This window comes from Pseudorhizobium banfieldiae, from assembly GCF_000967425.1.
Lineage (GTDB): Bacteria > Pseudomonadota > Alphaproteobacteria > Rhizobiales > Rhizobiaceae > Neorhizobium > Neorhizobium banfieldiae.
This window is the reverse complement of sequence record NZ_FO082820.1, coordinates 1138149-1193808: the sequence shown is the minus strand read 5'-3', so window position 1 is coordinate 1193808 and position 55660 is coordinate 1138149. Positions and strand designations below refer to the sequence as shown.

Below are 55660 nucleotides of genomic sequence, written 5' to 3'. Positions count from 1 at the left end.
GGGAGACTGTTGCGACGACGTGCCCCGGCCGGACTGCCTTTCGCCGATGGCGCCGGATGTCGGAATGCGTCCTCGCCGGCCGTCTTCCGGGAAACCACAGGAGGCAGGGATGAGCATCACCATCACGGCATTCGCAAGCTCACCTGATCGCGGCCGGGGCCATGCCCGCGACATGCGGGTACGCTGGGCGCTCGAAGAGGTAGGGTTACCATACGAAGTTCGCCTGCTGTCGTTTCAGGCGATGAAGGAGCCGGCGCATCTGGCGCTCCAGCCATTCGGGCAAATCCCGACCTATGAAGAGCACGGGCTTGCCCTGTTCGAAACCGGAGCGATCGTGCTGCATATCGCCGAGCAGCATCCGGGGCTCTTGCCGAAGGATTCGGAGGCCCGTGCACGGGCGATCAGCTGGATGTTTGCGGCGCTCAGCACCATGGAGCCGGTGATCGTCGAGCGCGAGATGGCGGGGTACCAGGAGGGCGACCGGAGCTGGTACCAGGAGCGCCTCGGCATGGTGGAAGATCGCATCCGCCGGCGCCTTGGCCAGCTTTCCGCCCGGCTCGGCGATGCGGAGTGGCTGGACGGCGCCTTCAGCGCGGCGGACCTGTTGATGGTGACCGTGTTGCGGCGGCTGGAGGGCGCGGGGCTTCTGGAGGAGTTTCCGAACCTTGCGGCCTATGTGACGCGCGGTCAGGCCCGTCCCGCCTACCGGCGGGCTTTCGAGGCGCAGCGGGCGGTGTTCCTCGCCAGCGCGAAGGACTGAGGATGAGGCCGGGCCGCGTCAGGCTTCCAACGCTTTTACCGGAAATTCCGCCAGCCGTGCGGCGTAGCGCGCCATGGTGTCGACTTCGAAGTTGACGAAGTCGCGGGGCTTGCGGTCGCCCCAGGTGGTGACGGCGAGCGTGTGGCGGATGAGGAGCACATCGAAATCGGCGCCGTCGACGGCGTTGACGGTGAGCGAGGTGCCGTCCAGCGCGACCGAACCCTTCGGGGCAACGAAGCGGGCGAACGCTTCCGGCGCGCGCAGGCGGATGCGGACGGCCTCGCCTTCCGGCTCGACCGAGAGGATCTCGGCCTTGCCGTCGACATGGCCGGAGACGATGTGGCCACCGAGTTCATCGCCGATCTTCAGCGCCCGCTCCAGGTTGACGCGCGTGCCCTCGCTCCAGCCAGCGATGGTGGTGAGCCTGAGCGCCTCCTCCCACGCCTCGACTTCGAACCAGCGGGCATTCTCCCCCTCGCCCGGCAGCGCCGTCACGGTGAGGCAGACGCCGGAATGGGCGATGGAGGCGCCGATCTCGATGGTCCTCGGGTCATAGGCGGTGGCAATCCTCAGCCGCACGCCCTCATCCATCGGCATGACGCTGGAAACCGTGCCGACATCGGTGACGATACCCGTGAACATCAGGAAAACCTTTCGTAGTCGAAGAGCCGATCGGGCCCGAACGCATATTCGCGCTGGAGGCGGAAGCCGTCCGGCATATCGGCACGCGTGAGCGGCGATGCAAGGCCACCCTCGCCCACCGTGGCTGCGCCTTCGAAGAGGAGGATGCGGTCCACGAGGCCGGCTGCGAGAAAGCCCCGGACGACGCCGGCGCCACCCTCGACCAGCAGCGAGGAAATGCCGCGGACAGCGAGCCCCGAGAGGAACGTGGAGAGCGTCTCGGTTTCGAGGAGCCCGACGCCGGCATCGGCGAGCGCGGCGCGGCGCGCGTTCAGCTCAGATGATGCCGAGGGACCAGCAATGGACGCCACGAGTACCGGCACGTTGCTGGCCGATCGCACGAGCTTCGAGATCGGCGGCAGTTCCATCCGGCGATCCAGTACAATGCGGAGCGGCGAGCGGGCTTCGAGACCTGGCGTTCGGCAGGTAAGTTGAGGATCGTCGGCGAGCGCCGTGCCGATGCCGACGAGGATGGCGTCCATCTCTGCGCGCAGCACATGCACCTGGGCGCGGGCGGCGGGACCGGTGATGGCGACTTGGCCCTCGCCTCTCCTGCCAATCATGCCGTCCGCGGAAACCGCAAGCTTCAGAGTCACTCGCGGCCGGCCCCTCGTCTGGCGCATGAGGTAGGCGGCGAGGGTTCTGCGCCCCTCCTCCTCGAGGACGCCGCTTTCCACCACAATGCTGGCATCGCGAAGGATGGCAAGGCCGCGGCCGGAAACGCGCGGATCGGGATCGGTCAGCGAGACGACGACGCGGGCGACGCCGGCGGCGGTGATGGCATCGGCACAGGGCGGGGTCTTGCCGTGGTGCGAGCAGGGCTCGAGCGTGACGTAGAGGGTCGCCCCCCTCGCCTTCTCGCTGGCTTCGGAGAGCGCCTGCGTTTCCGCATGGGGCCGGCCGCCAGGTGCGGTCACGGCGCGGCCGACGATGGCGCCATCCTTCACGACAAGTGCGGCAACAGAGGGATTGGTGGCGGTCAGCCCGGTGTGCCAGCGCGACAGCCGCATGGCAGCCGCCATGAATCGCCGGTCCTGTGGCGTCACGCTCACGGGATCAGGGCTCGAGCCCGGGATCGCGGGCGATCTTGGCGTTGATCTCCTCGATCACCTTCTCGAAGTCCTCCGCATGGGAGAAATCCCGGTAGACCGAGGCGTAGCGGACGAAGGCGACGTCATCGAGGCTCTTCAATGCCTCCAGCACCTGCAGGCCGATCTGTTCGGATGAGATCTCCGTCTCCCCCGAGCTTTCCAGCCGACGGACGATACCGGAGACGGCCCGCTCGATCCGATCGCCGTCGACCGGCCGCTTGCGCAGCGCGATCTGGAAGGAGCGCACCAGCTTGTCGCGGTCGAAGGGCACCTTGCGGCCGGTCTTCTTCAAGACCATCAGTTCGCGCAGTTGCACCCGCTCGAAGGTAGTGAAGCGTCCACCGCAATCGGGGCAGATGCGCCGCCGGCGGATGGAGGTGTTGTCCTCCGCCGGGCGCGAGTCCTTGACCTGAGTGTCCTCAGAACCGCAATAGGGGCAGCGCATTCCCGCTCCTTCAGCTTCACATATAAGGGTACATCGGGAAGCGGTCGGTCAGCGCCACGACCTTCTCGCGTACCGCCGCCTCGACCGCGGCATTTCCCTCGTCGGAATTGGCCGCCTTCAGTCCGTCGAGGACCTCGACGATCAGGTTGCCGATCTCGGTGAACTCGCCCTCCTTGAAGCCGCGCGTCGTCCCCGCCGGGGTGCCCAGACGGATGCCGGAGGTGATGAAGGGCTTTTCCGGATCGAATGGAATGCCGTTCTTGTTGCAGGTGATGTAGCCGCGCCCAAGTGCCGCCTCCGCGCGCTTGCCGGTGGCGTTCTTCTTGCGCAGGTCGACCAGCATCAGGTGGTTGTCGGTACCGCCGGAAACGATGTCGAGGCCGCCCTTGACGAGGGTCTCGGAGAGGACCTTGGCGTTCCTGACGATCTGCGCGGCGTAATCCTTGAACTCCGGCTTCAGTGCTTCGCCGAAAGCAACCGCCTTGGCGGCGATCACGTGCATCAGCGGGCCGCCCTGGAGTCCGGGGAAGACGGCGGAGTTGAACTTCTTCGCCAGATCCTCGTCGTTCGTCAGGATCATGCCGCCACGCGGGCCGCGCAGAGACTTATGGGTCGTCGTGGTGGCGACATGGCAATGCGGGAACGGCGACGGATGCACGCCGCCCGCGACCAGGCCGGCAATATGGGCCATGTCGACCATGAGGTATGCGCCGACAGAATCGGCGATCTCGCGGAAACGCTTCCAGTCCCAGACGCGCGAATAGGCGGTGCCGCCGGCGATGATCAGCTTCGGCTTGTGCTCCTCGGCCTTGCGGGCGACTTCATCCATGTCGAGTTGGTGGTCGTCCTCGCGCACGCCGTAGGAGACGACGTTGAACCATTTGCCGGACATGTTCACCGGCGAGCCATGCGTCAGGTGACCGCCCGAGTTGAGGTCGAGCCCCATGAATGTGTCGCCGGGCTGCAGGAGCGCCAGGAACACCGCCTGGTTCATCTGCGAACCGGAATTCGGCTGGACGTTGGCGAAGTTGACGCCGAAGAGCTTCTTGGCGCGCTCGATCGCCAGTTCCTCGGCGATGTCCACGAACTGGCAGCCGCCATAATAGCGTTTGCCCGGATAGCCCTCGGCATACTTGTTGGTCATGATCGAGCCCTGGGCTTCGAGCACGGCACGGGAGACGATGTTCTCGGAGGCGATCAGCTCGATCTCGTGGCGCTGGCGACCAAGCTCCTTCTCGATCGCGCCAAAGATCTCCGGATCGGATTCGGCAAGCGGGCGGGAGAAGAAGGCGTCGGTATTCGACATTGGCAGGGCTCCTCAAGGGGTCGGGATGCTTGTGCCCCCGCGTCTTAACGGGTGGCCCGGAATTCGGCAATACGGCGCACGTGATTTGAAGTGTTACGCCCCTGTACCCCAAGACGCGAAAAGCCGCGGCATCCCGCCGCGGCTTCGAATGTCTCGGGATGCGCAGCTTACTGCGGCAGGAAGTCTTCTTCGCTGATCGGCCCAGCGGATTGCTCGACGCCGGTCGTCGTCTGCAGCGCAAGCTCGGTCGCACCGTCCATCTGATAGATGTCGTCGCGGAACTGGACAATGCCGTCGGCGGCAGACCAGGCGCTGATATAGACGATGTAGATCGGCACTTCCTCGCTCAGCTTGATCGGGGTGCTGACACGGCTGGCGATAACCCGCTCCATGTTCTGCCGGTCCCAGCCCGGGGTTTCCCTGAGCAGCCATGTCGTCAGGTCACGGACGTTCTGCGCACGAATGCAGCCTGAGGATTCGAACCGCATCAGTTTGTTGAACAGGCCCTGCTGCGGCGTGTCGTGCATGTATTCGTTGTTCGGATTGTGGAAATTGATCTTGGTCGAGGCCATGGCGTTGATCTTGCCGGGATCCTGACGGAACATCAGGTTTGGCGCCTTCTCCGCATGCCAATCCACAGTCTCCGGCGCCACCTCGTTGCCGTTGCCGTCGAAGAGGCGGATGTTGTTGCGCGTCAGGTAGGTCGGATCCTTGCGCATCAGCGGCACGATGTCCTTCTCGACGATCGAGCGCGGTGCCGTCCAGTACGGATTGAGGATGACTTCGTAGATCTTCGAGTTGATGGCATGGGTCGGGCGGTCGATCTTGCCGACGACAGCGGTATTGCGGAGCGCGACGCGACCATTCTCCACCGCTTCGATGTAGGCGGCGGGGATGTTGACCATGACATAGCGACGACCGAGGTCCGCAGAGGACATGGACTGCAAGCGCACGAGGTTGGTTTCGAGCTGGTGCAGGCGTGTCGCGGCGGGGACATTCATTGCCTTGACGGTGAACTCGCCCATGACCCCGTCGGCCGGAAGGCCATGGCGGGCCTGGAAGCGCTTCACCGCACCGTCGACATAGGAATCGAATGCTGCCGACATGCCGGCGGATTGCGGCAAGTCGCCCGAGATCATCAAGCGCTGACGAACCTGCTGCACGGATGGATCGACCACGCCGAGACGCAGAGTCTGCGCCGGATTGATCTCCGGCCAGCCACCGTTGGAAACGATCATCTGGTAGTTCATGATCGCCTGCTGGATGTTCACCGGCGCATGGGAACCGAGAACCGGATTGTGCGTGGCGACGGCAGCCACCGTGCGCGAGCTGCCCTTGGCGTCGAACTGGTCGTCCCAGGTACCGCGGCGTGGCGCCGCGATCAGGTTATCGATCGCCGTCTGGGCGAGCGCCGGCGCGGCGAGCGCCGCTGCGCCGAACGTTGCAGCCGAGCGCAGGAGCATCCGGCGAGAAACCTGTTCCGATCCGATCTTCTTCGACATCATCCTACCCATCTCATCCCGCGGCTGCCGTTCAGACCTAGCGGTACATGGTTAACAAAGGCGCAAATTGCGCAGCCGGCGACGACACCAAAGGGTGATTCCAGTCCCAGCGACCCGATAGCGCGGATCACACGGCAATATGGCCAATTCGTGTCTCGGCGAAGCCACCGGACGATGACAGGGATGACAAGGTCGTGACGGACGATGGGGGCAGAGCGCTGTGGTTTTCCGGCAACGCAAAAACCGGCCGCGCAGGGACGCGTCCGGTTTTGATGGCGACTGGAGGAGTGTCGCGGATCAGAGGCGGTAGGCGATGGTATCGTTCCAGAAGCGGTCGAGGCGCTGCAGGAGCTTGTTCATCTGGGCGAACTCGCCCTCACCGATGCCGCCGACCTTCTCGATCGAGCCGATATGGCGCTCGTAGAGCTTGGCGACGGTCTCGGCGATCTCCTGGCCGTCCTCGGTTAGGCTGATGCGGACCGACCGGCGGTCGATGCGGGAGCGCTGGTGGTTGATGAAGCCGAGGTCGACCAGCTTCTTGACGTTGTAGGAGACGTTCGAGCCGAGGTAGTAGCCCCGCGAGCGAAGCTCACCGGCCGAGAGTTCCGAATTGCCGATGTTGAAAAGCAGCAGCGCCTGGACTGCGTTGATGTCGTCACGGCCCTGGCGGTCGAACTCGTCCTTGATGACGTCGAGAAGGCGGCGGTGGAGACGCTCGACCAGGTGAAGGGATTCCAGGTAGAGCGAGCGGATTGCATCTTCGCGGGTTTCGGCAGCGACGGCTGCCTGCGGCTTCAGCTTCGTGTTCATGTTGTCTGCCTCACTGTTTTGCTTGGCGGTGTTTGTTGTCTTCCCGCCTTGTGAGTGAGACTATCGAATGCCCATAAAATTCGACTTAAAACACATACTTAACAAGCGCTTACCCGGCACTCGTCGATTGCGGCCGAGACAAGGCAGCATCCGTCGCGACGCAAATCGCTCCATAAAAATCAAAAGGTTAGGTACGAAATTCATTAAAATCGGAAGCTTGAAAGCTTTCGAACGAGGGTTAACGGGGGGTTACCTGCTCCGCCCTGCGCCGGTCTTCCAGCCAGAAAGCGATGCGGAAAAGCAGGTAGAGAAGCGCTACCACCGCGTGGAAAAGCAGGACGAAGACGTTCGCGCCGAAGATATCCGCCCACAGATTGTACATCAGAAACTGGATGATCGCCGCGAGCGCGTAGAGGACCGGCCCCCAGGAGACGGCAAGCCAGAGGCCCAGGGAGGCGACCGGAAACAGCACTGCGAGGCTTGGCGCGGCCACCTGCCACGGGAGGGACAGCAGGTCGAATCGTCCGCGACCGTCGAGCGTGTATCCCACCAGCATCGCCCAATACTGCAGGCCGAACCAGAAGCAGGTCATGGCGACGATACGGAGAAACAGGATGAACAGGATCTGCGTCAGCGTCCGCTTCGGCACTGTGGGTGAATCAGGTTCCATGGCGCCACATTACCCGGCGCGCGTTGCGGCCGCCAGCCGCAAGAAGCCAGACGCAAGCGGGGCGCGTCGATCTGGCCATTCGCAATCATCCTCCGGGATGGTAAGTGGCATGACATCACGAAAAGACAGCGAGGCATCTCCATGACCGACAAGACGCATCTGGTGGACGAGATCACCGGCCACCGTCGCATGCGGCGAAACCGCAAGGCGGACTGGACGCGACGCATGGTGCAGGAGAACCGGCTGACCGTCGATGATCTGATCTGGCCGATCTTCCTCGTGCCGGGGACCGGCATCATTGATCCCATCGCCGCCATGCCGGGCGTCAACCGGATGAGCGTCGACAAGGCGGTGGAGGCGGTGAAGGAGGCGGCCGACCTCGGCATCCCCGCAATCGCGACCTTCCCAGACATCGAGATGGAATTGCGCGACGAAACCGGCTCGCAGAGCCTTGCGGCGGACAACCTCGTCAATCGGGCAACGGCGGCGATCAAGAAGGCGGTTCCGAACATCGGCATCATCACCGACGTGGCGCTCGACCCGTTCACGAGCCACGGCCATGACGGCATCCTGCGCGACGGTGTCATCGTCAACGACGAGACGGTCGACCAGATCGTGCGTGCGGCGGTGATGCAGGCCGATGCGGGCGCCGACATCATCGCGCCGTCGGACATGATGGACGGCCGGATCGGCGCCATCCGCCGGGGGCTCGATGCCGCCGGCCACCAGGACGTCGGCATCATGTCCTATGCCACGAAGTTCGCCTCGGGCTTCTACGGTCCCTATCGCGAGGCCATCAATACCGGCGGCCTGCTGAAGGGCGACAAGAACAGCTACTACATCAGCCCGGCAAACGGCACCGAGGCGTTGCGCGATGCTGCACTCGACGTCGAGGAAGGCGCCGATATGCTGATGGTGAAGCCGGGTCTCGCCTATCTCGACATCTGCTGGCGCATCAAGGAAGCGTTTGGACTGCCTACCTTCGCCTACCAGGTCTCGGGGGAATACACGCAGATCAAGGCGGCGGCGATGAACGGCTGGATCGACGGCAACCGGATCATGATGGAGACCCTGCTCTGCTTCAAGCGCGCCGGCTGCGACGGCATCCTGAGCTATTTCTCGCTGGAGGTGGCGCGGAAGCTTGCAAAGGGGTGACGGAGGAGCTGCGCTTGCACCGGCGGCGGAGACCTCCCATATGCTTTATCACCTAACCGGAGACAAAGCCGATGAGCCTCGACCCCACCCCGACCTACACCGCGCCCGACGACTGGCGCGCCTATAGCGGCGTGCTGTCACGGCGGGCCTTCGCCTTCGTGATCGACTACGCGATCGTGCTGCTGCTGTGCATTCCGGCCGCGGTGATCGTCTTCTTCCTCGGCATCATCACGCTCGGCCTTGGCTTCTTTCTCTATCCGGCGCTCTTTGTCATCGTCGCGCTTCTCTATTTTGGCATGACGCTCGGCGGGCCCAACCAGGCAACGCCCGGCATGCGGGCCATGGGTGTAGCCATGATGCGGCTCGACGGCCGTCGGATGGATTTCCTGACCGCCATGGTCCACACGGTGCTGTTCTGGATCATCAATTCGGTGCTGACGCCGCTCATCTTGCTTGCTGGCCTTTTCACCGAGCGGTCGCGGCTCGTGCATGACATGCTGCTGGGCACCGTCATCGTCCGCACCGACTGACCGGGTCCATCAACACCTTATCATCCGGCGCCGGGAGCAACCACTTCAGGCGCTGTTGACGTTTTCCCAATCTGCGCCATGGTATGGCTGTTACGGCATCATCTGGAAGCCAGGACGGAACCAATCGCGCCGCGATGAATACTCAGACCACGCCCTCCCCGCAGTTCTACCTGACAGCCCCGGCGACCTGTCCCTACCTTCCGGGGCAGATGGAGCGCAAGGTGTTCACCCACCTGGTCGGGCCGCGGGCGGCGGAGATGAACGACCTCCTGACCCAGGGCGGCTTCCGCCGATCGCAGAATATCGCCTATCGCCCCGCCTGCGAGACCTGCCGGGCCTGCATTTCGGTTCGCATCCTCGCTGACGAGTTCCAGGCGGGGCGAACGATGCGGCGCGTGCTTGCCGCGAATGCCGACGTGGTCTCGACGCTCCTGCCTGCACAACCTTCGACCGAGCAGTTCTCGCTCTTTCGGCGATACCTCGACGACCGCCACCAGAGGGGCGGCATGTCGGACATGTCGGCACTCGACTACGCAATCATGGTCGAGGACACCCATGTCAACACGCGCATCATCGAGTACCGCAAGCGTGAGCCGGGAACGGGTATCGGCGAGCGGAAGGGCGAACTGCTGGCAGTCGCGCTCACCGACACGATGAGCGACGGCCTGTCCATGGTCTATTCCTTCTTCAACACACGTCTTGCCAGGCGCTCGCTCGGCACCTTCATGATCCTCGATCACATCAGCCGCACGCAGGCGCTCGGCCTGCCGCATGTCTATCTCGGCTACTGGGTGAAGGGATCGAGCAAGATGGGCTACAAGACGCGCTTCCAGCCGCAGGAACACCTGACGCCGCGCGGCTGGGAACGCTTCGACCCCGCCACCGACATCTGAAGATCCATCCATGAATGATCACCAGAAGGGCCTTGCCCTGACCACCCTCGGCGGGCTCGCGCTCTCCTTTGACGTCCCGCTCGTCAAGCTCGGAGAGGGCGAGGTGTGGTCGGTCATCGCACTGCGCAGCGTGATGACGTTTGCAGCCGGCATGACGATCTGGCTCCTGCTGCGCTTCTTCTCGAAGAAGCGCCCGGTGCTCATGCCCGGCAAGGCGGGCCTGGTTGCCGGCCTGTGCTACGGGATTTCGACGATGACCTTCCTTGGCGCCGTCTTCAACACCGCCACGGCGAATGTCGTCTTCATCGTCGCGTTCACGCCTATGTTCGCCGCCCTGTTCGGCTGGCTGGCCCTGAAGGAGGTGCCGTCATTCTCCACGATCGTGACCATGAGCGTCATGGTTGCGGGTGTGGCTCTGATCGTCGCGGGTGGGCTGGAGGCTGGCGGGTTGTTCGGTGACGGGCTTGCGCTTTCGACGTCGGCCCTGCTTGCCGGGGCCATCACGATCGGCCGCAAGAGCGGACGCGACATGGGCTTCGTACCGCTTGTGGCAACCATCCTGCCGGCGTTGATCGGACTGACTTTCGTGGCGCAGCAGGGCGTCGCCGTGGCCGCGCCAGTCTGGGTGATCTTCGACGGCGCCGTGATGATACCCCTCGCCTTCTGGTGCCTCGCGACCGGCCCGCGTTATCTCAGCGGCCCGGAGGTCGGAATGTTCTACCTGCTGGAGACGATCCTCGCACCGGTCTGGGTGTGGATCGTATTCTCAGAAGTACCGGCAGCGCAGGCGCTTATCGGAGGTGCCATCCTGGTGCTGGCGCTGGTAGCGCATTCGGCGTGGCAGATGCGGCGAAGACAGCATCCGCAGCTTGCGCCCGTCCCGGCCTCGACCTCAGTCTAGGTGAGGATCACCCCGCGAACTTGCCGCTGCGCGGGAAGCCCTTTGGCACCAGCCGGCCGGCAGAGGCGCGGTCGCCCAGCCATTCCACCAGTTCGTCCTTCGTCTTCGTGAAGACGCGGCCGGCGGAATCCTCCCAGGTAAGGCCCTGGTCGATGGCAAAGCACTTCACGTCCGAAATGCCGCCGTCCTTGTAGCGCTGCAGGCGCACGCCCTTGCCGCGGGTCATCTCCGGCAGCTGGACGAGCGGGAACACGAGCATTTTGCGGTTCTCGCCGACAACCGCGACGTGATCGCCGGTCACCGGCACGACGAGCTTTGCCTCGTCCGGCATACCAACGTTCATGATCTGCTTGCCCTTGCGGGTATTGGCGACCATTTCGCTTTCTGCCACCACGAAGCCGTTGCCGGCAGTCGAGGCAAGGATCAGCTTGCGCGACGGGTCGTGGACGAAGGCAGCCAGGATGTCCTGGTCGTTCTCCATGTCCACCATGATGCGGACCGGCTCGCCATGGCCGCGGCCGCCCGGCAGCTTTTCGGCTCCGAGCGTATAGGCCTTGCCGCCGGTGGTAACGAGCAGCAGCTTGTCCGTCGTCTGCGCAGGAAAGGCAAGCTTCAGGGCGTCGCCTTCCTTGAATGTTAGCGACGAGGTGTCGCCGATATGGCCCTTCAGCGCGCGGATCCAGCCCTTCTGCGAGAGGACGACCGTCACCGGCTCCTTCTCGATCATCGCCTGCTGGATGGCGTCAACGTCCGCTTCCGGAGCCTCGGCGAACTGGGTGCGGCGGCGGCCGAGCTCGGTGGCCTTGGCGAACTTCTTCTTGACGTCCTGGATCTCGACTTCCACCACCCGCCACAGCTTGTCATCGGAGGCGAGCAGCGCCTCGATGTCGGCCTTCTCCTGGGTGAGTTCGTCGAACTCCTTGCGGATCTCGAACTCCTCCAGCTTGCGTAGGTTGCGCAGGCGCATGTTGAGGATCGCTTCGGCCTGTATGTCCGTGAGATCCCATTTGGCGATCATCACCGGCTTCGGCTCGTCTTCCTCGCGGATAATGCGGATCACCTCGTCGAGGTTGAGATAGGCGACCAGCAGACCGCCGAGGATCTCGAGACGGCGATCGATGGCTGCCAGCCGGAATTTCGAGCGCCGGATGAGGACGGTCTTGCGGTGGTCCAGCCATTCCAGCAGGATTTCGTTCAACGCCATGACCTTGGGCACCTTGCCCATGGACAGGACGTTCATGTTGAGCGGGAAGCGGTTTTCCAGATCCGTCAGTCGGAAGAGCGATTCCATCAGCAGCGTGGCGTCCACCGTGCGGCTCTTCGGCACGAGCACGATGCGGACATCTTCGGCGGATTCGTCCCGAACATCTTCAAGCAGTGGCAGCTTGCGGGCGATGAGGAGCTCGGCGATCTTCTCGATCAGCCGCGACTTCTGCACCTGATAAGGAATTTCGGTGACGACGATCTGGTAGCCGCCGCGACCGAGGTCCTCCGTCTCCCACTTCGCCCGTACGCGAAAGCCGCCGCGACCGGTCTTGTAGGATTCTATGATGGACTCGCGGCTGTCGATGATGATGCCGCCGGTCGGCATGTCCGGGCCGGGAATGAAGTCGACGAGCTTCTCGACGGTCGCATCAGGATGCTTGATCAGGTGGAGTGCAGCGTCACAGAGTTCATGGGCGTTGTGGGGCGGGATGGACGTCGCCATGCCGACCGCGATGCCGGAAGCGCCGTTGGCAAGCAGGTTCGGGAAGGCCGCCGGCAGGACGACAGGTTCCTCGTCCTCCTCGTTATAGGTCGGGCGAAAATCGACGGCATCCTGATCGATCCCCTCGAGGAGGAGAGCCGCCACCTCGGTCATGCGCGCCTCGGTGTACCGGTAGGCGGCCGCACTGTCGCCGTCGATATTGCCGAAGTTGCCCTGCCCGTCGACGACGGGGTAGCGCTGAGAGAAATCCTGCGCCAGGCGCACCAGTGCGTCATAGACGGACTGGTCGCCATGCGGATGGAACTTACCGATGACGTCGCCGACGATGCGGGCGCATTTCTTGAAGGCCGAATTGGGACGGATGCCCATTTCGCTCATTGCATGGATGATGCGGCGATGCACCGGCTTCAGGCCGTCACGGACGTCCGGAAGCGCGCGATGCATGATCGTTGACAGGGCATAGGCGAGATAGCGCTCTTCGAGTGCCGCCTTCAGGTCGACCGGAAGGATATGGTCGCCGCCCTCGCCGTCTGACGGCGGTGTAAGATTTTGTCCCATGGGCCTTGACTAGCGGAAAGCCCGATTCCCGGCAAGAAATACAGGACATGCGCCTGTGGATGACGGCACGGACACGGCCCTTCCACCACTGTCGGCGGGGAACAAAAACCATGGACGTTTCTTCGCTGCCTCGTATAACAGGCAAAACGGAACGCTACGGGCACATGCCTACGGGAGGATTGACGATGTCTTATGCAGGCACCATGCGGGCTCTGGCAGCCGGCGGCGCTTTGATGATGATGGCAGGGCCTGCATTCTCGCTTGACGGAGCAGACCTGGTGGCGAAGCTGAATGCGGCCATGGGCATGCCCGGCGCTCCGCTCGCTGCCCAGACGATCGACGTGCGCGGGTCCACGGTGACCCTGCGCGGCGCCACCTATAAGCCGGTCGAGGCCGACCCCGCCATCACGCTTGGTGACATCACCCTCGAGGGCGTCGAGGAAGACAATGGCGGCTACTTTATCGAGACCGTTGCCTTTCCCGATGTGACCGCGACGGAAGACAAGACCACCGTCACGATCTCAGACATATCGATGAGCGGCGTGACCGTGCCCGCCACGGCCACGGGCGATAGCCTGGACTCCGTCCTCCTCTATGAGGAAGCCTCCACCGGACCGATGAAGGTCACTGTCGACGGAAAGACCGTGTTCTCGGTCACCTCGTCCAGCTCCGCCACCGATGTTGCCGAAGACCAGTCCGCGGTCGGATTTGCGATAGAGGTCGACGGCATTGAAGCCGATCTGTCGACGGTCGAGGATGCCAAGTCCCGTGAAGCTCTCCAGTCGCTCGGGATGACGAAGCTTTCGGGGACCATGAGTCTGTCGGGAAGCTGGCAGGCAGAAGAAGGTGTGGTCGATCTCGAAGAATATGTCTTCGATTTCGCCAATGTCGGCAAGCTCTCGATGGCCCTCAGCTTCTCCGGCTATACCATGGACTTCGTGCGTGCTGCGCAGCAGGCGTCACAGGCCATGGAAGCGAACGCCGGCAAGGAGGCCCAGGATGCCGCGAGCCTTGCGATGCTCGGCCTGATGCAGCGACTGACCTTCAACAGTGCCGAGATCAGCTTCCAGGATGCCGGCATCACCAGCCGGGCGCTCGACTATGCCGGCAAGGAACAGGGCGTCTCGGGTGAGAACATGGCCCAGATGCTGAAGGCGATGACGCCGATGATGCTCGCCCAGTACAATGTGCCGAAGCTGCAGAACATGGTGACGGAAGCCGTCAACACCTATCTCGACAATCCCGGCAACCTGACGATCTCGGCCGAGCCCGAAAACCCGGTCCCCTTCCCGATGATCATGGGCGCTGCCATGGGAGCGCCGAACACGCTTCCGGACGTGCTGGGCGTGACGGTGGAGGCAAACCGGAGACAGTAGTGGCAGAACAGGCCGCCATCAGGGATACGGCGGCGTGGGAGGCCAACTGAGCGGATGGAGGTTACGCCGATGCCCCGGTTTCTTGCCGTCTACACGATGAAGCCCGAGGACCTCGCGTCGTTTCGCAACATGCCGAAGGCCGAGCAGGATGCGATCGATGCCGTGGGCGTCGCGCAATGGAAAGCCTGGGAAGAACGCAATGCCGCGCTCATCCTCGATCGTGGCGGAATGGTTGGCAAGACGACACGCGTGACGAAGGACGGCGTGGCGGCGGCCCAGAATCCACTCTGCGGTTATCTCGTCGTCGAGGCGGAAACCGCCGAAGCGGCCGCGCAGCTATTCCGCGACCATCCGCATCTGACCGTATTCCCGGGTGACGGCGTCGACATCATGCCTTTCGTGACGTGAGCGACAGGCGGCAACTGTTCTGGATCGCGTTGGGGCACTGGAGTTGACCGAACGGGATCTCGCGGCGACACTTGGGCCATCTCTCTGGGAGGAAACAAGAATGGATGAACCTGGCCGCTGGCGGCAGATGCGCTCCGCACCGAAGGACGGCAGTCGCATTCTTGTGACCATACGCCCGTCCGAACAGGGCCCCGGCGCCGTCGATCTTGTCTACTGGGCCAGGGGAGACCAGCATGGCGGCGAGGCCTGGCGCTCCTCCGATTCCGCGCCGGGCAGAATCATCGAATACGCCGAGCCGGAGCTGAAGTGCTGGATGCCGATGCCCGCAGCCAATGTAGAGGCACTCACCCTGCCTCCAGCCTGGGAAGGCAAGGACGAGGCGGAACTGGATGGCTCCGGCATATAGGACCCGGCGAGAGACTCAGTAGTCACCGCGACCCGCGCGACATGTTGTGCCGGCAGTGGACGCCCTTCCCTCCCCCGCCGCTCCCTCAGTGTCCGGCCACCGTCTGCGGCGCGTGATCCTTGTCGTGCAGCCCGAACCGGTCCACCATGTTGGCGCTCGCCTCATTGAGGCCGCGCAGTTCCACCTCGACCCCGTGGCGGCGGAACTTCAGCACCACGTCATCCACGGCACCGACGGCGGTGATGTCCCACAGATGCGCCTCGGTCACATCGATCGTCACCCGCTTGAGGGGTTCGGAAAAGTCGAACGCCTTGATGAAGCTCTCGGTGGAGGCGAAGAAGATCTCGCCGTCGACGTGATAGGTGCGTTGCGTGCCGTCGGCACTCGCTTTCGAGCGGACATGAAAGAGCCGTGAGACCTTGCCGGCAAAGAATACGCCGGAGAGTAGCACGCCGACCAGCACGCCCTTCGCCAGATCATGGGTTGCCACGACGGTGATGACCGTTGCCAGCATGACGATCGACGACGGCAGTGGGTTACGGCGCAGGTCGATGACGGAGCGCCACGAGAAGGTGCCGATGGAGACCATGATCATCACCGCCACCAGGGCGGCCATGGGGATGATGCGGACGATCTCATCGAGGACGAGGATCAGGAAGAGAAGGAAGGCGCCGGCAACGAAGGTCGACAGGCGCCCGCGCCCGCCGGAGCTGACATTGATGACGGACTGGCCGATCATCGCACAGCCGCCCATGCCGCCGATCAGACCGGAGGCGATGTTGCTCACCCCCTGCCCTACGCATTCCTGGCTCTTGTTACTGTTGGTGTCCGTCATGTCGTCGACGATCTTTGCCGTCAGGAGTGACTCCAACAATCCGACAGCCGCGAGAGCAAGCGAATATGGTAGGATGATCTCCAGGGTTTCCCAGGTGAGCGGCACCTGTGGCAGCGCGAAGATCGGCAGGCTGTCCGGCAATTCTCCAAGATCACCCACCGTGCGTATGTCCATGCCCCAGTAGTAGGCGACGGCGGTCAGCGCGGCGATGGCCACGAGCGGAGACGGGATAGCGCGCGTCACCAGGGGGAAGAGATAGATGATGGCGAGGCCGGCTGCGATCATCACATAGGTCTCAACCGGCACGCCGATCAGTTCCGGCAGTTGCGCCATGAAGATCAGGATCGCGAGCGCGTTGACGAAGCCGGTCATCACCGACTTGGAGACGAAGCGCATGACGCGGCCGAGCCGGGCGGCACCGGCGAGGATCTGCAGGAGACCCATCAGCAGGGTTGCGGCGAAGAGATATTGCAGCCCGTGGTCGCGGACGAGCGTCACCATCAAGACCGCCGTTGCCGCGGTGGCGGCGGAGATCATGCCGGGGCGCCCGCCCGTAAAGGCGGAGACGCAGGCAATGGCGAAGGAAGCAAACAGGCCTACCTTGGGATCGACGCCGGCAATGACCGAGAAGCCGATGGCTTCAGGGATGAGGGCAAGAGCAACGACGATGCCGGAGAGGATGTCGCCGCGGATGTTGGAAAACCATTCGCGTTTGTAGTGTGCAAGACCGTTCATCTGAAAATTTTCGCAAAATGAGCATCGGCCGGAAGCGGGTGTTTTCGGCGGGAAGAAGAGATGATGCTTTGCGTTGTCCGGCGGATCGGCGGCCGGAAGAGCCACCCGGGAATTTCACCCGAGTCCTTGTGATGGAGGGTCTATAGCGACTTGGTTGCTGCGGTGCAACTTGATGATCGTCAGGCGACGAAGGAAAGCCCGGATCGGTGATCCGGGCTTCCGAAGCTATCAATCCAGAACCTGGATGACGGTGCGGGTCTGCGGGTTCACCAGCACCCGGCGCTCGTTGACCACGGTGTAGGCATAATCGTTGTAGCCATCGACGGTGCGGACTTCGACGGCTTCCGGCAGCGGAGCACCAACGACGATCTCGCCCTCGTAGGCGACCGACGGGACGCGCTGTTCCATTACATAGGTGCGGACTTCGCCCGGGACGACGACGGTGGAGCCGGTGACGACCGGAGCCTGCTCCTGGACGACGATGGTGCTCTGCGCCACGGCAGCGCCCGAAACCATGACGAGGGCCGCGGTCGCGGCAATGAGCTGAATGCGCATGTTCTTTCTCCTGTGCTTCTGCTGGCCAGAGAACACGGGAGGGTCGGGTTGGTTCCGTCTTTCCGCCTCCCCGTTCATCACCAAGGGTAAACGGGTGAAACAGAAAACGGCGACCAGAGGCCGCCGTTCAGGGAGACGCTAGCTGTAGGAGCGGCTCAGTCCTTCTTGGAGGGAACGACGCGCAGCGCCAGCTCCCGCAGCTGCGTCGAAGTGGCCGGCGACGGCGCGTTCATCAGGAGATCCTGCGCCTGCTGGTTCATCGGGAAGAGCGTAATCTCGCGCAGGTTCTTGGCACCCGTCAGCAGCATGACAATGCGGTCGACCCCGGCCGCCATGCCGCCATGCGGCGGTGCACCGTACTGGAAGGCGCGGTAGAGGCCGCCGAAGCGCTCCTCGACGTCGGCCTGGCTCAGGCCCACCTTCTCGAAGGCCTTGACCATGAGTTCCGGCGACTGGTTACGGATCGAGCCGGAGGCGATCTCGAAGCCGTTGCAGACCATGTCGTACTGGTAGGCCTTGATGGTCAGCGGATCCTGGTTTTCCAGCGCATCCATGCCGCCCTGCGGCATGGAGAACGGGTTGTGGGCGAAGTCCACCTTCTTCTCGTCCTCGTTCCATTCGTAGAACGGGAAATCGACGATCCAGCAAAGCTCAAAGCGATCCTTGTCGATAAGGTTCAGCTCGTCGGCCGCGCGGTTGCGCGCCTCGCCCGCGAACTTGTAGAACTTCTCCGGCTCGCCGGCGACGAAGAAGCAGGCATCGCCCTCGTCGAGGCCGAGCTGGGTCCGGATCGCCTCGGTGCGTTCCTCGCCGATGTTCTTGGCGAGCGGGCCAGCGCCCTCGAGAACTGCACCTTCCTGACGCCAGAAGATATAGCCTAGGCCGGGCTGGCCCTGGCTCTGGGCCCAAGCGTTCATGCGATCGCAGAATGCGCGGCTTCCACCGGTCCTGGCTGGGATGGCCCAGACCTCGACCTTGGAATTGGACGCGATCATGTTGGCGAAGACTTTGAAGCCGGAGCCGGCGAAGTGTTCGGTAACCGCCTGCATGATGATCGGATTGCGCAGGTCCGGCTTGTCCGAACCGTATTTGCGGATCGCCTCGTCATAGGGGATGCGCGGGAATTCCTTGGTGACGGGCTTTCCTTCGGCGAACTCCTCGAAGATGCCGCGGATGACCGGCTCCATCGTCGTCCAGACATCTTCCTGCGTGACGAAGCTCATTTCCAGGTCGAGCTGATAGAACTCGCCCGGCAGGCGGTCGGCGCGCGGGTCCTCGTCGCGGAAGCAGGGGGCGATCTGGAAGTAGCGGTCGAAGCCGGCGACCATCAGCAGCTGCTTGTACTGCTGCGGCGCCTGCGGCAGCGCGAAGAACTTGCCCTCGTGGATCCGGCTCGGGACGAGGAAGTCGCGGGCACCTTCCGGCGAGGACGCGGTCAGGATCGGCGTCGAGTATTCGGTGAAGCCGACATTCGCCATCTCGCGGCGCATGGCAGCGATCACCTGGGTGCGCTTGACGATGTTCCTGTGCAGCGTTTCGCGGCGGAGATCCAGGAAGCGGTACTTGAGACGCACGTCTTCCGGATAGTCCGGCTCGCCGAAGACCGGCAGCGGCAGTTCCTTGGCGGCAGAGAGGACTTCAATCTCCTGGGCATAGAGCTCGATCTCGCCGGTCGGCATGTTCTTGTTGATGGTATCGTCGGTGCGGGCCTTCACCATGCCATCCACACGGATCACCCATTCGCCACGAACGGTCTCGGCAATCTTGAACGCCGGCGAATCGGGATCCGCGACTACCTGAGTCATGCCGTAATGGTCACGCAGGTCGATGAAGAGGACACCGCCATGGTCGCGGACACGATGGACCCAACCGGAGATGCGGACGGTGGAGCCGACATCGGACTTCCTGAGGGCGGCACAGGTGTGACTGCGGTAACGGTGCATCTTTAGGTATCCCGGACTGGTGCAATGCTGCATCAAGCGGCGTGCGAAGCACTGCCGGACAGCTGGCAAGAAAATCGGCGCGAAAAGCGCATGGTCAGCCCGGTTTGTCAAGGCGCAAGAGGTCTTCGCCGAGGCCAGACGCCGGCGCAAACAGTAAGACCCGCCACCGGGTCGCGGTGGCGGGTCTTACTGCGGAGGCGTTATGCGTCCTTATCCGGTGACACTATAGATAGGGCGACCTGCACTGGGCACGTACGCCGACCCGAGGCACGTAGGTATTGTCGGAAGCGCGATAGGTGCGGTAGCGGTTGGCGCACCACTGGACATGCCTGCTGGGCAGCGCCTGCGCAGGCCGACCCTGGCTGATCGCGCCGCCGATTATCGCGCCGGCTCCGAAGGCAGCGAGCGGGTACCACCAGCCATCATTGTGGCGACGGTAGCCGCGACGATATTCCCTGAATCCGCGATGTCCGCGGTAATAGCCGCGCCGATCGTCCCGATCCCGATAGTAGCGACGATCGCGATCCCGATGATTCCGGACCTGCTCCACGTCGGAGATCTGCGGAGCCTTCACCGTCGGCATGACGACCGCGCCGGCGGGGAAGACGGAGGTAACGAACATCAGGGCACTGACTGCCCCGGCCGCAAGCGATTTTCCGATAAACATCAGACATATCCTTTCATCTAGCTTCGGGTGGAGAACCGATGCCGTCCAATTCGGTTCCCGCACAGGAATGTTACCGGGCCTGGCGAATCGTGGTTCTTCCGGCGGTAGCTACCGCACCCAGCCTGCGCGCCATCGCTGCCCAAGGCGCGCTGTACTCGTCGGCAGTTTGATTGCCCCGCTGATCCCGGATTGCTGGGTTAACCACGCTTGTTCAGCTGCGGTTAATTTGACTCATCTACTTTAGACGCTGTTAACCGTTGAGGATCAGCCGATGCCACTTCAGGGTCCAGCATTCATCCTTGCTCTTGCGGCCTTTCTCGTCGGCGCTCCATTGCTCGCCAAGCACGCCGACACCAATCGTGGTCCCAGCTACCATGTTGTCGCGGCGACTTTCTGAACGCTTCAAACCCTCCTTGGGTTTGGCTCTCGCGGTAGTCGCCGGGTTTGCCGGCCTGATGATGCCTTCCCTGTCCTCTGCGCAGGTGATCCGTGGCGAAGAGCACTGCGTCGTGGAGGTGCGGACCGACGACGTCCTGAACGTTCGGCGTGCGGCGGCTTCGTCCGCACCAATCGTCAACCGGCTCCGGCACGACGAGTGCGGCGTCATCGTTATTGGCGAATGCCAGGGCAACTGGTGCCCCGTGGAAGCGAGGCACGACACCGGCTGGCTTGACAAACGCTATATCTCGACGGTGTCCCCCTCGCTCTACTGCGTGACCGGCGTCGCCCCGGGCGACCGCTTGAATCTCAGGGCTTGGCCCTCGCCGCAGTCGAAGGTGCTGGTACGCCTGTCCCCCAACCAATGCGACATCGCATTCCTGCCCTATGCGAGGAATGGTTGGCAGAAGATAAGGGTCGCGGGCTGGGAGGGATGGGTCACCCGTCGCTACCTCAGCGGCCAGTAGCAAACGCTTCCCGAAGCGGCTCTCCCTGTAATATGGCGCGCTGATTTCCAGAGACAGCGGCAGCATTGCCGGCCTATGCTCGCTTGCTCCACCGCACGGGGAGCGAGTCGCGCAGCACGTCTCCCGAAAGTCCTCCATGAGCCAGATCCGTCCGCTGATTCCCCTGCTCGTCACCGCCGGGATCCTCATCGGCGGCAACGGGCTCCAGGGCACATACATCGCCCTGCGCGGCTCCTACGAAGGCTTCTCGCCTTCCCTCATCGGCATGATCGGCGCCGGCTACAGCGTCGGCTTTGCCATCGGCTGCATCTACGTCACGAGGCTGCTGCGTGAGATCGGCCATATCCGCACCTTCTCGGCCATGGCCGCGATCGGTGCATCCTGCTCGCTGGCGATGTCGCTGATCATCGATCCGACCTTCTGGTTCCTGATGCGCTTCATCATCGGAATTGCGGTGGCGAGCCTGTTCGCGACGGTCGAAAGCTGGATCAACGCCAAGGTGACGAACGCCAATCGCGCCCGAACGCTCTCCATCTACCGGCTCGTCGACCTCGGCTCGGTGACGGCGGCGCAGTACATGATCCCGTTGGCGGGCATAGAGGGGACGGTGATCTTCAGCATCATCGCGATCGCCATGACGCTCTCGCTGGTGCCGATCTCGCTTGCCGACCGCTCGAGCCCGACGCCGCCCGAGGCGATCCGCTTCGACCTCAAGGCGGTCTGGCGCATTTCGCCGCTCGCAGTTGTCGGCGTCGTTTGCGTAGGCCTGGCGATGGCCGCCTTCCGTAACATCGGGCCGATCTACGGCGAGGCAATTGGTATGAGCATCACCTCGATCGCCACCTTCATGAGCGCCGGCATCATCGGCGGCGTCGTGCTGCAATATCCGCTCGGCGTCTATTCCGACCGGCTGGACCGACGCACCGTCATCCTGTGGACGACCATCGGCTCGATCATCACGGGTGCCTATCTCTCCTTCGGCGCGGGCACGAGCGAGACCGCAAACATCATCGGCGTCTTCCTGTTCGGCGCCTTTTCGATGCCGCTCTACTCGCTCTGCTCCGCCCACGGCAACGACTACGCCAAGGATGGCGAACACGCACTCGTCTCGGCCGGACTGCTCTTCTACTGGTCGGTCGGCGCAACGGTCGGGCCGCTGCTCGCCTCGCTGCTGCTCGAATATTACGGCCCGGACGTCTTCTTCATCTATACCTCGGTTATCTTCGCGGGGTTTGCGGTCTTCACGCTGAGGCGAATGGGGACGCGTCCGCCGGTGCCGCCGGAGGAGCGGCCAAGGCGTTTTCGCGCGCTGCTCAGAACTTCGGCCTACTTCAACAAGCTCGCCGCGCCACCAGACAAGGAAGACCGCCGCTGATTTGCGGGGTTATATTGACATATCGGGTCGGAAGGAGAAGGAAGGCTGAGCCCTTTATCTCTCCATTGTTGTGACCGGACCTGATGATCGAAACGACTGCTGCCCTCGAAGACGCCTGCGCCAAGCTCGCCCAATCGGACTTCATCACCATCGATACCGAGTTCCTGCGCGAGACCACCTTCTGGCCGCAGCTCTGCCTGATCCAGATGGCTAGCCCGACGATGGAGGTTCTCGTCGATCCGCTGGCGAAGGGTCTCGACCTCAAGCCTTTCTTCGAGCTGATGGCCGATAGGAAGGTGATTAAGGTCTTTCATGCGGCGCGCCAGGATATCGAGATCATCCATCACCTCGGCAATCTTGTGCCGCATCCGATCTTCGACACGCAGGTCGCGGCCATGGTCTGCGGCTTCGGTGACAGTGTCTCCTATGACCAGCTCGTGCAGCGCACCACCGGCGCTCATATCGACAAGACCTCGCGCTTCACCGACTGGAGCCGGCGGCCGCTTTCTGACAAGCAGCTGGAATATGCATTGGCGGACGTGACGCATCTGCGCGACGTCTATGCGGCGCTGAAGGCTCAGTTGGAACGGGAGGGCCGCGCCGGCTGGCTGACGGAGGAAATGGCGATTCTGGAATCGGCCAATACCTACGACATCCACCCCGACGATGCCTGGCTGCGGCTGAAGGCGCGGCTCCGCAAGCCAACCGAGCTTGCGATCGTCAAGTTCGTGGCGGCATGGCGCGAGCGGGAAGCGCGCAGCCGAAACGTTCCGCGGTCGCGGGTTCTGAAGGACGATGCGATCTACGAAATCGCCCAGCAGCAGCCGAAGGATACGGACGCGCTCTCGCGGCTGAGGACGATCCCGAAGGGCTGGGAACGATCCGCCTCGGGAACCGCGGTCATCGAAGCGGTCAATTCCGCACTTACATTGCCGAAGGCAGAGATGCCGCATGCCCCGAAGCCGACGCGCTCTCCCGAAGGCACCGGTGCTGCCGTCGAACTTCTCAAGGTGCTGCTGAAGCTGATTTCCGACAAGGAGGGTGTCGCCGCCAAGGTGATCGCCAATTCCGACGATCTCGAGAAGATCGCCGCAGAGGGCGAAGGCGCCGACGTGGCTGCGCTGCATGGCTGGCGGCGCGAACTGTTCGGCGACACCGCCTTGAAGCTGATCTCCGGCGGCGTTGCACTGCGCTTCGTGGACAAGAAGGTCGAGGCGGTGGAGCTCTAGGCGATGTCCCCTGCCCTGACCGCCGAGATTGCACAGCGTTTTGCGGCTATCGCACTCGGTCACGTGCGGCGGGAATATCCGAACAAGCCGGGGCATGTGCTGGCGGGGCCGGAGGATGCGCGCACGCCGCGAGAGCTGCATCCGATCTTCTACGGCAGCTTCGACTGGCATTCCTGCGTGCACGGCTATTGGATGCTGGCGCATCTCCTGCAGCGCTTTCCGCAGATCGAGGCGGCGCCAGCCATCCGGGCGCTGTTCGACGCGCAACTGACGCCGGACAATGTGGAGGGGGAATGCGCCTATCTGGCCGCGCCGGAGGCCCGCGGCTTCGAAAGGCCCTATGGCTGGGGCTGGCTGCTGAAGCTTTCAGCGGAACTCTCCCTGCACACGCATCACGCCTGGTTCGATACGCTCCAGCCGCTGGCGGATGCCTTGGTCGCGCGGTTCGAGGATTTTTTGCCGATTGCCACCTATCCAGTTAGGGTCGGGACGCATTTCAACACCGCATTCGCCCTGCGACTGGCTGCCGATTATGCGGAGGCAACGGGGAATGGAGCGCTGTTCAGCCTGCTGTGCGAGACGGCATTGCGCTGGTACGGCACTGACGAGAACTGCCCGGCCTGGGGCGAGCCGTCCGGCGACGATTTCCTCTCCTCGGCGCTGGTCGAAGCCGAATGCATGCGCCGGCTGATGCCGCAAGACGACTTCCTTGGCTGGTTCGACCGCTTCCTGCCTCAGATCGAGGCCGGACAACCGGAGACGCTGTTCAGTCCAGCCCGCGTCTCCGACCGGTCGGACGGCAAGATCGCCCATCTTGACGGCCTCAACCTCAGCCGCGCCTGGTGCTGGCGAGCGCTGGGCAAGGCGATCCCAGAGGACGATCCGCGCCGATCGATGATGGTTGCGGCTGCCGAGGCACATCTCGCCGCCGCCCTTCCCCATGTCGCCGGCGACTACATGGGCGAGCACTGGTTGGCAAGCTTTGCGACGCTTGCCCTTGAGGCGTAACCGTCCATGCCTTCAGGCGTGGAGCTTCGCGCCCCTGGTGATCTTGTCGGCGATCTTCTTCACTGCCCGCAGCGCGACGCCGACGACCTTTTTGCGTTGTCCGAAGAAAGCTTTCCGAGAACATCGCGGTTTAGCGAGCGGGTCTACCCGTCGCGTCGGGCCTATTCGAACCGGAAGGCCAGCCGCTTGCCCGTGAGCTTTGCGAGCTGCTGCAGGCGGCCGTCGAGACGCTCGCCGGCGAAGTTCGCGTGCTCGGGCGGGACCACGAACTCGAGGTCGAGGTCGGGCGACGACGAAGGTCGGAAGGACAGGCTGTTGACGATGCCGGGCATGGAGGCGGAGAAGAGGTAGACGACCCGCAGCATGCCCCCGAGGAGCTTGGCGAGATCCTGCAGGCGTGGGCCGGCAATGGCCGCCAGAGGCTCGGAGGCGCCATCATCCTGCAGCCCCTCGAAGCGGTGATAGTTGGCAAGCGCAAGATAGGCCCGACCCGGATGGGTGATGCCGACCAATGACGAATGGGCAATGAGGTTCAGCGCCTGCGGCCCGCGATAATCCGGATGGGCGCGCCAGCTGATATCGGCGAGCAGGCAGGCAGCCTGTCGGTAGCGGCTCTCCTGCTCGGTCTCTTCGATGCCGAAGAGCGAGACCATCCGCCCCGTCCAGGCCGCGAGTTCACGCGCATGTTCGGGTGAGCGGGCGCGCAGGATTGCCAGTTGGTCGGCGGCGACCAGCAGAGGGTCGGAGGCCTTCTCCTCCTCCGAGAGCAGCGAATAGAGATAGCCTTCGCGCACGCCCTGGGCGGAGAAGAGGATGCGGCCAGGCTTCATCACCCGCAGGACCTCCTGCATGGCAACGGCGCCGAAAGGCAGCAGGGCGCGGCGGTTTTTCGAGACGGCCTGCCAGGACGGATGCTTGCTGTCGCCGGACACCACCGTATCAAGGAAGGAGGCCATCTCCTCGTAGCTGACCTCGTAGCCCTGCATCATGTGCAACGGATACCCGGTCATTTCCATGTGCAGCTTGGCAATGTTTCGCCAGGTGCCGCCTACGGCATAGAAGGTCCGTCCCTCCCCCTTCTTCAGGAAGGACGCCCGCGCGACATTCTCGGCGGCGATCGATCTTGCTTTGTCGATCGACTGGCCGGAGGTTTCGGAGAGCCGCAGGCCGCCGAGAGGAAGGGTGATTCCACGGCCAACCTGCTCACCGCGGATATCGATGAGCTCGAGCGAGCCGCCGCCGAGGTCGCCGGCAATGCCATCCGGATCATGGAAGCCGCTGATGACGCCGTAGGCGGAATAGAGGGCCTCTTCCTCGCCCGTCAGCACCTGGATCCTGCAGCCGAGGATTTCCTCGGCATCGCGGATGAATTTGTCACCGTTCGACGCCTCCCGTGCCGCGGCTGTCGCAAGGGGATAGATGTGCGTGGCGCGGGCCTGCTCGGAAAGTGCCCGGAACCGCCGCAGCGCCGCCAGTGCTCTCTCGACTGCTGTCGGATCCATGCGGCCGGTGGAGGCAAGGCCCTTGCCGAGCCCGCACAGGACCTTCTCGTTGAACAGCATCGCCGGCGAGCGCGACAAACCCTCGTAGATCACGATGCGTACGGAGTTGGAGCCGATGTCGACGACGGAGACGGGAGCGATGCCCGGCAGCCGGCCCTGCGCTTCAGATCTTACCATACGGCCTTTTTCTCGGCTTAGTTCCTGCGCCCGGACATCAGGCCGGCAATCAGTTTCGGAGCACTTGAATTGAGAGCTTCACCACGACCGGAAAGGCTCGGATTGGTCATGAAATACTGTTGCGCGTTAAAAGGTTCCTCGCCCGGACGCACTTCGATGCGCCTGGACGTGCCGTCGGGCAATATCTCGTAGCTCTGCTGGTTGTCAATCAGGTTGCCGAGCATGATCTGCGAGAGCACCTGCTCGTGGACGGTCGGGTTCAGGAGCGGTACGAGCGTCTCCACCCGGCGGTCGAGATTGCGCGGCATCATATCAGCGGAGCCGATGTAGACGAGCGCCTTGTCGGACGGCAGACCGTAGCCGTTGCCGAAGCAGAAGATGCGGCTGTGCTCCAGGAAGCGGCCGACGATCGACTTCACCCGGATATTGTCGGAAAGACCCGGCACCTGCGGGCGCAGGCAGCAGATGCCGCGGACGACGAGGTCGACATCCACGCCGGCGGCGCTCGCCCGATAGAGTGCGTCAATGATCTCCGGATCGACCAGCGAATTCATCTTCATCCAGATCGCCGCCGGCGCGCCGTTCTGTGCGTGGACGATCTCCTCCTCGATGTGGCGAAGGATGCGCGGGCGCAGCGTATAGGGCGAGACCGCCAACTTCATGCTGTCTTCCGGCTCGCCATAGCCGGTGATGAAGTTGAAGACATTCGCCATGTCGTGGGCAATCTTCGGATTGCAGGTGAAGAAGGATAGATCGGTGTAGATCTTCGCCGTGACGGGATGGTAGTTGCCGGTGCCCAGGTGGCAATATGTCCGGAGCTTGCCGTCCTCGCGGCGAACGACCATGGACATCTTGGCGTGCGTCTTCAGCTCGATGAAGCCGAAGACAACCTGAACGCCCGCGCGCTCCAGATCGCGTGCCCAGCGGATATTCGCTTCCTCGTCGAACCGGGCCTTGAGTTCCACAAGTGCGGTCACGGACTTGCCGGCCTCCGCGGCATCGATCAGCGCCCGGACGATCGGGCTGTCGTTGGATGTGCGGTAGAGCGTCTGCTTGATGGCCAGCACATCCGGATCGCGCGCCGCCTGCAGCAGAAACTGCACGACCACATCGAAGCTCTCGTAGGGATGGTGGACGACCATGTCCTTCTCGCGGATGGCGGCAAGGCAGTCACCGGCATGCTCGCGCACGCGTTCCGGAAAGCGCGGATTGAACGGCTCGAAGCGCAGGTCGTCGCGCGGAGCCTTGGTGATTTCCGAAAGCGTATTGAGGGCCAACAGCCCCGGAAGAACCGCAATACGATTGTCCGGAACGCCAAGCTCCTGCACCACGAACTGGCGCAGTTCAGGCGGCATTTCGGAATCCGTCTCGATCCGGATAACCTTGCCGCGGCGGCGGCGCTTCAGGGCCGTCTCGAAGAAGCGGACGAGGTCCTCGGCCTCTTCCTCCACCTCGATATCGCTGTCGCGGATGATGCGGAACGTACCCGCGCCCTTCACCACGTAGCCGGGGAAGAGGCGGTTCGTAAACATCCCGACGACGTCTTCGAGGGTGATGTAGCGGATGGCCGCTCCCTCGTCGGGCAGGCGGATGAAGCGGTCAAGCGTCGGTGGAAGGCGGAGCAGCCCGGTCATAGGCTCGCGGCCGTGCAGGCTTTCAAGCTGCAGCGCGATCGAGAAACCGAGGTTCGGAATGAACGGGAACGGATGGGCAGGGTCGATGGACAGCGGCGTCAGCACCGGGAAGAGTTCGTCATCGAAGGCATTGGCCAGCCAGGTGCGGTCGTCACCGGAGAGCGCGGCCGGTCGAACGATCAGGATGTCCTCGCGAGCGAGGTACTGCTGCAGGACGGCGAGAGAGGCCTGCTGTTCCATCTGCAGGTTGTCGATCTCCTGCAGGATGGCGTCCAGCTGTTCGGCCGGCGTCTTGCCGTCGGGGCTGCGGATGACGATACCCTGGCGCACCTGGCCCTCGAGGCCGGCCACGCGGACCATGAAGAATTCGTCGAGGTTGGCTGCCGAGATGGACAGGAAACGCACCCGCTCCAGCAAAGGATGGGCGGTGTTCAGCGTCTCTTCGAGAACGCGACGATTGAACTGCAGCCAGGAAAACTCGCGGTTGATGAAGCGATCGGGACTCTGGAGCAGATCCTCGGTGACAGGTGCCATCCCTTCCTGCCCATGCGGTTCCGTCGTCACGTCCATTCCATCGCCCCCAAGTTATTCTCCGGCCGATATTACAGTTTGGCGACGGAACTATGACAGTCAATCATCCTCGACAGTATTTCCGACCTCGTTCAGCACTTCTGCCGCGAGTTGCCGCGTGATCCGCGTCCCGCGACCAAGTGCCAGGCGATCGAGCCGATCGACGATCGTCTGTGCAGCAGCCAGCGAGCGTTCCATCCGGGTAACGATATAGCCGACAAGCTTGTCATCAATGTAAAGCTGCCGGTCGGCGAAGAGCTTGACGATCACCTGCGCAAGCAGCTCCTCGTCCGGCTCGCCGATTTCCACCACCGTTGCCGCCTTGAGGCGCGAACGCAGGTCGGGAAGCGTCACGGGCCAGGACATGGGCCAGAGGCGCGAGGTAATGAGCAGGCTGTGGCCGTTCTCGCGCACGCTGTTGATGACATGGAACAATTCCGCGTCATCGAAGCCCTGCCGTTCGGCATCCTCGAACAGCACAGGGCCGTGGGCGGCCGCGGCCGACGATCCAGAACCCGCCTGTGGATGAATGGGTGTCGCACCACTCTTTTCCCTCCAGATGGCCGCGAGGTGCGACTTGCCGGAACCGACGGGTCCCGCCAGAATGACGACGGGTGACGGCCAGTTGGGCCAGGCATCGATGATTGAGACGGCCGCGCTCAGACGTTCGGAGACCAGCAGGTCGTCCCGCCCGGTGGCGGCATCATAGGGGAAGGAAAGCGGCAGCTGCTCATGGCGGCGCCGGTCTTTCTCGGTCTGATCAATCATTGCTGTCCCGGGAATGCTCCAGTACCTGCGGCGGCTCCTGCCAAGGAAGCGCGGCCCTGCGGCCATAGTAGAGGTCGCTCTCAAGATACCGCGACAGCGCAAAGCGGACAAGCACGCCGACCACAGCGGCGGCGGGTACGGCAATCAGGAGGCCGACAAAGCCGAAGATGAGGCCGAACGCAAACAGGGCGAACATGAGCCACACGGGGTGGACGCCGATCCGCGAGCCCATCAGCTTCGGCTGCAGGATGTTGCCCTCGATGAACTGACCCGCGAAGAAAACGGCTGCCGTCGCTATGATCCAGGTGTAATCGGGCCAGAACTGAACCAGTGCTACCCCCACGGAGAGAAGCAGCCCTACGAACGAACCGATATAAGGGATGAAACTGATCAGCCCTGCCGCGAAGCCGATGAGCAGTCCGAAATTGAGCCCGATCAGGGACAAGCCGATGGCATAGAAGGCCCCAAGGATGAGGCAGATGGAGCCCTGCCCGCGAACGAAGCCGGCGATGGCATTGTCCATGTCGAGCGCGAGCCGACGGACCGTAACAACCTGATCTCTTGGAACCCAGCTGTCGACCCTGGCAATCATCTTGTCCCAGTCGAGCAGGATATAGAAGGCCACGACCGGCGTGACGACCAGCAGCGAGACGACGTCGAGCAACGTTTTGCCCGAAGCCCATATCTGGCGAAGCAGGCCGGTAATGAAGCCCGCCCCTTCCGACATCACGTTGGAGAAGTTCTGCTTGGCCGTCTCGATCTGCGTGCTCAGCCAGTCTGGAAGGAAGGCGTCGGGGGTGGCGATCAGCTCCTGCAGGCGGGTGACATAGGCTGGAAGTGCCGCGGCGAATTCGTTCAACTGGCTGACGATCACGGGAATGATGATCATCAGCGACAGAACGAAGACAAGGACGAAGCAGATAAGGATCACGACGCTTGCCATCATCCGGCTCAAGCCGCGCCGCTCCAGCCAGTCGGCGACGGGGTCGAGGAAATAGGCAAGCGCCATGCCGGCCACGAAGGGCAGCAGGATCGAGCGAAACGCCCACAGGAAGACAATGAACACGATCAGCGCCGCCAACCAGAAGAGGATGTGACGGCGCAGGCTCGCTCCGCTGATGTGGTAGGGCATCGCCGTCTTCCCCGGTGGTTGGCCGCAGTCTGGACACCGATAGGCTGGCGCCGCGTCGACGGTCAAGTCCATCGACCTCCCTTACCCGCTATCCCCTGCCAAGGCTGGCGAAGTGCTTGCATAAGCCCGCAACCCGTGCAATGGCCCTCGAAGCTTAGCGAGCGGAGACAGGCGATGAGCGAGACAGGCAGGAACGGCCTCACCTATAGCGATGCCGGGGTCGATATCGATGCCGGAAACCTGATGGTCGAGAAGATCAAGCCGGCCGTCCGTTCGACCCGCCGGCCCGGCGCAGACGGCGAGATCGGCGGCTTCGGTGGCCTGTTCGATCTGCGTGCCGCCGGCTTCATCGACCCCGTTCTGGTCGCCGCCAATGACGGTGTCGGAACCAAGCTCAAGATCGCCATCGATGCCGACCACCACGACACTGTTGGAATCGACCTCGTCGCCATGTGCGTCAACGATCTTGTCGTGCAGGGTGCCGAGCCGCTTTTCTTCCTCGACTATTTTGCCACCGGCAAACTCGATCCGGACCAGGGTGCGGCGATCGTCCACGGCATCGCCGAAGGTTGCCGGCAGGCAGGGTGCGCGCTGATCGGCGGCGAGACGGCGGAAATGCCCGGCATGTATGCCGGCGGCGACTACGACCTGGCCGGATTTGCCGTCGGTGCGGCCGAGCGTGGCCAGTTGTTGCCGGTCGGCGATATCGCAGACGGCGACCTCATCCTTGGGCTGACCTCATCCGGTGTCCATTCGAACGGCTTTTCGCTGGTGCGCAAGATCGTCTCGGTGTCAAAGCTCGGCTGGGAAGACGCCGCACCGTTCGCGGACGGCAAGAAGCTCGGCGAGGCGCTGCTGACGCCGACGCGCATCTATGTCAAGCCGCTGCTCAGGGCAATCCGCGAGACGGGCGCGATCAAAGCACTGGCGCACATTACCGGCGGCGGCTTCCCTGAAAACATTCCGCGCGTGCTGCCGGCCAACCTTGCAGCGGAAGTCGATCTCGACTCAATCCCTGTAACGCCCGTCTTCTCCTGGCTCGCAAAAACGGGCGGCGTCGAGGCGAAAGAAATGCTGCGAACCTTCAACTGCGGCATCGGCATGATCGTCGTGGTGGCTGCCGAGAATGCCCAGGCCGTTACCGACGTCCTGTCCGCAGAGGGCGAGGTCGTGGTGCCGCTCGGCCGGATGGTGTCTCGTGCGGAAGGTGGACCCGGTGTCATCTACCAGGGCACGCTTGCCCTATGACCCCGGCCGAGAGCCACAGCCGGAAACGCGTCGTCGTCTTCATCTCTGGCGGCGGCTCAAACATGCTGACGCTGGCGAAGGCCTGCGAGGCGCCGGAGTGGCCGGCAGAGATCACCTGCGTCATCTCCGACAAAACTTCCGCCGACGGCTTGGCAAAGGCCGAGGCGCTCGGGATCCCGACGAAGGTCTTCGAGAGGAAGGCGTTCGCGAGCAAGGCTGAGCATGAAGAGGCAATCCTCGCAGCGCTCGCCGAGATCGGTCCTGACATCATCTGCCTTGCCGGCTACATGCGGCTCCTCTCCGCCGACTTCACCCGCCGGCACGAAGGGAATATCCTCAACATCCACCCTTCCCTGCTACCGCTCTTTCCCGGCCTACACACCCACCAGCGCGCCATTGACGCAGGCATGAAGATCGCCGGCTGCACCGTGCATTACGTGACCGAGGGAATGGACGAGGGACCGATTATTGCACAGGCGGCCGTTCCGGTGCTGGCCCAGGATACGGCCGAGACGCTCGCCACGCGCATCCTGACGGTAGAGCATCAACTCTATCCGCTGGCGCTGAAGTTGGTGGCGGAGGGCAAGGTGCGGATGGAGGATAGGCGCGCTGTGACGACGCCGGGCGCTGCCACGGCGCTTGCGGAACAGACGCTGATCTCCGGCGGGCTCTGAGGGTTCGGGGACGCCTACAGTCTTTCCCGGTTCAGTGCCGCCCACTGTAGGAGCATGATCGTCTTGCCGTCGCAGATCTCGCCGGTGCCGATCATGGCCAAGGCATTGTCGAGCGGGATTTCGAGAACCTCGATATCCTCGTGCTCCTCGTCCAGGCCACCACCGTCATGCACCTGGTGGCTGAGGTCGATGGGTGCGTAGAAGAAGTGGATGCGCTCGGTGACAGCGCCGGGCGACATGAAGCACTCGAAGAGGAAGCGGACGTCGCGTACTTCGTAACCGGTTTCCTCGACTGCTTCACGACGGATCGCTTCCTCCGGGTGGTCGCCATCCAGAAGGCCGGCCGGAGTCTCGATCACCCAACCGGAATGGCCGGCCACGTAAGCTGGCATCCGGAACTGCTTGACGAGAACGACGACCTGCCGCTGCGGATCATAGAGAAGGATCGTCGCGCCGTGTCCGCGGTCATAGCATTCGCGCGAGAGACGGTGAACTTCGCCACGGGAGTTCGTGTAGTCGAAGGTCACCTTGCGCAGGTGGTACCAGTCGTCCGAGAGCGTCTTGTCCTCGACGATCTCGACCATTGCATTCTCCAGTTTGCTCATGCGATATCCTTGCGCAGCCAGACGCGATTGTCATGAAAGGCCGCACCCCCATAGGGAGCGACGGCGTCGGCGCCGGTGAGAACGTTGATCCCCTCTCCGTCGAGATGCGCTTTGTTGGGCCAGAGACCCTCGGCGATCAGCACACCCGGTTTGGCGCCGGGCACAACGCGCGCATGCAGGCGGATCTCGCCGCGCGTGTTGCCGAGGCGGACGATGTCGCCATCGAGGATCCCAAGGCGAAGCGCGTCGGATGGTTCTATCATCACTTCCGGCCGGCCTTCCTTCTGGGCGGAGGTCGGCGTTTCGGCAAAGGTCGAATTGAGAAAGTTTCTGGCGGGCGACGTTGCCAGCCGGAAGGGATGCTCGGCATCGGCCTCCTCGATCACCGGGACGTAGTCGGGAAACCTCGGCAGGGCCGCCACCGGGCCCATGGGTCCGAGGCTCTTCGGCGGACGATTGGGCGACGGGCCGTTCTCCCAATCGGGGCTGAAGCGGAATTTCCCGTCCGGATAGCCGAAGCCCCTGAGGTAATGCGCCGTCTCGAAATCCGGCTGCGCATCGATCCAGCGCTGCAGGGTCAGGCTGTCGTAGCCGGGCCAACCGCTGGCGGCGAGCATGCGGTCGATGTGCTCGCGTTCCGATAGACCGAAGCCCGGGAAATGCGAGACGCCAAGGCGCTTGGCCAGTTCCTCGATAACGAAAAGGTTGGGCCGCACCGTATCCGGCGGCTCCACAAGCTTCGGGCCAAGCAGGATGTGGTTCTGGCCGCCGGCGCGATAGAGGTCGTCATGCTCCAGGAACATCGTTGCCGGCAGCACGACGTCGGCCATCTCGGCCGTCTCGGTCAGGAACTGCTCGTGGACGGCGACGAACAGTTCATCATGTGCAAACCCCTGCTTCACGAGGCGCTGCTCCGGCGCGACGTTGACGGGGTTGGTGTTCTGGATCAGCAGCGCCGTCACCGGTCCGCGGTGGCGCAGCGCGTCGGCATCCCCCGTCAGCACGCGGCCGATCTGCGACTGGTCGAGCATTCGGATGTCGGGATCGGCATAGGCCGTGCCCATCAGCTCCGATTTGTTCAGGCGGAAGATGTCGCCGTTGTTGTGGAAGGCGCCGCCGCCCTCGTACTGCCAGGAACCGAGGACCGTCGCGACCGACAGCGCGGCGTGCATGGAGACCGTGCCGTTGCGCTGGCGCCCGAAGCCGTAACCGAGGCGGAAGAAGGTCTTCTTCGTGGTGCCGACGAGGCGGGCGAAGGCTTCGATTTCCTCCACCGTCAGGCCGGTAATGGCGGACGCCCATTCCGGCGTCTTCATCCTGAGATGAGCCTCAAGCCCGGCCGGGTCATCGGCAAACTTCGCCATGTACTCTCGATCGGCATATCCGTCGCGGAAGGCGACATGCATGACGGCGCAGGCAAGCGCCGCGTCGGTACCCGGCTTCAGGATCAGGCCCATGTCGGCCTGCTTCATCGTCGGGTTGTCGTAGATGTCGATGACGACGATCGGAGCGCCGCGCTCCTTACGCGCCCGCACCGCATGGGTCATCACGTTGACCTGGGTGGAGACAGCATTCGTCCCCCAGATGACGACGCAGTCGGACTTAGCCATCTTGCGCGGATCGGGCCCCCGCAGCGCACCGGTACCCATGACGTAGCCGGTCCACGCCATGTTGGTGCAGATAGAGCCGAAGAAACCGGAATATTTCTTGGCGTGGCGCAGGCGCTCGATGGAATCGCGCTGCACCTGACCCATGGTGCCGGCGTAAAAATAGGGCCAGACAGCCTCCGAGCCGTGCTGCGCCTCCGCCTTGACGAAGGCATTGGCGATCTCATCGAGCGCCGCCTCCCAGGAAATCTCCTGCCAGGCCCCTTCGCCCTTGGCTCCCAGCCGGCGCTTCGGCGTCAGCAGGCGCTTCGGGTGGTAGATGCGCTCGCTATAGCGGGCGACCTTGGCGCAGATCACGCCGGCGGTATAGGTGTTTTCGGCCGAACCACGGACGCGGCCGATCCTGCCCTCAGCCGTGAGATCGACGTCCAGCGCGCAGGCCGAAGGGCAGTCGTGCGGACAGACGGTGTGGCCGACGCGCGTGACATTGGAGGCGGCTCTTGCCGCGATCGGGATCGCAAGGTTCATCGCTTTTCTATATGCGAAGGCTGAAGCCGCAAAAAGCGCGATCTGCGGCCTATCAAATTTATTCATCCGGGGCAGAAGCGGTCATGAACTATCGGCACATCTACCACGCGGGCAACTTCGCCGACGTGCTGAAGCATGCAGTGCTGGCGCGCCTCGTCCTCTACATGCAGAAGAAGGACAAGGCCTTTCGCGTGCTCGACACGCATGCGGGTATCGGCCTCTACGACCTCTCCTCCGAGGAGGCCCAGAAGACGGGCGAATGGCGAGAGGGGATCGGCCGCCTGATGGAAGCCGAGCTTCAGCCGCAAGTCGCGGAGCTTCTCTCACCCTACCTGTCGGCGGTGCGAAGCCTCAATCCTGACGGCGGCGTAAGGCTCTATCCGGGATCGCCGAAGCTCGCCCGCATGCTGTTCCGGCCGCAGGACCGGCTGTCGGCGATGGAACTCCATCCGGACGATCACAATCGCTTGGCGCGGCTGTTCGAGGGCGATTACCAGGTCCGCGTGACGGAACTGGACGGCTGGCTGGCGTTGGGCGCCCATCTGCCACCCAAGGAGAAGCGCGGGATCATCCTCGTCGACCCACCCTTCGAGGAGCCGGACGAATACGAGCGGCTGGTGAAGGGGCTGGCAGGCGCCTATCGCCGCTTCCCCGGCGGCACCTATTGCCTGTGGTACCCTCTGAAGAAGGGCGCGCCTATCAAGGATTTTCACCAGGCACTGCAGGATCTCGACATCCCGAAGATGCTGTGCGCGGAGCTCTCGGTACGCAGCGACCGGGAGACCACTGGGCTAACAGGTTCGGGCCTCATCATCGTCAACCCGCCCTTCACGCTGAAGGACGAGTTGCACGCGCTGCTGCCGGTGCTCAAACAGGTGCTGGCCCAGGATCGATTTGCATCGCAGCGCGCCTTCTGGCTCCGCGGAGAGACGCAGCCCGAAGAACGCTAGGGTTCGGCGCTCCGCCCGGCGCGGAACTGCGTCCTCTCGAAGACGAAAATCACTCCGAGCGCCATGGCAAAGGGGATCAGCAGGTAGAACAGCCGAAAGACGAGAAGAGCCGCGATCACATCGGCCGGGTCCATGTCCGGAAGTCCCATGACGAACACGAGTTCCAGTACGCCGAGCCCGCCCGGCGCATGCGAGATCAAGGCTGCCGAAAAGGACGCCAGGAAAATGCCGAGAACGACGATGAAGCCGGGATTGCCGGCCTCTGGAAGGGCAAAATAGATAATGCCTGCCGCGCCGATCAACTCTACCGGCCCAATGACCATCTGGGAGAGGACCACTTTCGGCGATGGATAGGTCAACTGCGTCGATCCTATTGTGATCGGACGGGGGCGCAGAAAACTGACCGCGACATAGATTCCTATCAGCACCAGAATTCCGTAGCCGGTGGCGGAGGAGACGCTAAGAGGGAAGCCCTCGCCGAAGCGATCGGTGATGTGCGGCTTCAGGATGAGGACCACGCCTGCCAGAAGCAGCGTGCCAAGTGCGAAGGTGAAGGAACAAATGGCAATAAGCCCGCCTATCTCACGCCCGCTCAACCCCTTGGACGAATAGGCACGGTAACGAACCACGCCGCCCGAGATGACCGATGCACCAATATTGTGGGAGAGCGCGTAGGTCGTGAAGGAGGTAACGGTAATAAACCACAGGTTCACCGACCGGCCGAGATGCATGAGCGCAATCCGGTCATAACCCGCGAGCGCCGCATAGGCGACGAGCGTCGAGAGCCCCGCGAGTACCCAGTGGGTGGGGGAAATTGCCGTCAAGCTATCCCAGACGTCGTCCAGAGAGAGCCCACGCAATTCCTTGTAGAGAAGCCAGCCACAAACGGCTATCGTCGCGCCGCCGACGACAGGCCACAAGTATTTTTTCAAGGTCATCCAGCTTTGCCGCTCTTCTCTCTCCCTCGAATGGTCCCAGCGAATGCAGGGCAGACACTGACTCGGGCACATTGAAGGGAATGATGTGATGGATCAACCTTTTCACATCCGACTGCTACCAATTGCTATCCTTCTGCTCTTTTCTTCCGCGGGTTTGGCCAGATCCCAGAGCTTCGACTTCTATGTCCTGTCGCTTTCCTGGTCGCCGACCTATTGCGCAACCCAGAAAGGCCCGAGCCGTTCCCCGCAATGCAGCGGTGATGAGGAATTCCGTTTCGTCGTCCACGGACTATGGCCGCAGCATGAACGCGGCTATCCCCAATACTGCCGAAGCCAGGAGCCGCAGCGCGTGCCGCGCTCTGTCGGAAACATCGTCTTCGACATCATGCCGTCGATGGGGCTGATCGGTCACCAGTGGCGCAAGCACGGCAGTTGCAGCGGGCTGACGCAACGCGGGTATTTCAGTGCAACCCGCCAGGCATTCGAGCGCATTCGAATCCCCCCGAAGGTTTCCGACGGTGAAGCACGCCTGACACTGCCGGCAGCGGAAATCGAGCGGAGTTTCGTGGCGGCCAATCCCGGCATGTCGACGAGCGGGATCGCCATCAGTTGCGAAGGGCAGCGTCTGAAGGAGATCCGCATCTGCCTGACAAAGGAATTTCGTTTCCGTGATTGTGCAGAGGTTGACCGTGGCGGCTGCCGCCTCGATCGGGTCGAACTGCCCCCCGCCGAATAAACGTTCAAGACAGCAAGGACCGCGCCATGAAGCTTCTTTATTCTCCAGCCTCCCCTTATGCTGCAAAAGTGCGGATGGCCGCCCGGCATGTCGGGATCGAACTTGATGCCGTGAAGGTGGAGACCGCGGCGGCGCCACCGGAACTGCTGGACAGCAATCCGCTGGGCAAGATCCCTACCCTGCTGCGCAAGGATGAGCCGCCGATCTACGACAGTGTCGCGATCATGCACTATCTCGACCGCCTGTCGGGCGGGAAGCTCTATCCCCGAAAGGACCCGAAGCGGGCCAATGCCGACGTGCTGGAGTCACTCTGCGACGGAATGATGGACAGCCTGCTCGCCATCATGAACGAGCGTCGCAGCAGGCCAGAGGAACTCGTCCACCAGCCCTGGATCGACAAGCAGTGGGGCAAGGTCAGCCGTGGGCTCGATTTCCTCGATGCGCACCTGCCCAAGACAGGCAGGAAGCTCAACGGTGGCCATTTCGCGCTCGCCGCACTGCTGAGCTATCTCGACCTGCGGTTTGCCGAGAAGAACTGGCGGGAGGGGCGGCCTGAACTCGCCGCTTGGCCCGCGGCCTTCCAGCAGCGATTTCCGGACTTCGATGTGCTGAAGACCAGCGCCTGACACGAAAATGCCGGCAGCCACGGCCGCCGGCATTCCTTTCTCGCAGTATGAGCGATCAGAACTTGACGCCGATACCGACCTTGACGCTGTGGTCGTCGTAACCGCTGGAAACGGAGGTGCCGCCGCCCAGATCATAGGTATCGCTGCCGAAGTCAGTGTAGCGATACTCGACGCGGGTGGTGATGTTGTCCGTCACCAGCGCCTCGACGCCTGCACCGACGGTGTAGCCGACGGCGGTCTTGTTATCGGATTCGCCGGTCGTCGTGTCGGTGAGCTTGTTGTCCTGCAGTGCCACACCGGCCGTACCGTAGAGAAGGAACGGGTTGAGGTCATAACCGACGCGGGCACGGACCGAACCGTTCCAGCCGGCCTTGCCTTCAACGCCCGGAGCGGCATCCGCTTCCTCGCCGTTGTAACCGGCATCAGCCTCGACGCCGTAAACGATCTGGCCGCTCTGCATGTTGTAGCCGCCGAACACGCCGCCACCGAACGCACCTTCGCGATCACCGTCGAAGCGACCCCAGTCATAGGCGCCGTAGCCACCGATATACGCGCCGCTCCAGTCCTTTACGGGAGCCGGCTGCTCATAGGCGACCGGGGCTTCCGGGATCTGCTCGACGGCATCAGCCGCATTGGCGGCCGAGAGGCCTGCGAGGGTTGCGGCCGAAGCCATCAGGGTTGCGATCAGAATACGCATAAAAACTCTCCTTTTTGCTGCGCCGGAATGTGTCGCGACGAGAATGCCGCAGGACTTGCTCCCGGCCCGCTGGAGACGAAGATGTTTGGGAAATGCGGACAAGAAAGAGCCGAACTATGAATTGATTGTGGCGCCGGAACGGCGAAACAGTGATGTTACATTGCGGCAACATACTGTTTTTTAACCATGATTTTACAACCCGACCCGAGACGCCAAAGAGCGCCCTCCTCTTCGCTCCATGCTGGCTTTTGTTCACATAATCGCAAGCAATTCTTCCGGCGAGAATCATCGCTTCGGATGGTCGTCTTTTATTGTCGGCCCTGAGGCACTACCTCTAGGCATTCACCAGGTCGCGATTCGAGGTCCGGGCTGCATGCCGTCGCGCCACGGCAATGCAGGCCAGCGGACGAAGAGGATGGGATGAGTTCAGCCAAGCTGCCGGATGGCGGCGTCCTTTATGATGAAACCGAAGATGACGAGGACGACGTCGCCGCTGCCGAGCCGCAGGTCGAGCGGGCACTCGGTGTCGACTGGAGCGAGGGCTGGAAGAACGAGAGCGGCCTGAAGGGCGCCGATCTGATCGCCGAATTCGTCAAGCACCTGCCGAATGCGCCCGGCGTCTACCGCATGTTCAACGAGGCCGGCGACGTCATGTATGTCGGCAAGGCGCGCAGCCTCAAGAAGCGCGTCGGCAATTACGCGCAGGGTCGCGTCCATTCAAATCGGCTGTCGCGCATGGTGCGCGAGACGACCCACATGGAGTTCGTCACGACGCGCACCGAGACCGAGGCGCTTCTGCTGGAGGCGAACCTCATCAAGCGGTTGCGCCCACGCTTCAACGTGCTTCTGCGCGACGACAAGTCGTTTCCCTATATCATGATCACCGGCGACCACCGGGCACCGGCGATCTTCAAGCACCGCGGCGCGCGAGCACGCAAGGGTGACTATTTCGGCCCCTTCGCCTCTGCGAGCGCGGTGGGCCGGACGATCAACTCCCTGCAGCGCGCCTTTCTTCTGCGAACCTGTACTGACAGCGTATTCGAGACCCGGACACGACCTTGCCTGCTCTATCAGATCAAGCGCTGCTCCGGTCCCTGCACCCACGAGATCAGCGACGAGGGCTATGCGGAACTGGTCCGAGAGGCGAAGGACTTCCTTTCCGGCAAGAGCCAGAATGTGAAGGCCGCAATCGCACGGCAGATGCAGGAGGCGTCGGAGGATCTCGACTTCGAACGTGCAGCAATCTACCGCGACCGGCTCGCCGCCCTCTCTCACGTGCAGAGCCACCAGGGGATCAATCCTTCCGGAGTCGACGAGGCGGATGTCTTCGCCATACATCACGAAGGCGGGCTTACCTGCATCCAGGTGTTCTTCTTCCGCACCGGCCAGAACTGGGGCAACCGGGCCTATTTCCCGAAGGCCGACCCGCAGATGTCGGGCGCCGAAGTGCTGAATGCGTTCCTGGCGCAGTTTTATGACGACAAGCCGGTGCCAAGGCATATCCTGCTCTCCGAGACGGTCGAGGAGCAGGAACTGCTCGCCCTGGCCTTCTGCGAAAAGGCCGGCCAGCGAGTGACCATTTCGGTGCCGCAGCGCGGTGAGAAGCGGGATCTGGTCGAGCATGTACTCGGCAACGCCCGAGAGGCACATGGGCGCAAGCTGGCAGAAACCTCTTCGCAGGCGCGGCTATTGAAGGGTTTCGCGGAGACCTTTGGCATTTCCTACGTCCCGCGGCGCATCGAAATCTACGACAACTCGCACATCATGGGCACCAATGCCGTAGGCGGCATGGTGGTGGCGGGGCCCGAAGGCTTCGTGAAGAACCAGTATCGCAAGTTCAACATCAAATCGACGGAGATCACCCCCGGCGACGATTTCGGCATGATGCGCGAGGTCATGACGCGCCGGTTCTCGCGACTCATCAAGGAGGAAGGCATTCCGGATCGGACGCAGATCGGTGCGGAAGACGCGGACGCCCCCTTCCCCGCATGGCCGGACGTGATCCTGATCGACGGCGGCCAAGGGCAGATGACGGCGGTGCGGGCGATCCTCGACGAGCTCGGCATCCGCGACGTGGTAACCGCAATCGGTGTTGCCAAGGGCGTCGATCGCGACGCCGGGCGCGAACGCTTCTTCGCCGACGGGCGCAGTGATTTCTCGCTGCCGCCGCGCGATCCGGTGCTCTACTTCGTGCAACGCATGCGCGACGAAGCACACCGCTTCGCCATCGGCTCCCACCGGGCGCGCCGCAAGAAGGAGATGGTCAAGAACCCGCTCGACGAGATCGCGGGGATCGGTCCAGGCCGCAAGCGCAAGCTGCTCCAGCACTTCGGCACGGCAAAGGCTGTTTCCCGTGCCGGCCTCAACGACCTGATGGCGGTGGAAGGCATTTCGGAAACGGTCGCGCGGATGGTCTATCACCACTTCCATGAGAAGCAGCCGGGCTGATGTCGCGAAATGAGCCTTCGAAGACCGTCCCGCATGTTGACGCCCGCAGCAGGAAGGGCCAACTAGAAGAAGTCAAGCAGCAGGTTATGAAATGGCATCGCGCGCATACAACATTCCCAATCTCCTGACCTATGCGCGCATCGTCGCCGTGCCGATCATCGTCCTTTGCTTCTTTGTCGAAGGGCGTCTCGCGAGCTCGGATTTTGCGCGATGGACCGCTCTTATCCTCTTCGCGGTCGCCTCGATCACGGACTATCTCGACGGCTATCTGGCGAGGATCTGGAACCAGACGTCCAATATCGGCCGCATGCTGGATCCGATCGCCGACAAGCTGCTCGTCGCCTCGGTGCTGCTTCTCATGGCTGCCGATGGAACCATTGCCGGCTGGTCGATCTGGGCGGCAATCGTCATCCTGTGCCGCGAGATCCTGGTCTCCGGCCTGCGCGAATACCTGGCGGCGCTGAAGGTGGCGGTACCGGTCACCCGCATCGCGAAATGGAAGACCACGATCCAGATGGTGGCGATCGCCTTCCTGTTGGCAGGTCCCGCCGGTGACAAGGTCCTGCCCTATACGACCGAAATGGGGATCGGCCTGCTGTGGGTGGCCGCCGTGCTGACGATGTACACCGGCTACGACTACTTCAAGGCTGGCCTCAAGCACATGGTGGACTGACCATGACCAAGCTCATCTATTTCGCCTGGGTGCGTGAGCGGATCGGCAAGCCGGAGGAAGAGATCGAACTGCCCGACGACGTAAAGACCGTGCGCGATCTTCTGGTCCACCTGAAGACGCTCGGTGAGGAGTACGAGGCGGCACTGCAGTATCCTGAGGTCATCCGGGTGGCGCTTGACCAGGAGCATGTCGAGCACCACGAGAAGATCGGCACCCCCCGCGAAATCGGCATATTTCCGCCGATGACGGGCGGCTGAGCATGACCGAAGCACCCCTCATCCGGGTCCAGATGCAGGATTTCGACCTTCAGTCGGAGATCGATGCGCTAACCAGAGGGCGAACCGGCATCGGCGCCGTCGTTACGTTCACGGGCCTCTGCCGTGACGAGCAGGGCGCACTTTCGGCGCTGGAACTGGAGCATTACCCGGGAATGGCCGAGGCCGAGATGCAGCGGATCGCAGACCTCGCGATCGAGCGGTTCTCGCTCCAGGGCCTGACCGCCATCCACCGATATGGAAAGATCGCGCCGGGTGAAAACATCGTGCTGGTGATCGCCGCAGCCCCGCACCGGCAGGCCGCGTTCGACGGCGCAAGCCTCATGATGGACTACCTCAAGACCTCCGCACCCTTCTGGAAGAAGGAGCACAAGGCCGACGGCACGGCAGGTGACTGGGTCTCCGCCAAGGATGCCGATGATCGAGCGCGGGAGAAGTGGCGGTAGTCACGGCACGATCCGCTCCCGGCGGCTCATGACCAGCACGGCCACGAGGCCGCCGACGATCACCAGATCTCGCCACACGATGGGACCGTAGCCTGCCCACAAGGTCTCCGCGAAGCCGATCACGGCGGCGCCGCCCGCGGCCCGGATCGGATTGGCGTGGCCGCCCGCAGCCGCGATCAATACCACCTTGAGCCCGAAGACAAGGCCTGCGCCGAAATCCATCGTGCCGTAGTAGGAGGTGGCAAGGATACCACAGATCGAAGCCATGAGTGCCGCGGCGGCATAGGAAATGACGAAGACCGTTCGGGCATCGACCCCGCACATTTCGGCAGCCCGTGAATCCTCCGAGACCGCCCGCCATCGCCTTCCCCAGGTGCTCCTGACAAGTAGGACCGCGCCCATTCCAAGCAGCAGCAGGAGGATCGCCGTGCTGAGACACTGGAGGGTCGTCAGCGTGACCGGAAAGCCCTCGCCCGACCATAGCACGATCGGCTCCTTCATCAGCGGTGGTAGCCAGAGCTCGCGGGTTTGCGCGGCAAGCCGCGCCCCCTCCATCAGGACGAGCACGAGCCCCAGCGAGCCGACAATGACAGCGTTCGGAGAGACGCTCGCCAGAGGTCGGATGATGAACCGGCCACTGACCAAGCCGGTCGCCACACCGCCGCTGAGAGCGGCCAGAGCGCCCAGCGCCAGCGCGGCCGGCAGGACGAGCCGAAGTTCATTCCACCCGAAGTGGGCGACCAACACATAAAGGTGCCCGGAGAAGGCGAAGATCGCTCCATAGGTGATGTCGGCGCGCCGCGTCACTGCAAAGGCGATCGCATAGCCGAAGGCAAGGGTGGCATAGAGTGTCGCAAGCGGCACGGCATTCGCGATCTGCTGCAGAAGGTAGCTCATGCCGCAGGATTCCACCATTCATGTAGCTGGTCAAACGACTTTTGGTGGTTATAATAGAGACATGATCTTCACTTGGACTCCCCATCGATTTTCGGGTGGCGCCCTTGCTCTCGATGTTGCCAACAGCGTCATCCTGCGCTCCGATCCGGCCCGCCGTACAGACCGCTTTGAGGTCACCGAGCAAATGCAGGCCTTCTCCGCTGCTGCAGCGGAATTCTCGGCAGAGCGGGCTCTGTTCGGAGAAATCAAGCCGGTCGCGGAGCCGAACCGGAAGGATTTCCTCGCCCTGCGTGAGGCGATCGACGGTTATTTCCGCCGCCGCGTCGAAGGCCATGACGATCGCGTGCTGCTCGCCAACCTGCTGCAGGCTTGCGCACGAATGCTGAAGCAGTCCGCAAGCGAGGCGACGCTCGAGGCGGCAACGGCTCGCTCGGCGCTACGCCTGTTGGCGGAGACCGACCGCCTGAAGATCTGCGGCAATTGCGGCTGGCTGTTCGTCGACCGGAGCCGCAATAGGAGCCGCACCTGGTGCGACATGGCCGTTTGCGGCAACCGCGTGAAGGCGAACCGCCACTACCGGCGCAAGAAGGAGGCGATGCCTTGAGGAAGCGTTGGGTGGTTGCGATGATGGCCTTGATTACCCTTGCCGCCTGCCAGCGGGATAAGGCGGATCAGGACGTCGTGGAGCTTTCGGGCAAGATCTTCGTGTTCAACTATCGGGTGGCACGGGCGACCTACCTCGTCACGCTGCGCAAACTGGCTCCCCTGCCGGAAGGCGGTGTGGCCGAGGCAAGTTTCGAGGATCCTCGCGGCGGGTCGCCTTTGACGGTGGAGCAGAAGCTGTTTCCGACAATGGAGAAGATCGTCCTGGAAAGCACTCCGGTGCACTGCGTGAAGAAGGGAAAGCCCTATAGCGTCACGATCCGCTTGCTCGACCAGGGGGGCGACGAGCTGCAGATGATCAAGACAACTATCGCATCGAATGTCGACCAGGACGTACTGCCCGCGAAGCCGCTTTCGCTAGGCCCTGCCTACGACCGGAACCCGGAGGTGTTCAGGCCCGACGGTTCGACCGATTTCTCTCCCGAGTCCTGCCCCAAATGAAAAAAGCCGGCGCGACGGCCGGCTTTTCCAGATCATCTGACGGCAGATCAGCCGACGATTTCGGTGTCTGCAAACCAGTACTTGATTTCCTGGGCAGCGGTTTCCGGAGCGTCGGAACCGTGAACCGAGTTTTCCCCGATCGAAAGTGCGAACTGCTTCCGGATGGTGCCTTCGGCAGCCTGTTCCGGGTTGGTCGCGCCCATGATCTCGCGGTTCTTCAGGATTGCGTTCTCGCCTTCCAGAACCTGGACCACGGTCGGACCAGAGGTCATGCCTTCGACGAGTTCGCCGAAGAAGGGGCGATCCTTGTGAACGGCGTAAAAGCCCTCCGCTTCGCGCTTGCTCATCCAGACGCGCTTGGAGGCAACGACGCGCAGGCCGTTGTCTTCGAACACCTTGGTGATGGCGCCCGTCAGGTTGCGCTTGGTGGCGTCCGGCTTGATCATCGAAAACGTGCGTTCAATCGCCATCGTCAATTCCTTTGTTTCCCGAGAAAGTGGGCGGTGTTTACCCGCCCTCTGCTCTGGAAACAAGGGCCTCCCGGGAATTTCACGCGGCCGTCACACGCCGTCCGAGACCATCATGAAGGTCAAGGCAGCGCTCGAACCACTGCATGACGGAATCGTCCGCCGCCAAGGGAGGCGGGCCGGCTGTCACCCGCATCCACTGCAAGGCACCGAAGAGGATGTAATCGGCAAACAGCGGGCTGTCGCCGCCCAGGAACGGCTGGAAATGCAGCGTGCGGCGGACGGGCTCGAGCCTCGCAGCAAAGGTCTCCCGCTCCGCGTCGCCCTCTGCGGCGACGGCTTCGATTTCCTTGCCCAGACGATCGAGCCGGCTGGCCCGAAAGTACTCTTGGTCCGGCGTATCCAGCATGTCGTGGATGTGCATGATCGCCATCTTCGTTACAGGCATGTGGAGGACCATCTGCGAAAAGCTCTCGACAAAGCGCGACAGGACCCTGCCACCCTCCCCGCCAAACAGCGTCGGACGATCCGGATAGGTCTCATCCAGATAGACGGCGATCTCGAAACTGTCGCGCACCAGCCGATCCCCGTCGCGAAGGATGGGGACGGTCTTTGAGAACCCCTCCTCTATTTCGGGTATGGCAGTGAACGGATAGGGCCGCTCGACGAAATCCAGGCCCTTGTGAGCCAGGGCCATGGAGACCTTCCAGCAGTGCGGGGAGAAAGGGCGGTTCTCGTCACGGCCGCAGAGGGAATAAAGGACACGGGTCATGGAGTCTCCGATCGCTTGAAATCATACCGATTGTGACCGAGCGGCGCCCGCATATCCAATCAGCAAAATTCATAGATGCAATCATCCCGCCGACATTCCGATCGGGCTAAGATGCGGCGAACCAGGAGGATGCAATGCGCCGCCATTTCCAGATGTTTGCCGACTATAATCGCTGGGCCAATCGCCGCGTCTACGCCGCATGCGAAGACCTGAGCGACGAGGACTACCGCGCCGACGCGGGTGCGTTCTTCGGTTCGATCCATCGCACGCTCAACCACCTGCTGGTGGCGGACCGTATCTGGATGAGCCGGATGACCGTGCAAGGAGAGGCACCGAAGGCACTGGATGTCGTTCTTTTCGATGATTTTTCCGCTCTTCGAGACGCTCGAGCCGCCGAGGACCAGCGGATCATCGGCTTCGTCGATGGCCTGAACGACGAGCGGATTGCCGGAGACTTCACCTACACGACCATCTCCAATCCGACCACCATAACGCAGCCGCTCGGGCCTGTTCTCTCCCACGTGTTCAACCACCAGACCCATCACCGCGGCCAAGTCCATGCCATCCTGACATCGCTCGGCGGACCGTCGCTGGTGCTGGACCTCGTCTATTTCCTCCGCAGCGATGGCTCCCGGTGGATGTAGTGCGCACCGGGGTCTGCCGTGCCAGACCAACCCGGCGATGCCACGATGACGGAGACAGTCCGCGTTGACGTGGCTCTTGCCTCCCATATCTGACGCCTCTGTTCCGGCGGCTGACGCTCCACATCGGTTCGCTCCTTGCTGCCACAAGGCCATGGTCACGCGCGATGATTGAAGAGATGTCTCCACTGTTGCTCGGCGTCCTCGGGAGCCTGCTGGCCGGCCTATGCACCGCCGTCGGCGCGCTGCCTGTGCTTTTCGGGCGGCGACCGGGCGGCGCCTTCCGCGATCTGTCGCTTGGCTTCGCCGCGGGAGTGATGCTTTCGGCGTCCTTCTTCTCGCTGATCATTCCGGCACTCGAAGCGGCGGAGCAGCGCTTCGGTGCGGGAGCGATACCCGCGGCGATTGCCTGTATCGCCATCCTTGTCGGCATGGGCACGGTTTCGCTGATGAACGAGTTTCTGCCGCACGAGCACTTCGACAGCGGACGCGAGGGGCCGAGCAGCGCCTCGGTGCGCCGGATCTGGCTCTTCGTCATCGCCATCACGATCCACAACGTCCCGGAGGGGCTGGCCGTCGGCGTCGGCTTCGGGGCCAACGGCATCGAAGGCGGGCTGCCGCTCGCCGTCGGAATCGGCCTTCAGAATGCGCCGGAGGGACTTGCGGTCGCTGTTTCGCTCCTCGCGCAAGGCTATAGCAAGTGGCGTTCGTTCGTCATTGCCACGCTCACCGGCCTCGTCGAGCCGGTCGGTGGGCTCATCGGTGCAGCACTGGTCACCGTGTCACAACCGCTGCTGCCCTGGGCACTCGCATTCGCTGCGGGCGCCATGCTCTATGTGATCAGCCACGAAATCATCCCCGAAACCCACCGCAGCGGCCATCAGAAGCAGGCGACTTTTGGCCTTGCCGTCGGGCTGGTGCTCATGCTGTTCCTCGACGTCTGGCTCGGGTGAGCGAGCCACGCCGTCTCAAGCCGCACGTCGGCCCATCGAATGCCCAGAGCCATCCTTCGATAGCTTGAAGCGCACCATGAGGTTCTCGAGCGCCACCGCCTCGTTGAGGAGGGCCTGAACCGCCGCGGAGCTTTCTTCCACCATGGCCGCGTTCTGTTGCGTACCTCGATCGATCTCGGCAATCGTGCCGTCGATCTCGGAGATGCCCGTCGCCTGCTGGCGTGCACCGGAGACGATCCTCTGGATCTCGCCGCTGATCTGGCGCACTTCGTTGGCAATCACCGTCAGCGCCTCGCCGGCCTGGTTCACCAGCGTCACACCGTTGTTGACCTCCGCACCAGAGGCATTGATGAGCGCCTTGATCTCCTTGGCGGCATTGGCCGACCGCTGGGCAAGTTCACGGACCTCCTGGGCGACAACCGCGAAGCCCTTGCCGGCCTCACCAGCGCGGGCGGCCTCCACGCCGGCGTTCAGAGCAAGCAGGTTGGTCTGGAAAGCGATTTCATCGATGACGCCGATGATCTGGCCAATCTCGCGAGACGAATTCTCGATGCGGCTCATGGCTTCCACCGCATTGGTCACGATCGCTCCAGAGCGCTCCGCACCATCGCGCGCCTTGTCCACCATGCGATCGACATGCTCGGCCACACTGGCGGTCTCGTTGACGGTCTGAGTGAGAATGCTGAGCGCGCTCGCCGTTTCCTCCACGGAGGCTGCCTGGCGCTCGGTCCGTACCGAGAGATCGTGGGTGGCGCGGCCAATTTCGGCCGTACCACCACGAATGGTGTTTGCGACAAGGCCGGCCTGGGTGAGGACCGACTCGAGATTGTCGACGGAGGAGTTGTAGGAGTCCCGCAATGCATCCAGCGCCCCCTGGAACGGCTGGTCGATGCGATGAGCCAGATTGCCGGTCGACAGCTCGGACAGTGCCGTGCCGAGACGCTCGACAACCAGCTGGGTCGCCTCCGCCTCACGCGCCCGTTCCTCGGCGTTCATCGCCCGCTGCTCGGCAGCCTCGCGATCCGCCTCCCGGGCCCGCTCCGACATCTCGACCGCATTGCGTTCGGCCTTGGTGGCGGCTTCAACTGCTGCGTCGGAAGCCTCGAACGCATTGACCACAGCATGCGTGAGGGCAACGAGCACGCCGGTCTGCACGATCAGGACCACGGCGTGGAGAATGACGCGCGAGAAATCGGATTCGCCAGGGAAGACCGCCAGCGGCATGACGAAGAAGAGAGCGAGGTGGTGCACCGCCACCAGAGCCGAATAGGCGAGCAGCGCCTTCCAGTCGATCCACACGGCGCAGATCGCCAGGGAGGCGAAGAAGTACATGTGGATGTCGATCTGCAGCGGCGATCCGGAGAAGGAATAGACCAGCATGGCGACCGTGGCGGCATGCGCCATGGAGGTGACGATGCGGGTCGCGGAGCCGATGCGATCCTTCCACCAGCCCGCGGTCGCAAGCGCGACGATCACGAGGGTGGCGAGCACCGGAGCGAGCGAGAAGCCGTCGCTACTGAAGAATTCCCGAACCGCCACGAGCAGCAGGTTGATCCACAACAGACCGACAATGCCGCCCGCAGCCTTGTAGCGTAGCAATGCAAGTGAACTCATCCTTTGTTTCCTTCCAGGCAACCGAGTGCCAATTGATGGTTGAGGACCAGAGCCGCGCCTGCGCTTGCAAGCCGGGCTGCAAAGTCCGGGGCCTCGGAGTGGGCAACGGTCATCCACGGGAAGCGACCCTGGGCGACGAAGGCGCCACCAGCGTTCGCGATGACCGAGAGAGGGTAATCGGGTGCCGCATCGGGATCCGTCAGGACCAGGACAAACCGGCCGTTGGGCAGGGCCCAAACCGAGAAGATCAGCAGCAAGAAGACGCAGAAATTCAAGACTATGAAGCTTCGACCCGTCAGCATCAGGCACCTGTCCAAAGGGGGCACGGCTCGTCCGTGCGTGGAGCGTCCTCCGTCATTCCAAGATCATGCTAGCCGGTATTAATAAAAAAGCCATTAATCGCGGTCTTGCGTTTTGTCAGGTCGCCAGATGACGACGAGTCGGCAGCTCCTTATCCCGGCCAGTCTGATCCCGTCTTGCCAGGTTCACTGACTTCAGCCAAAACGCCGGCCATGATCACCATTACCGATGTCTCAGCCCGGATCGCGGGCCGCCTGCTTCTCGACCATGCGAGCGTCAGCCTTCCAGCCGGTGCGAAGGTGGGGCTCGTGGGCCGCAATGGTGCCGGAAAGTCGACCCTGTTCCGGATCATCACCGGCGACCTTGCCGCCGAAAGCGGCTCCGTCTCGATCCCCAGGAATGCCCGCATCGGGCAGGTGGCACAAGAAGCTCCAGGAACGGAGCAGCCGCTGATCGAGATCGTGCTGGCTGCCGACAAGGAGCGGGCGTCGCTGATGCGGGAGGCGGAGACCGCGACCGACCCGCACCGCATCGCCGAGATCCAGACGAGGCTGGTGGACATCGAAGCACATTCGGCGGAGGCACGGGCCGCGAGCATTCTGGCCGGCCTCGGCTTCGACCACGAGGCGCAGGCACGGCCGGCCTCCTCGTTTTCCGGAGGGTGGCGCATGCGCGTGGCACTGGCGGCCGTGCTGTTCTCGCAGCCGGACCTGCTGCTCCTCGACGAGCCGACCAACTACCTCGATCTCGAAGGCACGATGTGGCTCGAGGACTATGTCCGGCGCTATCCCTATACCGTCATCATCATTAGCCACGATCGCGACCTGCTCAACAACGCGGTCAACGCGATCGTCCATCTCGACCAGAAGAAGCTGACCTTCTATCGCGGCGGCTACGACCAGTTCGAACGGCAGAAGGCCGAGGCCGACGAGTTGCAGATGAAGGCGCGCGCCAAGAACGAGGCGGCACGAAAGCACTTGCAGAGCTTTATCGACCGCTTCAAGGCGAAGGCCTCGAAGGCGAAGCAGGCGCAAAGCCGCGTCAAAGCCCTCGAGCGGATGGGGACGGTTGCTGCCGTGATCGAGGACCACGTCCAGCCGATCACGTTTCCGGAACCGGAGAAGCAGCCGGCCTCGCCGATCATCTCTATCAGCGGCGGCGCAGTCGGCTACGAGGCGGACAAGCCGATCCTGAAGGGCATCAATCTGAGGATCGACAATGACGACCGCATCGCACTTCTTGGCGCGAACGGCAACGGCAAGTCCACCTTCGCGAAGCTGATCGCCGGACGACTGTCACTACAGGCGGGAGAAATGAAGCTCGCGCCTAACCTGAAGGTCGGTTTCTTCGCCCAGCACCAGCTCGACGACCTGATCCCCAGCGAGACGCCGGTCGACCACGTGCGCCGGCTGATGCCGCAGGCCGGGGAAGCGCAGGTGCGCGCCCGCGTTGCGCAGATGGGCCTCGCGACGGAAAAGATGGCGACGGCGGCAAAGGACCTTTCGGGCGGCGAGAAGGCACGCCTGCTGATGGGGCTTTCCGCCTTCCACGCGCCAAACCTGCTCATCCTCGACGAGCCCACCAACCACCTGGACATCGACAGCCGCCGGGCGCTCATCGAAGCGCTTAACGACTATGAGGGCGCGGTCATCCTGATCTCCCACGACCGTTACCTCATCGAGGCGACGGTGGATCGGCTGTGGCTGGTGAACGAAGGCACCGTGAAGCCGTTCGACGGCGACATGGAGGAATATCGCGACCTGATCGTCGCGGCCGGCCGGAAGAAGGACGAGAAGCCGCAAGTCGGCGCAGAGGAGCCGGCGAACAAGGCGGAGCAGCGAAAGGCGAGCGCCGAGAAGCGCGCCTCGCTTGCACCGCTGAAGAAAAAAATCAACGAAATCGAGTCCGTAACCGCGAAGCTTGAAAGGCTGATTCAACAGCTTGATGCGGAACTTGCAGATCCGATGCTCTACGAGAAGGCGCCGGCAAAGGCGGCCGAGAAGGCCAGGCAGCGCGGGGAAGCGGCCGCAAAACTCGCAAATGCGGAGGAGCAGTGGCTGGAGCTGTCGGCCGAATACGAGGAGGCGATGGCTGGCTAACGCTCAAGCCTTCTTCACCCAGCGACCTTCGGGAGACTGCTGCCAGTAGGTGAGCAAATGACCCTCCCCCTTCAGCCGCTTCCATTGGCTGCGGGCATTCTCCACCTGCTCTGAATCATAACCGTCGAACATGAAGACGAGGCGTTCATAGGCATCAAGCGGCGGCGGCTCTGCGGAGTCGACGACAAATCGCACGGTGGCGTCGTTGATGTTGCCGGGACCGGTCGTGATCAGAACCGGCTGCCGAGCGGCGTGCTCGCCGTCATCCGTGCCATGGGGCAGGAAGCTCTCTTCCCTGTAGGTCCACAGATGTTCATCGAGGCTGTCGCGGCGCTGCTCCTCACGCGTCTGCACCACCACCCGCCAGCCGCGCACGACACTCTTCTCGAGGAGCGCCGGCAGCGCATCCTCGAGCTTCGATTCCGTCAGGTGGTAGAACAGGACTTCGGTCATGGGTCAGGTTTCGTAATGGTCGCGCACGAGCCTGTCGAGAAGGCGCACGCCATAGCCGGAGGCCCATGACTGGCTGATCTCGCTGGACGGCGAGTTCATCGCCGTACCGGCCACGTCCAGATGCGCCCAGGGCGTGTCACCCACGTAACGCTTCAGGAACTGAGCCGCCGTGATCGCCCCCGCATGACGGCCGGCCGAATTCTTCATGTCTGCAAACTTGGAATCGATCATCTTGTCGTATTCCTTGCCGAGCGGCATGCGCCAGAGCTTCTCGCCCGTCGCCTCGCCGGCTGCGCTGAGCCGGGCGGCGAGTTCGTCGTCATTGGAGAAGAGCCCGGCATGCTGATTGCCCAGCGCCACAAGGATTGCGCCCGTCAGGGTCGCGAGATTGATCATGAACCGCGGCTTGAAGCGGTCGTTGCAATACCAGAGCGCATCGGCCAGCACGAGCCGACCTTCCGCATCGGTGTTGATGATCTCGATGGTCTGGCCCGACATCGACGTCACGATATCCCCAGGACGCTGTGCATTGCCGTCCGGCATGTTCTCGACCAGTCCGATAATGCCAATGGCATTCACCTTGGCCTTGCGCGCTGCCAGCGCATGCATGAGACCGGTGACTGCGGCTGCGCCGCCCATGTCGCCCTTCATCTCCTCCATTCCGGCGCCCGGCTTGATGGAGATGCCGCCCGAGTCGAACACGACCCCCTTCCCGACGAAGGCAATGGGCGCATCCTTGGCCTTCCCGCCCTTCCACTGCATGACGGCGATCCTCGGCGGGCGGGCGGAACCCTGTGCCACGCCGAGGATGGCATTCATCTTCAGCTCGTCCATGTCCTTCTCGGTCAGAATCTCGACCTCAACACCAAGGTCTTCCAGTTGCCTGGCCTTCTCGGCGAATTCGACCGGGCCCAGTACGTTCGGCGGCAGGTTGACGAGGTCCCGAGCGAGCAGGACCCCGCCAGCGACGGCGTTGGCGTCATCAAGCAGTTTCGCCGCCTCGGCGTGGCTGCCAGTCACGATGGTGACAGCGACCTTCTTCGGCAGTTTCTCGTCGTCGTCCTTCTTCTTCGTCTTGTAGGCGTCGAACGTGTAGCCGCGCAGCATCACACCCAGTGCAAAATCCGCAGCTTGGCGGGCCGAGACCTGCAGTCCGGGGGCATCAAGGAAGACCACCACTTTGCTCGACGACTTGAACTGCGCCGCAGCGGCACCGCCCGCGCGCAGCCAGTCATGCGCGGTAAGCGCCTCCGGTTTGCCGAGCCCCAGAAGCAGCAGGCGGTCCGCGGCAGATCCGCCCGGCGCGATCAACTCGAGCGTTCCCATCGACTTGGCCTTGAATCCAGATATCTCGACGGCCCGTGCCGATACCCCTTGCGGGTCCGCCTCCGCAAGACCGGCGGGAGCGCCCTGATCTGCGACCTGCAGCATCACGGCCAGCGTCTTCTCCAGAGGAGCCGACGTTGCGAAACGGATTTCATACTTTCCAGACATTCTCATCCCGATGCTCGTAATCCCATTTGCGCAGATCATCGTCGTTTCATCCGGCATAGCAACCCGAATGCGAAATTTTCCGCAGAATCAGCATCATTGATGCGCGGATCGGGAAGTCAGGTTCTACTGGCAAGCTTGCTGGATCATTTCTAACCGGTGAAGCAGCCGGGGAGGATGGCGACAAATTCCTGATGCCGATCGTGATCTATGCCAAGGCCACCACGCTTTTCCAAATGACACAGTCCGTCAAAAAATCACATTCACCAGCCAATTTCAGAGCCGAAGCCGTCGCAAAGATTGAAGCGATCGCTTAGATAGGCCGGCCGTTCGATGGCTCCAGAGGCCCGAATCGCTGCAACGGAACGTGATGAAGCTTCTCGAAATCTACATATTGCGTCGTATTTTGCAGATGTTCCTGGTCACGCTCCTACCGGTGCTGACCATCATCTGGACCATACAGGTGCTCGGACGAATCAACCTGGTCACCGACACTGGTCAGTCGATGGGCTCGTTCGTCGTGCTTGCGACGTATATCCTGCCGACCATCGTGCCCGTTGTCCTCCCCTTCGCGCTCGCGATCGGCATCACGCAGACGCTGACCGCGATGAACAATGACTCGGAACTGCCGGTTATCGACGCAGCGGGTTCTTCGCGCAGCATCATTTATCGGCCGGTTCTCCTGCTCGCGGCGTTTCTCAGCATCTTCAGTTTCGTCGTCGCCAATTTCGTCGAGCCCCCCTCTCGTGTCGCCGCGCGGCAGATGGTGGCAGCCGCCTATGCTGACCTCCTCTCATCCGTCATCGAGGAAAAAACCTTCCGAAGCATTGAGGATGGCCTTTACGTGCAGATTTCGGAACGCCATTCCGGCCGCATCCTGACGGGATTATTCGTGGTCGACCAGCGGGATCCGAACTTCGACCTTATCTACTATGCCCGTGAGGGATCCATCGACGAGAGCGGCACCTCGCTCACCATGCGGGATGGCGAGGTCCATCGAAAGACCCCGGAAGGGCGCGTCTCGATCATCAAGTTTGTCTCCTACGCCTTCGATCTCTCAGCCATGTCCGGAGCTGAGGCGCCCTCCTACACTGCTGCCGACCGGAGTCTGGGTTTCCTTCTCAACCCTGACACCGAAGATTCCCATGTGCAACGCTCCCCTGGCAGCTATCGCGCCGAGTTGCATGGCCGCCTGACGGAATGGCTTTTCCCTTTCATGCTCGCTCTTGTCTCCTTGGTGGTGGCCGGCGATTCGCGCTCTCACCGACAGGCTCGTCTCCATCCGATGGTTATTGCCCTACTGCTGGCGTTCGGGCTCCGCTGGATGGGATTTTCGTTCAAGAACCTCGTCAAGCAAGATGAGGCAAACACCTACCTGCTGTACCTGCTGCCGGTTGCCACTATCATGAGTTGCAGCTACCTGCTTGCCACCCACCGGACGATACGGATGCCTCGGGCGGTCTACGATTTCGCGAACCGTACGCTGCGCTGGCTACGGCAAAAGCTATCGCCGAGCGCCTCGATAGGAGGCAGCCAATGATCGCCAATACTCTCTCGCGATACTTCTTCCGAAGGTACGTTTCCACGGCAGGGTGGTTTTTCCTCGGCGTCTGCGGGATCATCTTTCTGGCCGATTTCAGTGAAACCAGTCGCCGGCTATCCGGCCTGGAGGGGTATTCGGTACCGGCCGCCTTGCTGTTCACGGCAATGCGCACACCGCTGATCTTCCAGCAGACCATACCGACGCTGACGCTGTTTGTTGGTATGACTTCGCTCATCGCCCTCAACCGCCGCTATGAACTCGTCGTCACCCGCGCCGCCGGGATTTCGGTATGGCAGTTCATCACGCCTTTCGCGGCTGGAGCTCTCCTGATCGGGCTGTTCGCAATGCTGGTGGTCAATCCGGTGGCTGCCTGGGGTCAGCGCGAGTCCCTTTCGATGGAGGCTTCCTGGCGGGAGGCAAGCGGCCGGGCACGGAAATCGGAGTTCCTCCCCTGGATCCGGCAGATCTCAGGCGGCAAGGACACGATCATCGGCGCAAAGAGCTATCGAGAGGACGGTGCGGAACTGCTTGATGCCGTTATCTTCCACTTCGACGAGGACGGCCGGGTCACGCTTCGCCAGGACGCAGCCACAGCGAAGTTGGAAGATGGTTACTGGATGCTTACCGACGTCCAGGAGAT

Annotated in this window: 56 protein-coding genes and 1 other annotated feature (1 of these 57 running past the window's edge); of the genes, 28 read left to right on the top strand and 28 right to left on the bottom strand. The window is 62.9% G+C overall.

Translation table 11 applies throughout. The annotated features are described in order from the left end of the window. The first annotated feature begins 109 nt into the window (after positions 1-109). On the top strand, positions 110-760 hold the full coding sequence (locus tag NT26_RS05740; RefSeq protein WP_052637845.1) for a glutathione S-transferase family protein: 651 nt from the start codon (positions 110-112) through the stop codon (positions 758-760). Between the two features lie 18 nt (positions 761-778). Here the strand turns inward: NT26_RS05740 and NT26_RS05735 are convergent, their stop codons facing one another. The 7 genes from NT26_RS05735 to NT26_RS05705 form a co-directional block, all read right to left on the bottom strand. Beyond that, positions 779-1402 carry a riboflavin synthase gene (locus NT26_RS05735; protein WP_052637844.1) on the bottom strand — a complete coding sequence of 208 codons (624 nt, stop codon included), beginning with the start codon at positions 1400-1402 and terminating at the stop codon, positions 779-781. Continuing rightward, the gene (ribD, locus tag NT26_RS05730) at positions 1402-2493 is read right to left on the bottom strand and encodes a bifunctional diaminohydroxyphosphoribosylaminopyrimidine deaminase/5-amino-6-(5-phosphoribosylamino)uracil reductase RibD (protein WP_052637843.1); all 1092 of its coding nucleotides are present in this window, start codon (positions 2491-2493) and stop codon (positions 1402-1404) included. The genes NT26_RS05735 and ribD overlap by 1 nt, the downstream gene beginning before the upstream one ends. Positions 2494-2497: 4 nt before the next feature. After that, positions 2498-2977 (bottom strand): transcriptional regulator NrdR, encoded by a 480-nt coding sequence (nrdR, locus tag NT26_RS05725; protein ID WP_052637842.1) that lies wholly within the window; start codon positions 2975-2977, stop codon positions 2498-2500. A gap of 16 nt (positions 2978-2993) precedes the next feature. Further along, positions 2994-4283 (bottom strand): serine hydroxymethyltransferase, encoded by a 1290-nt coding sequence (gene glyA / locus NT26_RS05720; protein ID WP_052637841.1) that lies wholly within the window; start codon positions 4281-4283, stop codon positions 2994-2996. 167 nt (positions 4284-4450) lie between these two features. After that, positions 4451-5785 (bottom strand): L,D-transpeptidase family protein, encoded by a 1335-nt coding sequence (locus NT26_RS05715; RefSeq protein ID WP_052641907.1) that lies wholly within the window; start codon positions 5783-5785, stop codon positions 4451-4453. Positions 5786-6082: 297 nt separating this feature from the next. Next, on the bottom strand, positions 6083-6595 hold the full coding sequence (gene ldtR / locus NT26_RS05710) for a transcriptional regulator LdtR (protein WP_052637840.1): 513 nt from the start codon (positions 6593-6595) through the stop codon (positions 6083-6085). 238 nt (positions 6596-6833) lie between these two features. Continuing rightward, positions 6834-7265, bottom strand: coding sequence for a DUF6163 family protein (locus tag NT26_RS05705; RefSeq protein ID WP_052637839.1), 432 nt, complete (start codon positions 7263-7265; stop codon positions 6834-6836). Between the two features lie 141 nt (positions 7266-7406). On the opposite strand from NT26_RS05705, the gene hemB reads away from it, so the two are divergent. The 4 genes from hemB to NT26_RS05685 all read left to right on the top strand — a co-directional run bounded on the left by hemB (position 7407) and on the right by NT26_RS05685 (position 10744). Next, positions 7407-8420, top strand: a complete 1014-nt coding sequence (gene hemB / locus NT26_RS05700; RefSeq protein WP_052637838.1) for a porphobilinogen synthase — start codon at positions 7407-7409, stop codon at positions 8418-8420. Between the two features lie 71 nt (positions 8421-8491). Further along, positions 8492-8950, top strand: a complete 459-nt coding sequence (locus NT26_RS05695) for an RDD family protein (protein ID WP_052637837.1) — start codon at positions 8492-8494, stop codon at positions 8948-8950. Positions 8951-9084: 134 nt separating this feature from the next. Then, a complete protein-coding gene (locus NT26_RS05690) occupies positions 9085-9843 on the top strand; it encodes an arginyltransferase (RefSeq protein ID WP_052637836.1) in 759 nt (252 codons plus the stop codon). 10 nt (positions 9844-9853) lie between these two features. Then, positions 9854-10744, top strand: a complete 891-nt coding sequence (locus NT26_RS05685; RefSeq protein WP_052637835.1) for a DMT family transporter — start codon at positions 9854-9856, stop codon at positions 10742-10744. A 7-nt stretch (positions 10745-10751) separates the two neighbouring features. Here the strand turns inward: NT26_RS05685 and parC are convergent, their stop codons facing one another. Next, positions 10752-13010, bottom strand: a complete 2259-nt coding sequence (parC, locus tag NT26_RS05680) for a DNA topoisomerase IV subunit A (RefSeq protein ID WP_052637834.1) — start codon at positions 13008-13010, stop codon at positions 10752-10754. Between the two features lie 185 nt (positions 13011-13195). On the opposite strand from parC, the gene NT26_RS05675 reads away from it, so the two are divergent. From NT26_RS05675 to NT26_RS05665, 3 genes are all read left to right on the top strand, one after another. Further along, positions 13196-14386 carry a hypothetical protein gene (locus tag NT26_RS05675; RefSeq protein ID WP_052637833.1) on the top strand — a complete coding sequence of 397 codons (1191 nt, stop codon included), beginning with the start codon at positions 13196-13198 and terminating at the stop codon, positions 14384-14386. Between the two features lie 69 nt (positions 14387-14455). Then, on the top strand, positions 14456-14794 hold the full coding sequence (locus NT26_RS05670; RefSeq protein WP_052641905.1) for a hypothetical protein: 339 nt from the start codon (positions 14456-14458) through the stop codon (positions 14792-14794). Positions 14795-14894: 100 nt separating this feature from the next. Continuing rightward, positions 14895-15200 (top strand): hypothetical protein, encoded by a 306-nt coding sequence (locus NT26_RS05665; protein WP_052637832.1) that lies wholly within the window; start codon positions 14895-14897, stop codon positions 15198-15200. A gap of 85 nt (positions 15201-15285) precedes the next feature. Here NT26_RS05665 and NT26_RS05660 read toward each other — a convergent pair whose 3' ends face one another. The 5 genes from NT26_RS05660 to NT26_RS22935 all read right to left on the bottom strand — a co-directional run bounded on the left by NT26_RS05660 (position 15286) and on the right by NT26_RS22935 (position 20341). Beyond that, the gene (locus NT26_RS05660) at positions 15286-16770 is read right to left on the bottom strand and encodes a SulP family inorganic anion transporter (RefSeq protein ID WP_052637831.1); all 1485 of its coding nucleotides are present in this window, start codon (positions 16768-16770) and stop codon (positions 15286-15288) included. Between the two features lie 71 nt (positions 16771-16841). Then, positions 16842-16899, bottom strand: a sequence feature (sul1 is cis-regulatory element that is thought to sense ions involved in sulfur or methionine metabolism; They are found in Alphaproteobacteria). 99 nt (positions 16900-16998) lie between these two features. Next, complete coding sequence (locus tag NT26_RS05655; protein WP_052637830.1) at positions 16999-17325, bottom strand: DUF1236 domain-containing protein; 327 nt, start codon at positions 17323-17325, stop codon at positions 16999-17001. 155 nt (positions 17326-17480) lie between these two features. Further along, positions 17481-19268, bottom strand: coding sequence for an aspartate--tRNA ligase (aspS, locus tag NT26_RS05650; protein WP_052637829.1), 1788 nt, complete (start codon positions 19266-19268; stop codon positions 17481-17483). Between the two features lie 223 nt (positions 19269-19491). After that, positions 19492-19935, bottom strand: a complete 444-nt coding sequence (locus NT26_RS05645; protein WP_052637828.1) for a BA14K family protein — start codon at positions 19933-19935, stop codon at positions 19492-19494. A gap of 250 nt (positions 19936-20185) precedes the next feature. Beyond that, the gene (locus NT26_RS22935; RefSeq protein WP_162197780.1) at positions 20186-20341 is read right to left on the bottom strand and encodes a hypothetical protein; all 156 of its coding nucleotides are present in this window, start codon (positions 20339-20341) and stop codon (positions 20186-20188) included. Positions 20342-20390: 49 nt separating this feature from the next. Here NT26_RS22935 and NT26_RS05640 point away from each other — a divergent pair, with 49 nt between their 5' ends. The 4 genes from NT26_RS05640 (at position 20391) to NT26_RS05625 (ending at position 24452) form a co-directional block, all read left to right on the top strand. Then, a complete protein-coding gene (locus NT26_RS05640; RefSeq protein WP_162197779.1) occupies positions 20391-20840 on the top strand; it encodes an SH3 domain-containing protein in 450 nt (149 codons plus the stop codon). Positions 20841-20976: 136 nt separating this feature from the next. After that, positions 20977-22215, top strand: a complete 1239-nt coding sequence (locus NT26_RS05635) for an MFS transporter (RefSeq protein ID WP_052637826.1) — start codon at positions 20977-20979, stop codon at positions 22213-22215. An 83-nt stretch (positions 22216-22298) separates the two neighbouring features. Beyond that, positions 22299-23444, top strand: a complete 1146-nt coding sequence (rnd, locus tag NT26_RS05630) for a ribonuclease D (RefSeq protein ID WP_052637825.1) — start codon at positions 22299-22301, stop codon at positions 23442-23444. A gap of 3 nt (positions 23445-23447) precedes the next feature. Beyond that, the gene (locus NT26_RS05625) at positions 23448-24452 is read left to right on the top strand and encodes a DUF2891 domain-containing protein (RefSeq protein WP_052637824.1); all 1005 of its coding nucleotides are present in this window, start codon (positions 23448-23450) and stop codon (positions 24450-24452) included. Between the two features lie 161 nt (positions 24453-24613). On the opposite strand, the gene ppx is transcribed toward NT26_RS05625, so the two are convergent. From ppx to NT26_RS05605, 4 genes are read right to left on the bottom strand one after another with little or no spacing between them, the layout of a single operon-like run. After that, the gene (ppx, locus tag NT26_RS05620; RefSeq protein ID WP_052637823.1) at positions 24614-26131 is read right to left on the bottom strand and encodes an exopolyphosphatase; all 1518 of its coding nucleotides are present in this window, start codon (positions 26129-26131) and stop codon (positions 24614-24616) included. Positions 26132-26148: 17 nt separating this feature from the next. Next, positions 26149-28335, bottom strand: a complete 2187-nt coding sequence (locus NT26_RS05615; RefSeq protein WP_052637822.1) for an RNA degradosome polyphosphate kinase — start codon at positions 28333-28335, stop codon at positions 26149-26151. A 60-nt stretch (positions 28336-28395) separates the two neighbouring features. After that, on the bottom strand, positions 28396-29103 hold the full coding sequence (gene hdaA / locus NT26_RS05610; RefSeq protein ID WP_052637821.1) for a DnaA regulatory inactivator HdaA: 708 nt from the start codon (positions 29101-29103) through the stop codon (positions 28396-28398). Next, a complete protein-coding gene (locus NT26_RS05605) occupies positions 29096-30235 on the bottom strand; it encodes an AI-2E family transporter (RefSeq protein ID WP_052637820.1) in 1140 nt (379 codons plus the stop codon). Before NT26_RS05605 ends, hdaA begins: the two co-directional genes overlap by 8 nt. A gap of 174 nt (positions 30236-30409) precedes the next feature. Here NT26_RS05605 and purM point away from each other — a divergent pair, with 174 nt between their 5' ends. Then, positions 30410-31483, top strand: a complete 1074-nt coding sequence (purM, locus tag NT26_RS05600) for a phosphoribosylformylglycinamidine cyclo-ligase (RefSeq protein WP_052637819.1) — start codon at positions 30410-30412, stop codon at positions 31481-31483. Continuing rightward, positions 31480-32157, top strand: coding sequence for a phosphoribosylglycinamide formyltransferase (gene purN / locus NT26_RS05595; RefSeq protein WP_052637818.1), 678 nt, complete (start codon positions 31480-31482; stop codon positions 32155-32157). Before purM ends, purN begins: the two co-directional genes overlap by 4 nt. A gap of 14 nt (positions 32158-32171) precedes the next feature. Here the strand turns inward: purN and NT26_RS05590 are convergent, their stop codons facing one another. Both NT26_RS05590 and NT26_RS05585 read right to left on the bottom strand, forming a co-directional pair. Beyond that, positions 32172-32762, bottom strand: a complete 591-nt coding sequence (locus NT26_RS05590) for an NUDIX domain-containing protein (RefSeq protein WP_052637817.1) — start codon at positions 32760-32762, stop codon at positions 32172-32174. Further along, positions 32759-34897: a molybdopterin-containing oxidoreductase family protein gene (locus NT26_RS05585; RefSeq protein WP_152338580.1), complete on the bottom strand. Its 2139-nt coding sequence runs from the start codon at positions 34895-34897 to the stop codon at positions 32759-32761. Before NT26_RS05585 ends, NT26_RS05590 begins: the two co-directional genes overlap by 4 nt. A gap of 83 nt (positions 34898-34980) precedes the next feature. Here NT26_RS05585 and NT26_RS05580 point away from each other — a divergent pair, with 83 nt between their 5' ends. After that, a complete protein-coding gene (locus NT26_RS05580) occupies positions 34981-35847 on the top strand; it encodes a 23S rRNA (adenine(2030)-N(6))-methyltransferase RlmJ (RefSeq protein ID WP_052637815.1) in 867 nt (288 codons plus the stop codon). Here NT26_RS05580 and NT26_RS05575 read toward each other — a convergent pair. After that, positions 35844-36785: a lysylphosphatidylglycerol synthase domain-containing protein gene (locus NT26_RS05575; protein ID WP_052637814.1), complete on the bottom strand. Its 942-nt coding sequence runs from the start codon at positions 36783-36785 to the stop codon at positions 35844-35846. The two genes, NT26_RS05580 and NT26_RS05575, sit on opposite strands and share 4 nt — an antisense overlap. An 88-nt stretch (positions 36786-36873) precedes the next feature. Here NT26_RS05575 and NT26_RS05570 point away from each other — a divergent pair, with 88 nt between their 5' ends. Then, the gene (locus tag NT26_RS05570) at positions 36874-37521 is read left to right on the top strand and encodes a ribonuclease T2 family protein (protein ID WP_052637813.1); all 648 of its coding nucleotides are present in this window, start codon (positions 36874-36876) and stop codon (positions 37519-37521) included. A 26-nt stretch (positions 37522-37547) separates the two neighbouring features. Continuing rightward, positions 37548-38147 (top strand): glutathione S-transferase, encoded by a 600-nt coding sequence (locus tag NT26_RS05565; RefSeq protein WP_052637812.1) that lies wholly within the window; start codon positions 37548-37550, stop codon positions 38145-38147. Positions 38148-38202: 55 nt separating this feature from the next. On the opposite strand, the gene NT26_RS05560 is transcribed toward NT26_RS05565, so the two are convergent. Beyond that, positions 38203-38844 carry an outer membrane protein gene (locus NT26_RS05560; RefSeq protein ID WP_052637811.1) on the bottom strand — a complete coding sequence of 214 codons (642 nt, stop codon included), beginning with the start codon at positions 38842-38844 and terminating at the stop codon, positions 38203-38205. Positions 38845-39264: 420 nt separating this feature from the next. Here NT26_RS05560 and uvrC point away from each other — a divergent pair, with 420 nt between their 5' ends. The 4 genes from uvrC (at position 39265) to NT26_RS05540 (ending at position 42686) form a co-directional block, all read left to right on the top strand. Next, complete coding sequence (gene uvrC, locus NT26_RS05555; RefSeq protein WP_052637810.1) at positions 39265-41292, top strand: excinuclease ABC subunit UvrC; 2028 nt, start codon at positions 39265-39267, stop codon at positions 41290-41292. A 91-nt stretch (positions 41293-41383) separates the two neighbouring features. After that, entirely contained in the window at positions 41384-41965 is a 582-nt protein-coding gene (gene pgsA, locus NT26_RS05550; protein WP_052637809.1) for a CDP-diacylglycerol--glycerol-3-phosphate 3-phosphatidyltransferase, read from the top strand. 2 nt (positions 41966-41967) lie between these two features. Beyond that, positions 41968-42222, top strand: a complete 255-nt coding sequence (moaD, locus tag NT26_RS05545; RefSeq protein ID WP_052637808.1) for a molybdopterin converting factor subunit 1 — start codon at positions 41968-41970, stop codon at positions 42220-42222. A 2-nt stretch (positions 42223-42224) separates the two neighbouring features. Then, complete coding sequence (locus NT26_RS05540) at positions 42225-42686, top strand: molybdenum cofactor biosynthesis protein MoaE (protein WP_052637807.1); 462 nt, start codon at positions 42225-42227, stop codon at positions 42684-42686. Here NT26_RS05540 and NT26_RS05535 read toward each other — a convergent pair whose 3' ends face one another. Further along, the gene (locus NT26_RS05535; protein ID WP_052637806.1) at positions 42687-43583 is read right to left on the bottom strand and encodes a branched-chain amino acid ABC transporter permease; all 897 of its coding nucleotides are present in this window, start codon (positions 43581-43583) and stop codon (positions 42687-42689) included. Positions 43584-43644: 61 nt separating this feature from the next. Between NT26_RS05535 and NT26_RS05530 the strand changes: the two genes are divergently transcribed. Both NT26_RS05530 and NT26_RS05525 read left to right on the top strand, forming a co-directional pair. Then, the gene (locus NT26_RS05530; RefSeq protein ID WP_052637805.1) at positions 43645-44187 is read left to right on the top strand and encodes a CGNR zinc finger domain-containing protein; all 543 of its coding nucleotides are present in this window, start codon (positions 43645-43647) and stop codon (positions 44185-44187) included. Further along, a complete protein-coding gene (locus tag NT26_RS05525) occupies positions 44184-44687 on the top strand; it encodes a hypothetical protein (protein ID WP_052637804.1) in 504 nt (167 codons plus the stop codon). The genes NT26_RS05530 and NT26_RS05525 overlap by 4 nt, the downstream gene beginning before the upstream one ends. 47 nt (positions 44688-44734) lie before the next feature. On the opposite strand, the gene ndk is transcribed toward NT26_RS05525, so the two are convergent. Then, a complete protein-coding gene (gene ndk / locus NT26_RS05520; RefSeq protein WP_052637803.1) occupies positions 44735-45157 on the bottom strand; it encodes a nucleoside-diphosphate kinase in 423 nt (140 codons plus the stop codon). Between the two features lie 79 nt (positions 45158-45236). Then, a complete protein-coding gene (locus NT26_RS05515; protein ID WP_052637802.1) occupies positions 45237-45926 on the bottom strand; it encodes a glutathione S-transferase family protein in 690 nt (229 codons plus the stop codon). Between the two features lie 134 nt (positions 45927-46060). Between NT26_RS05515 and NT26_RS05510 the strand changes: the two genes are divergently transcribed. Beyond that, a complete protein-coding gene (locus NT26_RS05510; protein WP_052637801.1) occupies positions 46061-46570 on the top strand; it encodes a DinB family protein in 510 nt (169 codons plus the stop codon). Positions 46571-46746: 176 nt separating this feature from the next. After that, positions 46747-47520 carry a ZIP family metal transporter gene (locus NT26_RS05505; RefSeq protein WP_244467670.1) on the top strand — a complete coding sequence of 258 codons (774 nt, stop codon included), beginning with the start codon at positions 46747-46749 and terminating at the stop codon, positions 47518-47520. A gap of 15 nt (positions 47521-47535) precedes the next feature. Here the strand turns inward: NT26_RS05505 and NT26_RS05500 are convergent, their stop codons facing one another. After that, positions 47536-49134, bottom strand: a complete 1599-nt coding sequence (locus tag NT26_RS05500; protein WP_052637800.1) for a methyl-accepting chemotaxis protein — start codon at positions 49132-49134, stop codon at positions 47536-47538. Continuing rightward, entirely contained in the window at positions 49131-49436 is a 306-nt protein-coding gene (locus tag NT26_RS05495; protein ID WP_052637799.1) for a hypothetical protein, read from the bottom strand. The genes NT26_RS05500 and NT26_RS05495 overlap by 4 nt, the downstream gene beginning before the upstream one ends. 210 nt (positions 49437-49646) lie before the next feature. On the opposite strand from NT26_RS05495, the gene NT26_RS05490 reads away from it, so the two are divergent. Continuing rightward, the gene (locus NT26_RS05490; protein WP_052637798.1) at positions 49647-51533 is read left to right on the top strand and encodes an ABC-F family ATP-binding cassette domain-containing protein; all 1887 of its coding nucleotides are present in this window, start codon (positions 49647-49649) and stop codon (positions 51531-51533) included. 3 nt (positions 51534-51536) lie between these two features. Here NT26_RS05490 and NT26_RS05485 read toward each other — a convergent pair whose 3' ends face one another. After that, entirely contained in the window at positions 51537-51986 is a 450-nt protein-coding gene (locus NT26_RS05485; RefSeq protein ID WP_052637797.1) for a DNA polymerase III subunit chi, read from the bottom strand. Positions 51987-51989: 3 nt separating this feature from the next. Then, entirely contained in the window at positions 51990-53480 is a 1491-nt protein-coding gene (locus NT26_RS05480) for a leucyl aminopeptidase (protein WP_052641901.1), read from the bottom strand. Between the two features lie 367 nt (positions 53481-53847). On the opposite strand from NT26_RS05480, the gene NT26_RS05475 reads away from it, so the two are divergent. Together NT26_RS05475 and lptG are read left to right on the top strand one after the other, a co-directional pair. Then, positions 53848-55017 (top strand): LptF/LptG family permease, encoded by a 1170-nt coding sequence (locus tag NT26_RS05475; RefSeq protein WP_052637796.1) that lies wholly within the window; start codon positions 53848-53850, stop codon positions 55015-55017. Then, positions 55014-55660: the 5' portion of an LPS export ABC transporter permease LptG gene (lptG, locus tag NT26_RS05470; RefSeq protein ID WP_052637795.1), read on the top strand. It continues 442 nt past the right edge of the window; the window shows 647 of its 1089 coding nt (coding positions 1-647); the start codon lies at positions 55014-55016; its stop codon lies off the right edge, out of view. Before NT26_RS05475 ends, lptG begins: the two co-directional genes overlap by 4 nt.

Coding starts and splice junctions, on each gene's coding strand:
- NT26_RS05500 (WP_052637800.1), bottom strand. CDS start 49,134: ATGAGTTCACTTGCATTGCTACGCTACAAGGCTGCGGGCGGCATTGTC.
- NT26_RS05565 (WP_052637812.1), top strand. CDS start 37,548: ATGAAGCTTCTTTATTCTCCAGCCTCCCCTTATGCTGCAAAAGTGCGG.
- ldtR (WP_052637840.1), bottom strand. CDS start 6,595: ATGAACACGAAGCTGAAGCCGCAGGCAGCCGTCGCTGCCGAAACCCGC.
- NT26_RS05490 (WP_052637798.1), top strand. CDS start 49,647: ATGATCACCATTACCGATGTCTCAGCCCGGATCGCGGGCCGCCTGCTT.
- NT26_RS05475 (WP_052637796.1), top strand. CDS start 53,848: ATGAAGCTTCTCGAAATCTACATATTGCGTCGTATTTTGCAGATGTTC.
- NT26_RS05515 (WP_052637802.1), bottom strand. CDS start 45,926: ATGACCCGTGTCCTTTATTCCCTCTGCGGCCGTGACGAGAACCGCCCT.
- NT26_RS05685 (WP_052637835.1), top strand. CDS start 9,854: ATGAATGATCACCAGAAGGGCCTTGCCCTGACCACCCTCGGCGGGCTC.
- NT26_RS05740 (WP_052637845.1), top strand. CDS start 110: ATGAGCATCACCATCACGGCATTCGCAAGCTCACCTGATCGCGGCCGG.
- rnd (WP_052637825.1), top strand. CDS start 22,299: ATGATCGAAACGACTGCTGCCCTCGAAGACGCCTGCGCCAAGCTCGCC.
- NT26_RS05535 (WP_052637806.1), bottom strand. CDS start 43,583: ATGAGCTACCTTCTGCAGCAGATCGCGAATGCCGTGCCGCTTGCGACA.
- aspS (WP_052637829.1), bottom strand. CDS start 19,268: ATGCACCGTTACCGCAGTCACACCTGTGCCGCCCTCAGGAAGTCCGAT.
- NT26_RS05655 (WP_052637830.1), bottom strand. CDS start 17,325: ATGCGCATTCAGCTCATTGCCGCGACCGCGGCCCTCGTCATGGTTTCG.
- NT26_RS05635 (WP_052637826.1), top strand. CDS start 20,977: ATGAGCCAGATCCGTCCGCTGATTCCCCTGCTCGTCACCGCCGGGATC.
- parC (WP_052637834.1), bottom strand. CDS start 13,010: ATGGGACAAAATCTTACACCGCCGTCAGACGGCGAGGGCGGCGACCAT.
- NT26_RS05715 (WP_052641907.1), bottom strand. CDS start 5,785: ATGTCGAAGAAGATCGGATCGGAACAGGTTTCTCGCCGGATGCTCCTG.
- ndk (WP_052637803.1), bottom strand. CDS start 45,157: ATGGCGATTGAACGCACGTTTTCGATGATCAAGCCGGACGCCACCAAG.
- hdaA (WP_052637821.1), bottom strand. CDS start 29,103: ATGATTGATCAGACCGAGAAAGACCGGCGCCGCCATGAGCAGCTGCCG.
- NT26_RS05615 (WP_052637822.1), bottom strand. CDS start 28,335: ATGGACGTGACGACGGAACCGCATGGGCAGGAAGGGATGGCACCTGTC.
- NT26_RS05560 (WP_052637811.1), bottom strand. CDS start 38,844: ATGCGTATTCTGATCGCAACCCTGATGGCTTCGGCCGCAACCCTCGCA.
- ppx (WP_052637823.1), bottom strand. CDS start 26,131: ATGGTAAGATCTGAAGCGCAGGGCCGGCTGCCGGGCATCGCTCCCGTC.
- NT26_RS05675 (WP_052637833.1), top strand. CDS start 13,196: ATGTCTTATGCAGGCACCATGCGGGCTCTGGCAGCCGGCGGCGCTTTG.
- NT26_RS05505 (WP_244467670.1), top strand. CDS start 46,747: ATGTCTCCACTGTTGCTCGGCGTCCTCGGGAGCCTGCTGGCCGGCCTA.
- NT26_RS05575 (WP_052637814.1), bottom strand. CDS start 36,785: ATGACCTTGAAAAAATACTTGTGGCCTGTCGTCGGCGGCGCGACGATA.
- glyA (WP_052637841.1), bottom strand. CDS start 4,283: ATGTCGAATACCGACGCCTTCTTCTCCCGCCCGCTTGCCGAATCCGAT.
- NT26_RS05605 (WP_052637820.1), bottom strand. CDS start 30,235: ATGCCCTACCACATCAGCGGAGCGAGCCTGCGCCGTCACATCCTCTTC.
- NT26_RS05660 (WP_052637831.1), bottom strand. CDS start 16,770: ATGAACGGTCTTGCACACTACAAACGCGAATGGTTTTCCAACATCCGC.
- NT26_RS05735 (WP_052637844.1), bottom strand. CDS start 1,402: ATGTTCACGGGTATCGTCACCGATGTCGGCACGGTTTCCAGCGTCATG.
- NT26_RS05580 (WP_052637815.1), top strand. CDS start 34,981: ATGAACTATCGGCACATCTACCACGCGGGCAACTTCGCCGACGTGCTG.
- NT26_RS05510 (WP_052637801.1), top strand. CDS start 46,061: ATGCGCCGCCATTTCCAGATGTTTGCCGACTATAATCGCTGGGCCAAT.
- NT26_RS05570 (WP_052637813.1), top strand. CDS start 36,874: ATGGATCAACCTTTTCACATCCGACTGCTACCAATTGCTATCCTTCTG.
- purN (WP_052637818.1), top strand. CDS start 31,480: ATGACCCCGGCCGAGAGCCACAGCCGGAAACGCGTCGTCGTCTTCATC.
- NT26_RS05670 (WP_052641905.1), top strand. CDS start 14,456: ATGCCCCGGTTTCTTGCCGTCTACACGATGAAGCCCGAGGACCTCGCG.
- NT26_RS05625 (WP_052637824.1), top strand. CDS start 23,448: ATGTCCCCTGCCCTGACCGCCGAGATTGCACAGCGTTTTGCGGCTATC.
- NT26_RS05495 (WP_052637799.1), bottom strand. CDS start 49,436: ATGCTGACGGGTCGAAGCTTCATAGTCTTGAATTTCTGCGTCTTCTTG.
- NT26_RS05530 (WP_052637805.1), top strand. CDS start 43,645: ATGATCTTCACTTGGACTCCCCATCGATTTTCGGGTGGCGCCCTTGCT.
- moaD (WP_052637808.1), top strand. CDS start 41,968: ATGACCAAGCTCATCTATTTCGCCTGGGTGCGTGAGCGGATCGGCAAG.
- uvrC (WP_052637810.1), top strand. CDS start 39,265: ATGAGTTCAGCCAAGCTGCCGGATGGCGGCGTCCTTTATGATGAAACC.
- NT26_RS05585 (WP_152338580.1), bottom strand. CDS start 34,897: ATGAACCTTGCGATCCCGATCGCGGCAAGAGCCGCCTCCAATGTCACG.
- NT26_RS05540 (WP_052637807.1), top strand. CDS start 42,225: ATGACCGAAGCACCCCTCATCCGGGTCCAGATGCAGGATTTCGACCTT.
- hemB (WP_052637838.1), top strand. CDS start 7,407: ATGACCGACAAGACGCATCTGGTGGACGAGATCACCGGCCACCGTCGC.
- NT26_RS05640 (WP_162197779.1), top strand. CDS start 20,391: ATGATGCCTTCCCTGTCCTCTGCGCAGGTGATCCGTGGCGAAGAGCAC.
- NT26_RS05645 (WP_052637828.1), bottom strand. CDS start 19,935: ATGTTTATCGGAAAATCGCTTGCGGCCGGGGCAGTCAGTGCCCTGATG.
- NT26_RS05705 (WP_052637839.1), bottom strand. CDS start 7,265: ATGGAACCTGATTCACCCACAGTGCCGAAGCGGACGCTGACGCAGATC.
- nrdR (WP_052637842.1), bottom strand. CDS start 2,977: ATGCGCTGCCCCTATTGCGGTTCTGAGGACACTCAGGTCAAGGACTCG.
- NT26_RS05695 (WP_052637837.1), top strand. CDS start 8,492: ATGAGCCTCGACCCCACCCCGACCTACACCGCGCCCGACGACTGGCGC.
- NT26_RS05690 (WP_052637836.1), top strand. CDS start 9,085: ATGAATACTCAGACCACGCCCTCCCCGCAGTTCTACCTGACAGCCCCG.
- NT26_RS05665 (WP_052637832.1), top strand. CDS start 14,895: ATGGATGAACCTGGCCGCTGGCGGCAGATGCGCTCCGCACCGAAGGAC.
- purM (WP_052637819.1), top strand. CDS start 30,410: ATGAGCGAGACAGGCAGGAACGGCCTCACCTATAGCGATGCCGGGGTC.
- pgsA (WP_052637809.1), top strand. CDS start 41,384: ATGGCATCGCGCGCATACAACATTCCCAATCTCCTGACCTATGCGCGC.
- NT26_RS05485 (WP_052637797.1), bottom strand. CDS start 51,986: ATGACCGAAGTCCTGTTCTACCACCTGACGGAATCGAAGCTCGAGGAT.
- NT26_RS05590 (WP_052637817.1), bottom strand. CDS start 32,762: ATGAGCAAACTGGAGAATGCAATGGTCGAGATCGTCGAGGACAAGACG.
- NT26_RS05480 (WP_052641901.1), bottom strand. CDS start 53,480: ATGTCTGGAAAGTATGAAATCCGTTTCGCAACGTCGGCTCCTCTGGAG.